This is a genomic window from Oricola sp. (assembly GCF_022763245.1).
GTDB lineage: Bacteria > Pseudomonadota > Alphaproteobacteria > Rhizobiales > Rhizobiaceae > Oricola.
The window spans coordinates 56,839-110,431 of the sequence record NZ_JALEGV010000028.1; the positions used below are offsets into that span (position 1 = coordinate 56,839).

Consider the following 53,593-nt stretch of genomic DNA (forward strand, 5'->3'; position numbering starts at 1 on the left):
TCTGGTTGACGCTCGCCGGGATCATCGGCGGAGCGACGGCCTGGTCGACGCATTTCGTCGCGATGCTGGGTTACCAGACGACCCTGCTGATCGGCTATAACGCCGTGCTCACCGTCGCGTCGCTGGCGCTTGTCGTCGTGACGACTTCGATCGGCTTCTACATCGCTGCCTATTGCCGGGTGTCGTGGCGCGCGGAGGCCGGCGGCGCGGTCATCGGCGCCGGCATCGCCCTCATGCACTATGTCGGGCTGCACGCGCTGGAGGTGCAGGGCGATTTCGTGTGGGAATGGGGTTATGTCATTGCCTCCTTTGCGTTCGCCATCCTGTTCTCCGCGCTCGCTTTGAACCAGGCGACCCGGCCGACCACCTACATGTTCCGCTACAGCGGCAAGCTTGCTTTCGTGCTCGGCATCGTCGCGCTGCACTTCACCGGCATGACCGCGCTGACGATCGTGCCGCACGCGCTCGTCATGCCGTCGACGACAGTTCTTTCGCCCAGCCTGCTCGCGGGCGGCGTGATCGCGGTTATGCTGATCCTCGGCCTGGTGGCGATGATCACCTACATGATCGACCTGCAGAACGCCCGCCACGCCGGCGAGCGCTATCGCCATCTGGCGCTGCACGATCCGTTGACGGGCGTCGAAAACCGGGCCGGCCTGGAAGAGCATATCGAGACGCTGATGACCGCCTATTCGGGCGACACGGCACGCATCGCGGTCGTCGCGATCGACCTCAACCGGTTCAAGGAAATCAACGACGTGCACGGCCACGCGGCCGGCGACCAGGTGTTGCGGGTCTTCGCGGCGCGCGCGAGCGAGGCGCTCCGGGACGGCGAGTTCCTGTCGCGCTTCGGCGGCGACGAGTTCGTCGCTGTGAAGCATCCGGTCTATTCGCGGCGCGATGCAGCAGCGTTTGCCGCGAGATTGCTGGCGGTCGCCCAGCGCGGCATCGAGTGGAAGGACACGACCCTGTCGGTCTCCGGAAGCGCGGGATACGCGCTCTATCCGGAAGACGCGCGATCGCCCGCCGGGCTGATCGAATACGCCGACATCGCCATGTATCACGCCAAGTCGCATGGCGAGGTCAATGCGGTCGCCTACGATCCGAGCCTGGCCGCGGCGAACCGCGAGCGCAGCGTGATCGCCATGGACCTGTCCGGCGCGGTGGAGCGTGGCGAGTTCGAGCTCTATTACCAGCCGCAGAACGACGTCGCGACGCGGGAGGTGCTGGGCTACGAGGCGCTCATCCGCTGGCATCATCCGACGCTCGGCATGGTGTCGCCCGCCGTGTTCATTCCGGTGGCCGAGGAGACGGGCCAGATCACCCATATCGGCGCCTGGGCGCTGCTCGACGCCTGTCGCGAGGCTGCGTCCTGGGAGAAGCCGCTGACGGTCGCGGTCAATGTCGCGGCGGCGCAGCTTGCCTCCGAAGAATTCGTCCGGCTGGTGCGCGAGATCCTTCTGGAAACCGGCCTTGAGCCGCATCGCCTCGAACTGGAGATGACCGAGAGCGGCATCATCGGCGACGTGCCCCATGCGCTGCACATGGTTCGCCAGTTGAAGAAGCTCGGCGTGCGCATCGCGATGGACGATTTCGGAACCGGCTATTCGTCGCTCGCGACATTGCAGAATTTCCCCTTCGACAAGATCAAGATCGACCGGGAGTTCATCGGCAATCTGGGCAGCAACCAGCACTCCGCGGCCATCATCAAGGCGGCGGTCATCCTCGGGGCGAGCCTGGACAAGACGGTGGTGGCGGAAGGCGTGGAAAGCGAGGAGCACATGACGTTCCTCGAAGAGGTCGGCTGCAACACCGTTCAGGGCTACCTGTTCGGCAAGCCGCAACCGGTCAGCGCCATCCTGCGCCCGCAGAAGCCGGCTGAAGCCGATCCGGGCCTCCAGCTCAAGAGCTTCGCCGAGGCCTTGCCGGCCGAGCAACTGTCCGCAGCCTCCTGACCTCGCCTCCGGCGGGGTTTCGTTCTGTCGCGCGATCGGGTGAAATGGCGTGACGACGGACGAGCGCGTCTGCAGGCGCGCAGAGAGGGACCCGGCAAGCCATGCGCGAGATCATCGCCAATCCGCATCGCGGCAGCACACTCACGACCATTCCGGACCTGCCGGACGAACCGGTGTCGACCGACATCGCCGGCGCGCGCGCATTGTTCGCGCGCTGTCCGGCGGCGGCCGAGACGCCGCTGCGCGACACGCCGTCTTTGGCCGCGGTTTGTGGCGTGGCGCGCGTGACCCTGAAAGACGAGCGCAACCGCATGGGGCTCGGCTCCTTCAAGGCGCTCGGCGCGGCCTATGCGATCGCCAAGATGGCGATGCGGAAGGCCGGGGGCGACGAGGACGCGGCGCGCACGGCGCTGAACGGCATCACTTTCGTCTGCGCGAGCGCAGGCAATCACGGCCTGTCGGTGGCGGCGGGCGCCCGTCTGTTCGGCGCCAATGCCGTGATCTATCTCGCTGAAACCGTGCCGCCGGCCTTCGCCGCGCGGCTGGAGGCCAAGGGCGCGACGGTGGTGCGCGAGGGCGCCGACTACGACGCGAGCATGACCGCGGCCTTGAAGGCGGCGCACGGTAATGGCTGGTATCTCCTATCCGACAGCTCCTGGGAGGGATATTCCGTGCCCGCCCGCGACGTGATGGAGGGCTATCTGATCATGGCCGGTGAGGTGGGCGACGCAATCGAGGCGGCGCCGACGCATGTGTTCCTGCAGGCCGGCGTCGGCGGCCTTGCGGCTGCATGCGCCGCGGCGGCGCGCGCGATCTGGGGAAGCGCGCCCATCATCACCGTGGTCGAACCGGACCGCGCGCCGGCGCTTCTGGAAAGCGTGCGCGCGGGCAAGCCCGTCCATGCGGCGGGCCTCGAGTCCAATATGGGCCGGCTCGATTGCAAGGACCCGTCCTTCCTCGCGCTTGCCGGCCTTGCCCGCGACGCCGATTTCTTCATGACGATCACCGACGAGGAGGCGGACGCGGCGGTCGCGAGGGTATCCGGTCACGGGATCGAAACGACCCCTTCGGGCGTCGCCGGCATCGCCGGCCTGTTGACCTTGACGCCGGAGGCGCGCGCAACCCTGCGCCTCGACGAACGGAGCCGTGTGCTTGCCTACGTCTCCGAAGGCCCGGTCGATGGCGGGGCCTGATTTTCCCGTCCAGGAATATGAGAACCGGCTGGAAGCGATCCAGTCATCCATGTCGACCGCAGGCCTCGATGCCCTGTTCTTCAATACGGAAGCGGAGATCCGGTACTTCACCGGGTTTCGCACCTTGTTCTGGCAAAGTCCGACACGGCCCTGGTTCTTGGTCGTGCCGCGATCCGGATTGCCGGTGGCGGTCATTCCCGGCATCGGCGCCGAACTGATGCGCGCCGCCTTTGTCGGCGAGGTGCGCACCTGGTCATCGCCCGATCCCGACGATGACGGTCTGACGCTCCTGGTCGACGCGCTGCGGCCCTTCTCGCGCATCGGGCTGATGATGGGCCGCGAGACGTCGCTGCGCATGCCGCTCGCCGATTTCGACGCGCTGCGCGCTGGCCTTCCCGGCTCCACCATGATTGACGCGACGGCGATGGTGCAGCGGCAGCGCATGGTGAAGTCGGAGGCGGAGATCGCCACCATTGCCGAGATCTGCGCGATCGCTTCGAAGAGCTTCGCCGCTGCTCCGATGCTTTTTCGCGAGGGACAGACACTGGCGGAGGCGTTTCGGGCCTTCAAGATCGAGTTGCTGCGCAACGGCGCGGAGGACGTGCCGTATCTCGTCGGCGGGGCCGGGCAGGGCGGCTATGGCGATGTCATCTCGCCGCCGAGCGAGGACAGGCTGAGAGCGGGCGACGTGCTGATGCTCGACACCGGCGCGACGCTGCGCGGCTATTTCTGCGATCTCGACCGCAATTTCGCAATCGGCCACGCATCCGAGGTCGCCAGGCACGTCCATGACACGCTGTGGCGTGCGTCGGAGGCGGCGCTCGAAATCGCCCGGCCGGGGCGCACATGCCGCGACCTGTTCGAGGCGATGGCCGGGGTGATCGGCGAGGACGGCGGCGATGTCGGCCGATACGGCCACGGGCTCGGCATGCAGCTGACCGAACCGCCCTCGCTGGTCGGCTTCGACGAGACAGAGCTGCAGCCCGGCATGGTGATCACGCTCGAACCCGGCATGCGGGTCGGTCCGGGCAAGATCATGGTGCATGAGGAAAACATCGTCATCCGCAACGGGCCGGCCGAACTCCTGACCGAGCGGGCGCCGCCCGATCTGCCCGTCATCGGAGGCTGACGCGATGAAACTTGCCTACGAACTCGACGAGCCCCTGTCGGCACGCACGTCATTCGGGGTGCTCATCCTGCAATCCGACGAAACGCTGGAGACGGAGTTTGCGCCGCTTTTTCAGGGCGATGACCTCGCGCTTCACCATTCGCGCATCCCCTTCGCGGATACGGTCGCGCCGGATACGCTCGCCGAGATGAGGGTGAACCTTCCACGCGCGACAGCCCTGTTTCCGTCGGCCTCGCCGCTCGACGTGATCGCCTATGGATGCACATCCGGCACGACCATGATCGGCATCGACGCGGTGCGCTCGGCCATTCATTCGGTGCAGCCGCAGGCAAAGGTGACGGACCCGGTGAGCGCGCTGCTTGCAGCCTGCCGGCGGCTTGGCGTGCGCCGCATCGGCTTCCTGACGCCCTATCTGCCTGCCGTTTCGACCGCGATGCAGGACCTTTTGGTCTCGCATGGGCTGGAGATCGGCACTTTCGGCTCCTTCGAACAGGAGAGCGACCGGGCGGTCGCGCGGATCTCGCGGGCATCCATTCTCGACGCGATGGGCGTTGTCGGCAGCGGGGATGTCGAGGCCGTGTTCGCCTCCTGCACGAATCTGCGCACCTTCGGCCTCATCGACGAGGCGGAGGCGGCGCTCGGCAAGCCGGTTCTCACATCCAACCAGGTGCTCGCCTGGCACATGCTCACGCTTGGCGGCAGGGTGGGCGGAGCGTCGGGCCCGGGTCGGCTGTTCAGGTCCTAACGTCGAGGCGGGCGATCAGTTCTCCTGATCCCTCTGCGGCTTGCCGCGATTGCCGGTGCCGAACGTGTAGCCCGTTTCCAGCGCGCGATTGCCGAACTTCTCCCGCACCCGGTCCATCGCGGCTTCCGCCTTCGCTCTCCGTCCGGCGTCCTGGTCGATCAGGTCCTGCGGATCGGCCATCGGGTCTGTGGCGAGGTCGGAAAGGCCGACGCCGATAAGGCGGTATTTGGTGCCGTCGAGTTCCTTTTCGAGCATCGGCGCAGCCGTGCGGAAGATCCGGTCGGCGAGTTGCGTGCGGCTCGACAATTGCTTGTTGCGCGTTCGGGTCTGGAAGCTGCGGTCCTTCAGCTTCAGCGTGACGGTGCGGCCGGAAAGCTCCGAGGCCTTCAGGCGCCGCGACACTGTTTCCGACAGGGCGCGCAGGATCGGCAGGAGGTCGGCCGCGGCCGCGTAGTCTTCGTTGAAGGTCGTCTCGGCCGAAATGCTCTTGGCCTCGTGTTCCACATGCACCGCGCGATCGTCCTCGCCACGCGACAGATGGAAGAGCCGGCGGCCCATGACGCCGTAGCGCTTCATCAGCGTGTTTTCCTCCATCGTCTGCAACTGGCCGATCGTGCGGATGCCGTCCTTTTCGAGCGAGGCGGCGAAGGCCTTGCCTACGCCCCAGATCATGGTGACCGGCTTGTCGCGCAGGAAATCCAGCGCCTCGGCCTCGCCGATGACGGAAAAGCCGCGCGGCTTCTCCAGGTCGGAGGCGACCTTGGCGAGGAACTTGCAGTAGGACAGCCCGACCGAGACGGTGATGCCGACCTCGGTCTCGATACGCCTGGCGAATTTCGCCAGCACGCGGGCGGGGACATCCCTGTGCAGCCTTTCCGTGCCCGAGAGGTCCAGAAAGGCCTCGTCGATCGACAGCGGCTCAACGAGCGGCGTCAGGTCGCGCATCATCTCGCGGACCTGGCGGCCGACGCGTGCGTATTTCTCCATGTCCGGCTTCACCACGACAGCCTCCGGACAGGCTTCCAGCGCCTTGAACATCGGCATGGCGGACCGCACGCCATGGATGCGCGCGATGTAGCAGCAGGTCGAGACGACGCCGCGCCGTCCGCCGCCGACGATCACCGGCTTGTCGCGCAGATCCGGATTGTCGCGCTTTTCCACCGCCGCGTAAAAGGCGTCGCAATCGATATGGGCGATCGACAGGCGGTCGAGTTCGGCATGGCGCAGGAGCCGCGGGCTGCCGCAGGCAAGGCAACGCTTCTCCGCCCCCTTGGTCGGGGCCAGACAATCGCGGCAAAAACTTGCTGCCAGGCTGTTGACAGTCACGGACATGGATGTGAACATACCATGAACATTGATCCTGCAAAATCGCCAATCACGTTACCATCGGGTGGAGATGCCGTCATGGCCAAGCTCGACGTGCTTCCTCTTACGGCCGAGCGCTGGGACGATTTCGCCGCGCTGTTCGGCAAACAGGGCGCCTGTTACGGCTGCTGGTGCAGCTATTTCCGGCTTGCGCCGAAATTGCGCAAGGCGAATTCGTCGCTCGACAACAAGGCGCACATGCATGCCCGCGTCCTTGCCGGTCCGCCGCCGGGGCTGCTCGGCTATGTCGACGGCGAAGCCGTGTCGTGGATGCAGATCGGGCCGCGAGCCGACGTGCCGCAGTTCAACAATTCCGGCCGGGTGAGCGCGCCGCTGGAGGATGCGTCCGTCGACGATGATTCGGTTTGGGCGATCTCGTGCTTCTTCACGAAATCGGCGATGCGCGGGCAGGGGCTGTCGCATGCGATGGTCGCCGCTGGCGTCGCGCATGCGCGCGAGAACGGCGCGCGCCTTCTGGAGGCCTGTCCGATGGATCAGGCCAAGCAGGCGAAATCGGTCGGGCTCTTCGTCGGCTCGACTCGCGTGTTCGAAAAGGCAGGGTTCGCGCAGGTGGCCTCGCGCAAGCCGGGCCGGCCGCTGATGCGGTTCGAGCTCTGAGCGATGTCAGCGGCCGCGTTTCGCCAGGAATTCGGCAATGGCCCGGGTCGCGGCAGGCCAGTCCTCGACGCTCGTCACGCCCTGCGGCATCGGCGGCAGATGCGGTCGCAACGGCTGGTAGGCCATCAGGTGCAGGCTGAGCGCGTCCGGCACGGCCTGGAGAACGCTGATGTGGTTCGGCGGCAGATCGTCGATGAAGGTCACGGCGCGTGCCGGGCGTTCGCGGATCAGGCCGGCCACGGCGTCGCCCTTGGCGTCCTCGGTGGCGATCATCGGATGCGAGAAGCCGTGACTGTCGAGCAGGGCGCGCCGGCGGGCATGGTGCCGGGGCGGCATGGCGGTCAGGAAGACGATGTCGGCGTCATGCGCGGCCTCGATGGCGCCAAGCGCGTCAAGCGCGCCCGGGGTCGGCTTCTGCCACGCGTCATGTTCTGCGAAGAAATTTTCGAGGAAGTCGGATACGGCTTTCTTTTCAGCTGCTTGGCCGGTCTTCTTGTCAAAGACGTTTCCCGCCAGGCGAAACGAGGTGGTGCGCAGTTCGTGGCCCTGGCTGTCGAGATAGGCCATGAAGGGCGCGACGAATTCCAGCACGACTTCGTCGATGTCGCAGACGATGAGCGGCCGGTCGGATGCCGTCAGCGCGGCGATGCGGCGGCGTTCCTCGGGCGTCACGTTGAGAGCCATTCATTGCCCGGATTGCCGAGCAGCACTTCGCGCGCCTGTTGCACCGTGTCGGGATCGGTTTCCGTCTCGTTGCAGAACGCCATCAGGCTGGGCTCGTGGGCGAGCAGGAAATCGAGCACGCCGGCGAGAAAGCCGGGCTCGGCCGCCGCCTGGCGGATCTGGCCCGCCTCGATGCCGGTGAGCGCGAGGAAGCGGTCGAGCATGCGCTCGTCGCCGGCGATCCAGCTCAGCGCCGCGGCGGCCACCGCTTCGGGCGTGGCTTCGGTCGCGTCATCATCCATCTTCCGCTCCGTTCGCTTTTTCTCAAGGGAATCGCGTTATAACTTTGCGGAACGGCAAAAACGATACCGAGATCGCCGCCATGGACGGGTGGACCGGTCGACGGTACGGGAGACTGCTATGACGAAAACGGTCATGATCGTCGAGGACAACGAGCTCAACATGAAGCTCTTCCGCGATCTCATCGAGGCCAGCGGATACCAGACCGTGCGCACGCGCAACGGTCTCGAAGCGCTCGATCTCGCCCGCGCCCATCGTCCGGACCTGATCCTGATGGATATTCAACTGCCGGAAGTGTCCGGCCTCGACGTGACGCGCTGGCTCAAGGAGGACGACCACCTCCACACGATCCCGGTGATCGCCGTCACCGCCTTCGCGATGAAGGGCGACGAGGAGCGGATCCGCCAGGGCGGCTGCGAGGGTTACATCTCAAAACCGATCTCGGTTCCTAAATTTATTGAAACCATTAAGTCGTATCTTGGCGACGCTTGAACCTGGACAGGACGTGTCGCATGACCGCGCGCATACTCGTCGTCGATGATCTTGAAGCGAACCGGAACCTTCTCGAAACACGGCTGACCGCGGAGTATTTCAACGTCATCACGGCCAAGGACGGCGAGGATGCGCTGGCGACCTGCGCCGAAACGCAGATCGACCTCGTGCTGCTCGACATCATGATGCCCGGCATCGACGGTTTCGAGGTGTGCGAGCGCTTGAAGGCCAACGCGGCCACCGCTCACATCCCGGTCATCATCGTCACGGCGCTGGACGGCATGGCCGACCGCGTGCGGGGCCTGGAGGCCGGCGCTGACGATTTCCTGACCAAGCCCGTCGACGAGATCCAGCTGATGGCGCGCGTGCGCAGCCTTTTGCGGCTCAAGATGCTGACCGACGAATTGCGGCTGCGCGCCGTGACGGCTCGGGACATCGGGTTGGAGAGCTTGTTGAACGATGTCGATGGTGGCGAACGTGCCAAGCCGAAGGTGCTGGTGATCGACGAGCGGGAGACGTCGTTCGCGCGGCTGGTCAAGCCGCTGCGCGGAAGCTTCGACATCACGCATGCCGCGGAGCCGCAATCGGCGGTGATGGTGGCGGCGGAGGGCGATTTCGACTGCGTGTTCGTCGCCGCGCGGTTCTCCGATTTCGATCCGCTGCGGGTGTGTTCGCAGTTGCGGTCGCTGGATCGCACGCGGTTCGTGCCGATCATCCTGGTCGCCGACGAGGATGGCGACGAATTGATCAAGCGGGCGCTGGAACTGGGCGTCAACGACTTCATCGTTCGGCCGGTGGACGCCAACGAGCTGATCGCTCGGCTGCGCACGCAGGTCAAACGCAAGCGCTATCACGACGGGCTGCGCGACAATATCGCCGCCTCGATCGAGCTGGCCGTCACGGACGGGCTGACCGGGCTCTACAACCGCCGCTATCTCGACACGCATCTGGAGACGCTGGTGGCGCGCGCGCTCAATCGCGGCCGCGAATTGTCGCTGCTCATCACCGACATCGATCGGTTCAAGGCGGTCAACGACACGCATGGCCATGCGGCGGGCGACGACGTGCTGCGCGAATTCGCCCGGCGGCTGCGCATCAATGTGCGCGGCATGGACCTGGCCTGTCGCTATGGCGGCGAAGAATTCGTGATCGTGATGCCCGACACCACGCCGGACGTCGCCGCCGAAGTCGCCGAACGGCTGCGCGCGCAGATCGAATCGGACGGATTCTCCATCGAGAACGGCGCGCGTGCGCTGGACGTCACCGTCAGCATCGGCGTGACGAGCCTGATCCAGTCGGAAGCCGAGACCGCCGGCGGGCTTCTCAAACGCGCCGACGAGGCGCTTTACGAGGCGAAGAAGACGGGCCGCAACCGGGTCGTCTCCCGGGCCGCCTGACCGCCGTTCAGGCCAGCTTTTTCTCGTATCGCCATGCCTGCAGGACGAAGGGCCCGGCCGTCGTCTCGGTGGCGAAGTCGATCGTGGCGGCGCGCCGCCAGCCGGATTTCTCGTAGAAGCGCGCCGCGCGTTCATTGCCGACCGCGCAGGCGAGCCATGCGGTCGTGACGCCCGCAGCACGCAGGCCGTCCTCGGCGTCGGCGATCAGGGCCGCGGCAGCGCCCGTGCCGCGGGCTTCGGCGGCGACGTAGAACTGGTCCAGCTCGTCGCCTCTCAGGTAGAAGAAACCGGCCACGCGGCCGGAGTGTTCGACGACACGCATCTCGTCCAGATGCGTTGCCGTCCTCGCTCGGAAACTTTCAAGCGTGCGCAGCGTCACCAAGGGTTGCGGGACGAGGGCGGCATGCGCGTCGTGCCAGCCGTCATGCCACAGCGTGGCGAGGGTCTCCGTCTCTTCGGGGCGCGCATCGCGTATCGGCACCGCGTCTCTCCCAACTGACGGCAACAAAAAACCGCCGGTCTTGCGAGCGGCGGTTTCCGATCATGCGCGTCGGCGAAACCTTACTTGATTTTGGTTTCCTTGAACTCGACGTGCTTCTTGGCGATCGGGTCGTACTTCGTCTTCACCATCTTCTCGGTGAAGGTGCGGCTGTTCTTCTTGGTGACGTAGAAGAAGCCGGTGTCCGCGGTGGACAGCAATTTGATCTTGATCGTGGTGGCCTTTGCCATGGTCTTAACCTGTCATTTCAAGAGAGCGAGCCAAAGCGGGTCACGGGCAGACCGCCGGCGAATGTGCGCGGAACCTACGGATTGCGCGCGGAAAGTCAAGCTGTCATTGCGGGAGTCATTCGAATGTCAGGACAAAACGGCGGTTTTCGGCCCGGAAGAACGGCACGGCGACGTCTTGCGCGAGATCCGGATCCTCTTGCAGGCGCCTGATCAGCAGGTCGAGAATCGCTTCGGTGATGCCCGGGATCTGGATGTCGTCGAGCTGGTCGGTGCCGATCCAGCGGACCTCTTCCAGTTCCTCGTCCGGGTTGGCGATCAGGCCGTCCGGATTGGCGACATGATCCGCGTCGGCGATGAAGAACCGCGTGTCGAAACGGCGAACGCGTCCGGGCGGCGTGATGGCGCGGGCGAGGAAGCGCAGCGCCGACAGGTCGGGCAGGATGCCTTCGCGCGCGAAGGACTGCCATTCCGGCGAGCGCGCTTCGGTCGGCGCCTCACCATTGCGGCCGATGAACAGGCCGGTTTCCTCGTGGGTCTCGCGAATCGCCGACATGGCCAGCGCTTCCGCGCGGCGCAGGCTTCCGCGCCTGCCCATGCCGTCGATCAGGCGTCGCGCGTCGCCCGGATGCAGGCCGCCGGTGCGTGTGGCGGTCAGGTCGTCGCGTTCCGTGCGGCCGCCGGGGAAGACGAACATGCCCGGCATGAAGGCGAGCTTTCGGCTGCGCCGGCCCATCAGCACCTGCGGCGCGCCGGCGGTCCTGCGCAACAGAATCAGCGTCGCGGCGTCGCGCGGCCGGGTGAGCGGCGCGGGACCATAGGGCTTGTTGGTGGCGACGAACTTCTCGTAGGAGGGATCAGGCATCTTGTTCGGGATGCACCTCGGGCATGTCGTCTTCGCCGCCGAAGCCGTGCATGTAGTTGGCCCACTGGAACCCGATCACTGCGCCCTTGATCGGCTGGATCAGCACCAACGCCATGATGACGGTCATCGGCGCCCAGATCGCCAGATGCAGCCAGCTCGACCAGTCCGTGAGCACTTCGGCCAAGGTGAAGGCGCCGACCACCACGTGGCCGACGATGAAGATGTTCAGATAGGCGGGAAAGTCGTCGGCGCGCTGGTGGTGCAGTTCCTCGCCGCAATGGGCGCAGGTGTCCACCGGCTTGGCGAAGCCGCAGAACAGCTTGCCTTCGCCGCAATTCGGGCAGCGGCCGGCAAAGCCGCGCTTGATCGCGGCAAAGACGGGACGGCTCGGCTGCGCCGGATTGTCGTCGCCGTTGTAGATGGTGATCTCGCTCATCGTCTGCGTCCTGTTGCTTTGCGGCCCGGCGGGCGTTTGCCGCGCTTGTTGCGCGCCGCCGACCGTGCGCCCTTGCGCGCCTTATGGAACGATTTCGACGACACGCCAAGCTTGCGCGGTTCGCTGACCATCTCGAAGCGCATGGCGCCGGCCAGCGGCAGCACTTCGGAGATCTTCACCGTCACCGGATCGCCGAGCCGATAGCCGAGGCCGGTGCGTTCGCCGACCATGGCGTGGATGGCTTCGTCATGGTGGTAATAGTCGTCACCCAGCGTCGAGGCCGGGACGAAGCCGTCGGCGCCATAGGCCGGCAGGGCGACGAACAGGCCGGAGGACGACATGCCGGCGACGCGGCCCTCGAAGACCTCGCCGATATTGTCGGCCAGATAGAGGGCGATCAGCCGGTCGACGGTCTCGCGTTCGGCATGGACCGCGCGTCGTTCCGCCGACGAGATCGTTCCGGCGATCTCTCGCAACTGATCGAGCGTGACGTCCGGCAGCCCGTCCTTGCCGTCGCCGAGGTCGAGCGCGCGGACCAACGCGCGATGCACGATCAGGTCGGCATAGCGGCGGATGGGCGAGGTGAAATGCGCGTAGCGCAACAGGTTGAGGCCGAAATGACCGTAATTCTCCGGCGCGTATTCGGCCTGCGCCTGACTGCGAAGGATAACCTCGTTGACGAGGGCGGCGTGATCGGTGTGCTTGACGGCGTCTAGGATGACGTTGAAAGCCTGCGGCCGAAGCTGCGCCCCGCGCGCCAGCGAAATATCGAGCGTCTTCAGGAATTCGCGCAGCGATTCTTCCTTGGCCATGGAGGGCTGGTCGTGGACGCGATAGACGAGCAGCTGGCGCTTTGATTCCAGCGTCTCGGCGGCCGCGACATTCGCCTGGATCATGCATTCCTCGATGAGCTTGTGCGCATCGAGGCGGGCAGGCACGATCACCCGGTCGACGAGACCCTCGTCGTTGAGGACGATCTTGCGTTCCGGCAGGTCGAGTTCGAGCGGTCCGCGGGCGTGGCGGCCCTTGTGCAGGCAGCGATAGGCTTCCCACAGCGGCTTGAGGATCGGCTCCATGAGCGGGCCGGTCTTGTCGTCCGGCGCGCCGTCGATGGCCGCCTGGGCCTGGTCGTAGGAAAGCTTCGCGGCGGAGCGCATGAGGATGCGATGGAACGTGTGGCCGCGCTTCCTGCCGTCGGCGCCGAAGATCATGCGCACGGCCAGCGCCGGGCGATCCTCGCCCTCGCGCAGCGAGCAGAGGTCGTTGGAGATCCGCTCCGGCAGCATCGGCACGACGCGGTCGGGGAAATAGACCGAGTTGCCGCGCTTCAACGCTTCCCGGTCGAGCGGCGAACCCGGCCGCACATAGTAGGCGACATCGGCGATGGCGACCGTGAGGATGTGTCCGCCGGGATTGCCGACATCCGGATCCGGCTCGGCATGGACGGCGTCGTCATGGTCCTTGGCGTCCGGCGGATCGATCGTCACCAGCGGCAGGGACCGCCAGTCCTCGCGCTTGCCGCCGGGCGTGACCGGTTTCGCCGCCGCGGCTTCGGCCATCACGGTCTCGGGAAAGACATGCGGAATGCCATTGGCGTGGATGGCGATCATCGAGACCGCCTTTTCGGAGGCGAAGGACCCGATGCGCTGCGTCACCGCGGCGCGCGGCAGGTCGTAGCGGCCGATCTTCGTGACCTCCACCTCGACCAGGTCGCCCGGGCTCGCATCGGCGAGCTGGTCGTTGTCGAGGATCAGCTCCTGCTGCCTGCGATCGACCGGCTCCAGCCGGTAGCCGCCGTCATCCATGCGGCGGATCACACCGAGCACGCCTGCCCGTCGCTTTTCCAGCTTCTTGATCACGCGGGCGGTGTGCGGGCTGTCGGCATCGTGCGGAGCCGTGATGCGGGCGAGGACACGGTCGCCGACACCGGCGACGAGCTGGCGCTGCTTGGCGTGGCGCGGCGCGCGGATGGCGATGAGCGGGGGCGAGCCCTGTTCGTCCTCGTCCCATTCGAGCGGCCGGGCGAGCAGGCCGCCGTCGCCGTCACGGCCGGTGACGGTCAGCACCATGACCTGCGGCAGGGCGCCGGCGGTCACCAGGCGCTTGCCGCGCCGCTGGAAAACGCCTTCCTCTTCCAGTTCCTTGAACAGGTGCTTCAGCGCGACCCGATCGTCGCCCTTCAGGTTGAAGGCCTTCGCGACGTCGCGTTTCGTCGCCTTGTCCGGGTTCTCGCGGATGAAGGCGACGACGTCGTCGCGGGTCGGCAGGTGCGCGTTGCGCACCTTGGGCTGTGGCTTCGGGTCGCCCTTGCGCCTAGCCATTGTCTTCGGTTTCGGCGGCTTTCTTCTTCGCCGGAGCCTTCTTCTTCGCGGCCGGTTTCTTGGCCGCTGGCTTCTTGGCCGCCGTCTTCTTCTTGGCGGTCGCCTTCTTGGCCGCGCCGCCGACCTTCTTGCCGGTCTTCTCGGCGCGTTCGGCGATGAGCTTCACGGCGTCTTCCAGCGTCACCGACATCGGGTCGGTGCCCTTGGGAATGGTCGCATTGATCTTGCCGTGATTGACGTACGGCCCGTAGCGGCCGTCGCGCACGGTGATCGGGCCGCCGACTTCGGGGTATTCGCCCAGTTCCTTCAGGGCGGCGGGCGTGGATCGTCCGCGGCCCGGGCCCTTGGCAAGCTTCTCGGCGATGACCGTCACGGCGCGGTTCAGGCCGATGGAGAACACGTCCTCGACGCTTTCCAGATTGGCGTAGGTGCCGTCATGCCGCACGAAGGGGCCGTAGCGGCCGATGCCGGCGGAGATCATCTTGCCGCTTTCGGGATGCTGTCCGACATCGCGCGGCAGCGACAGGAGCGCCAGCGCCTTTTCGTGGTCGATGTCCTCGACCTTCCAGCCCTTCGGCAGGCTCGCGCGCTTGGCTTCCTTGCCTTCGCCGCGCTGGACATAGGGTCCGAAGCGGCCGGAGCGCAGGGTGATCTCCTCGCTCGTGTAGGGATCGGTGCCGAGCTGTTTCGGTCCGTCGGCCAGTTCGGCTTCCTCGCCCTTCGGGCCGTCCTCGCCCAGCTGGCGGGTGTAGTTGCATTCCGGATAGTTGGAGCAGCCGACGAAAGAGCCGTAGCGGCCGAGTTTCAGGCTCAGATTGCCGCTGCCGCATTTCGGGCAGATGCGCGGATCGGACCCGTCGGCGCGCGCGGGGAAGACAAGCGGCTCGAGCTGTTCGTTGAGCGCGTCGAGCACGTCGGTGATGCGCAGTTCCTTGGTCTCCTCCACATGGGCGGAGAATTCGCGCCAGAAATCGCGCAGCACGTCCTTCCAGGCGAGCTTGCCCGCCGAGATCTCGTCGAGCTTCTCCTCAAGCGAGGCGGTGAAGTCGTACTCCACATAGCGCTCGAAGAAATCCTCCAGGAAGGCCGTCACGAGGCGGCCCTTGGCCTCCGGGATCAGCTTCTTGCCGTCGAGCTTGACGTATTCGCGGTCACGCAGCGTCGTCAGCGTGGCCGAATAGGTCGACGGGCGGCCGATGCCGAGCTCTTCCATCTTCTTGATCAGGGAGGCTTCCGAATAGCGCGGCGGCGGTTCGGTGAAATGCTGCGTCGCCTCGATCTTCTCGCGCGACGGGGTCTCGCCCGTGCGCATGGCCGGCAGACGGTTGGAATCGTCTTCCTCGTCCGCGTCGGTCTTCATGTCGTCGCGGTGTTCGGTATAGGCTGCGATGAAGCCGTCGAACTTCACGACGGAGCCGGTGGCGCGCAGCGTCGCGGTCTTGCCGTCGCCCTTGGCGATGATCTCGACGGTGGTGCGCTCCATTTCGGCCGACGCCATCTGGCTGGCGATGCCGCGCTTCCAGATCAGGTCGTAGAGCTTCATCTGGTCGCCATCGAGCGCGCCGCGCACGGAGGCCGGGGTGCGCATGAAGTCGGTCGGGCGGATCGCCTCGTGGGCTTCCTGGGCGTTCTTGGCCTTGGTGGAATACATCCGGGCCTGGTCCGGCAGGTAGTTGGCGCCGAATTCCTTGCCGATGGCGTCGCGCGCGGCGGTGATCGCCTCGGGCGCCATCTGCACGCCGTCGGTACGCATGTAGGTGATCAGGCCGACCGTCTCGCCGCCCACGTCGATGCCCTCGTAGAGACGCTGCGCGACCTGCATGGTGCGCGCCGGGGCGAAGCCGAGCTTGGCGGAGGCCGCCTGCTGCAGCGTGGAGGTCGTGAAGGGCGGCGCCGGGTTGCGCTTCTGCGGCTTGGCTTCCAGCGACTCCACCGTGAAGGCGGCCGATTCCAGCATCGCCTTGATGGTGGCGGCGTGGTCGCCGTCGCCGATGTCCATCTTGGTGACGCGCTTGCCGTCGAAGCCGGTGAGCCTTGCGACGAAGTCCTGGCCGGCCTCCGTCTTCATATGGGCGGCGATCTGCCAGTATTCCTCGGGCTTGAAGCGCTCGATCTCCGACTCGCGGTCGCAGACGAGGCGCAGCGCGACCGACTGCACCCGTCCGGCCGAGCGTGCACCCGGCAGCTTGCGCCAGAGCACCGGCGACAGGGTGAAGCCGACGAGATAGTCGAGCGCGCGGCGCGCCAGATAGGCGTCGACCAGCGGCGTGTCGATGTCGCGCGGCTGCGCCATCGCCTCGGTGACGGCCTTCTTGGTGATCGCGTTGAACACGACGCGGCGGACCGGCTTGTCCTTGATCACCTTTTTCTTGTTGAGAACCTCCAGCACATGCCAGGAGATCGCTTCGCCTTCGCGGTCGGGGTCAGTCGCCAGAATGAGCGAGTCGGCCGATTTCATGGCCGTGGCGATTTCGTTCAGTCGCTTGCTGGACGCCGTGTCGACGGCCCAGGACATGGCGAAATCCTCGTCCGGACGCACCGAACCGTCCTTGGCCGGAAGGTCGCGCACATGCCCGAAAGAGGCGAGAACCTTGTATCCGGATCCCAGATATTTGTTGATGGTCTTGGCCTTTGCAGGCGATTCTACGACAACGACATCCATGGCAATCGGCTGGTGAAGGAGCAAAAAACAGGCCGTCCGGGCACCGGCGGCGTCCTCGCAAATGGCTGTCTGGCGCGGATTGGTCAAGAGGGCGGGGCGCTGAATCAAACCCCGTCGCGACAAATACGCCCAAAGGTTGTGTCTTGATTTGATGCAATCAATGATAGTATTCCTACGCTAGGTCAATTGCGTCGGAACGGATTGTTTCGATGCAGATCGACGGTCCGCAGGCGGTTTCGGCCGCCGTCGCGCCCGTCCTTGCGCCAGGGGAAATCGGGGTGGCTGAAACCCGTCTGACAGATCAGGACCGGCTCGAATATGTCGGCAAGATGCTTGCGGAGCTGCGGCGCCTGGCGAATGCCGAGCGTCACCCGACGCTGACCTATTTCATCGACATGGCCTATCTGGAGGCGATGGACCTCGCCAACGAGAACGAACGGTCAGGACGCGGCGGGGACGAGCGAGACGCGGTTGCCTGAGTGGCGCTCGATGCGTTTCGCCAGGTCGAGCTCCAGAATGGCGAGGAACACCTGCGCCGGCGCGATGCCGCTATGGGCGATGATGTCGTCCACATCGACGGGCGTCGGTCCGAGTAATGACAGGATGCGCGCGCGCTGATCGTCGTCGGGCGGCAGCGACAATGTCTCTTCGGGCTCGAACAGGGCATATTGACGCGGTGGCGGCGTGACGGCGTCGCCGCCGAGCGGTTTCAGGGCCGAGATGACGTCCTCCGCCGATGTCGTGACGATCGCGCCGTCCTTCAGAAGCATGTTGGCGCCTTCGGCGCGCGGATCGAGCGGCGATCCGGGAACGGCGAAGACCAGCCGGCCCAATTCGCCGGCCAGCCGCGCCGAGATCAGCGAGCCGGAGCGCAACGCCGCCTCCACGACGACCAGGCCGAGCGCCAGCGCGGCGATGATGCGGTTGCGGCGCGGAAAATCGCGCGCCCGCGGTTCCCAGCCGAAGGGCATTTCGGTGATCGACGCGCCGGGGCCGTCCTCGATGGCCGCCAGCAGCTCCACATTCTCGGGCGGGTAGGGGCGGTCGACGCCGCCTGCCAGCACCGCGATCGTGCCGGTTTGAAGCGCTGCCTCATGGGCGGCGCGGTCGATGCCGCGCGCGAGCCCGGAGACGACGGCGAAGCCGGCCTGGCCGAGATCGCGCCCGATGCGGCCTGTCATCTTGATGCCGGTCAGCGAGGCGTTGCGCGCGCCGACGATCGCGGCGCAATTGCGCTGGAAGATCTGAGCGTCGCCCTTGATCGTCACCAGCGGCGGGGCGAGGTCGGTCATGCGCAGCATCGGCGGATAGTCCGGCTCTCCGAAACCGACGAGGCGCGCGCGGTGCCGCTCGATCGCCTCCAGTTCGCGTTCGGCCACATCGGAGCCGGCGATGCGCACCGATTTCAGCGTGCCGCCGCGCCTGGTCAGTTCGGGCAGCATTTCCAGCGCCATCTCCGCCGAGCCGCAATGGGCGATCAGGTCGCGGAAGGTGGCCGGGCCGATATTGTCGGAGCGGTAGAGGCGCAACCATGCGAGGCGTTGCCGGTCGGAGAGGACGAAGCGGACGGGCTTGCCGGCGTTCTCGTCCGCTCTCGCCATGAGTTCAGCCCTTGCCGCCGATCTTGCTTTCCTGGCCGGCAAGCAGCCGCGATATGTTCGCGCGGTGCTTCCAGAAGACGAGAGCGGTCAGCACGCAATAGAGAAGGCCGAGCTTGGTGAGGCCGATGAAGAACAGCGCCAGCGTCGTCACCAAGCTGGCGGTCAGCGCGGCCAGCGAGGAATAGCGAAACAGCGCCGCCATCGCGATCCAGGTGACGGCGAAGGGGGCCAGAACGTGCCAGGAATAGCCGAGCGAGATGCCGGCGAAGGTGGCGACGCCCTTGCCGCCCCTGAATTTCAGCCAGACGGGGTAGAGATGACCCAGAAAGGCGCCGAGCCCGGCCAGGATCGCCGCGTCGAGGCCGAGGAAGTGCCGGGCCAGAAGAACCGGCACCATGCCCTTCAGCGCGTCCAGCACCAGCGTCAGGACGGCGAGGCCCTTGTTGCCGGTGCGCAGCACGTTGGTGGCGCCGATATTGCCCGATCCGATGGAGCGGATGTCGCCGAGGCCGGCCATCTGCGTCAGCAGCAGGCCATAGGGAACGGAGCCTGAGAGATAGCCGATGATCAGCGCGAGCCCGAGCGCGACCGGTGACGTGTCGCCAATATCCATGATGCGCCCCTCCCGAAACCCTGATGGAAGGCTTTATGCGTCGTAAACGCTGGTGCCCGCAACCACCGTTTGCATCACGCGACCGGTGAAGCGCGCGCCGTCGAACGCCGTGTTCTTCGAGCGGGAATGGAGGTGTTCCGCGTCGAGCACCCAGGGCGCGTCGAGGTCGAGCACCACGAAATCGGCGGGTGCGCCCGGCTTCAGCGTGCCGGCGTCGATCCCGATCAGCTTCGCGGGCGCGGTCGACATGGCCTCGATCAGGCGCGAGAGCGACACGTCGCCACTGTGGACGAGGCGCAGGCCGGCCGAGAGCAGTGTTTCGAGCCCGACCGCGCCGTCGGCGGCCTCGGAGAAGGGCAGGCGCTTGGTATCGACGTCCTGCGGGTCGTGCGAGGAGACGATCAGGTCGATCGTGCCGTCCTTCAGCGCTTCCACCATGGCCAGCCGGTCGTCCTCGTGGCGCAGCGGCGGCGACAGCTTGAAGAAGGTGCGGTATTCGCCGATGTCGTTTTCGTTGAGCGACAGATGGTTGATCGACACGCCCGCCGAGACCTTCAGGCCCTTGTCCTTGGCGGCGCGGATCGCGTCGGCCGACATCTCGGTGGAGATCTTGGCGGCGTGATAATCGACGCCGGTCAGCGCGGCGAGGCGCAGGTCGCGCTCCAGCGGCAGCACTTCCGCTTCGCGCGGGATGCCGGAGAAGCCGAGCCAGCTTGCGAACAGGCCCGAGTTCATGATGCCGCCGGCCGACAGGTCCGCGTCGCGGGTCTCGTGGGCGATCACCGCGCCGAAATCGCGGGCGTAGCGCATGGCGTTGCGCATCACCGCGGCGTTGGCAATGGTCTGGCGGCCGTCGGTGAACATGACGGCGCCGGCGTCGAGCAGCAGGCCGATCTCGCTCATCTCGCCGCCGCGCAGGCCCTTGGTGATGGCCGCGGCGGGATAGATGCGGGTTCTGGCGGTCTCGCGCGCGGTGCGCAGCACGAATTCCACCAGGGCGACGTCGTCGATCACCGGGTCGGTGTCCGGCATCATGACGAGCGACGTCACGCCGCCGGCGGCGGCCGCGGCGCTGGCCGAGGCGATCGTCTCGCGGTGTTCCGCGCCCGGTTCGCCGATGAAGACGCGGGTATCGACCAGTCCCGGCACGATCGTCCGTCCGGCGCAATCGTGACGTGTCGCACCGTCCGGCGCGCCCTGGTTGGCGGCTGCCGCGCCGGCATCGGCGATCTTGCCGTCGATGACGACGAGCGCCCCCATCTCGTCGATCCCGCGCGAGGGGTCGACGATGCGGGCGTTGGCGTAGACGGCTGCGCCTTCCTGCGGCGTCTTCATGAGACGGCCTCGTTTTCGTTCTTGCGCGGGTCAAGCAGGGCTTCCATCACCGCCATGCGGACCGCGACGCCCATCTCGACCTGTTCCTCGATCACGCTTTGCGGGCCGTCGGCGATGTCGGAGGCGATTTCCACGCCGCGGTTCATCGGGCCGGGATGCATCACCAGCGCGTCGGGCCTGGCCAGCGCCAGCTTGGCGGCGTCGAGACCGTAGTGGCGGAAATATTCGCGCACCGACGGCACCATCGCCTGCGCCATGCGCTCGCGCTGCAGGCGCAGCATCATGACGACGTCGGCGCCGGCGAGGCCGTCGCGCATCGAGGAGAAGACCTCGACGCCCATCTGTTCGATGGCGGTCGGCATCAGGGTGGACGGGCCGACCACGCGCACCCGCGCGCCCATCGTGTTCAGGAGAATGATGTTGGAGCGGGCGACGCGCGAATGCAGGACGTCGCCGCAGATCGCCACCGTCAGCCCGTCGATCCGGCCCTTGGCGCGCCGGATGGTCAGCGCGTCAAGCAGCGCCTGGGTCGGGTGTTCATGCGCGCCGTCGCCGGCATTGACCACCGAACAGCCGACCTTGCGGGCGAGGAGCGCCGCGGCGCCCGCGGCCGAATGGCGGATGATCAGGATGTCGGGGCGCATGGCGTTCAGCGTCATCGCCGTGTCGATCAGCGTCTCGCCCTTCTTCACCGAGGACGAGGCGACCGCCATGTTCATGACGTCCGCGCCAAGCCGCTTGCCGGCGAGTTCGAAGGAGGACTGGGTGCGCGTCGACGCCTCGAAGAACAGGTTGATCTGCGTGCGCCCGCGCAGGGCGGACTTCTTCTTCTCGGCCTGGCGCGACACCTCCACATCGGTGTCGGCACGGTCGAGCAGCGTCTGGATGTCTGGATAGGAAAGGCCCGCCATGCCGAGGAGATGGCGGTGGGGGAAAATCGGAAAGGCGGAATCTGCGCTCATCAAGGCCTTGCTCTAGGAGCTAATCGCGCCGCCCGCAAGTCGGCATGGCTTCGGCCTTCGCGCCGTCCACAATCTCGGAGGATTTTCGCCTTCACGGTTAAAACTGTCTTAGCGCGCTCTTAACTCGGGCTCGTGCAATCTCGCAGGTCACGCATGCCTGAACGGAATCACGAATGTTCGATCGCGACAATCACACCATGTGGTGGCCCTACATCGCCATCCTCGCGCTTACCGCGATCCTTGGAGTCATCCTCGTCGATCTCGACACGTTCGAATCCATGTACGACTACACGCGCGCGCATGAGGACTGGGAACTCGACGAGTACATCTCGATCGCGCTGGCGTCGGTGTTCGGGCTCATCGCGGCGCTGGTCGTTCGTTCCGTGCAATTGCGGGAGCAGATAAGCCGGCGCAAGACGCTGGAGGCCGAGGCCTATGCGATGGCGCGGCACGACGCGCTGACGGGCCTGCCGAACCGCCGCTTTTTCGGCGAACGCGCCGACGCGATGCTGAAGGAGGCGGCTGCGGCGAAACACTGCGTCGCGGTCCTGGCGCTCGATCTGGACCGCTTCAAGCCCGTCAACGACATCTATGGTCATGCCATCGGCGACCGCGTTCTCCAGATCGTGTCCGACAGGATGCAGGCGGAACTGCCCGAAGGCGCGATCGCCAGCCGGATGGGCGGCGACGAGTTCACCGTGCTCATTCCCGTCAGCGACACGTCGGTGGTGACGGACACCCCGCCCATGCTGGAACGCGTCGCGCGGCGGATCTGCCTCCGCATCGCCGAGCCGATCCAGGCCGGCGCGCACGAACTCAACGTGACGACGAGCATCGGCATCGCGCTGTTTCCCACCGACGGTGAGAACTTCCACACGCTGCATTCCAATGCGGACATGGCGATGTACGCGGCAAAGGCGGCCGGGCGGAACACCTTCACCTATTTCGAGCCGAGGCTCGGCGAAGAGCATCGCAAGCGCCACGAACTGGAGACCGAACTCGGCGACGCGATCGCTGAGGGGCAGATCGTGCCCTACCTGCAGCCGGTCTTCGATCTCGCCTCCGGCGAGCTCACCGGCTTCGAAATCCTCGCGCGCTGGCACCATCCGAAGCGGGGCGTGCTGCTGCCGGACGAGTTCATCGCGATGGCCGAGGACAGCGGCCGGATTTCCGCACTGTCCGATTCCGTCCTGCGCCAGGCCTGCAAGGCGGTGGCGGGCTGGCGGCCGCCGATGCGCTTTTCCTTCAACCTGTCGCCGGTGCAGTTCCGCGAACCGCGGCTGGTGGAGAGGATCGTCGCGGCTCTGGAGGAAACCGGCATGCCGCGCGGGTCCCTCGAGATCGAGATCACCGAGGCGGTCTTCATCGATGATGACGTGCGGGCGCGCGAGGTCATCGAAGCCCTTCGCGCCCACGACATCGCGGTCGTGCTGGACGATTTCGGCAAGGGCTATTCCAGCCTGTCCTATTTGAGCCGTTTCGAGATCGACAAGCTGAAGATCGACCACGCCTTCATTGCGGGCCGCCACGCCGACGCGCGCAACGAGAAGATCGTGAATTCCATCATCCAGCTCGGCCGGAGCCTCGGCATACAAACGACCGCCGAAGGCGTCGAACAGCCGGACGACGCGTCGTGGCTTGCCGAACGCGGCTGCCTCTTCGGACAGGGCTACTACTATTCGGGCCCGATGCCGCTTCTGTCGGCGATGCAATTCTTCGAAGGCCATAAGCAGGGTGCCTCGGAGGGCGGAGGGCCGAAGGGTCCGACGGCCGTCGTTCGAAACGGCTGATCGGCGGGCGCCGATCAGAGCCGGCTTGACACATGTTCCCTGTGAATTGTTGTTAGGTTGAGCGAATCAACGCGAACCCGGGACGACTTTCGTGACCCCCACCCACTCCGTGACCAACCAGGCGCCGCCGCTGGCCGGCAACGCCTTTCGCGACGATCCGCTGTTGCTGCAACTGGCCGCCGGCAGCACGGAAGCGCAATTGCGCGAGTGGCAGCAGATCGGCGCCTATGTGCGCTCCGGCGAGGCGCTGGATCTCGCCCGGCTCGCCAACACGGTGACGCCGCGGCTCCTGTCGCATGACCGCTATGGCCGCCGCTCCGACCGCATCGAATTCCACCCCGCCTATCACGCGCTGATGCGCCGTTCTTCCGGCTGGGGGCTGAACGGGTCCATCTGGGAGCCGAAGGACAAGGGCGCGCCGCCCGGCCATCTGAAACGCGCCATCAGCTTTTACATGGTCTCTGGCCTGGAGAGCGGGCATCTCTGCCCGATGACCATGACCAATGCCTCGGTCGCCGCGATCATGGCGTCGCCGGACCTGGCGCGCGAATGGGCGCCGCGCATCGTCTCGCGCAAATATGATTCGTCGAACAAGGTGCCCGGGCGCAAGGCCGGCCTGACGATCGGCATGGGCATGACCGAGAAGCAGGGCGGCACGGATGTGCGCGCCAACACGACGGAAGCGGTGCCCGAGGCGCGGGGGCGTTACCGGCTGACCGGGCACAAATGGTTCATGTCCGCGCCGGCGAGCGACGGATTTCTGGTGCTGGCGCAGGCGCAACGCGGCCTGTCGTGCTTCCTGGTTCCGCGGATGCTCTCCGACGACCAGGCGAACGGCATCGCGTTCATGCGGCTGAAGGACAAGCTGGGCAATCGTTCCAATGCGTCCGCGGAGGCCGAGTTCCATGCCGCGACGGGCTTCCTGCTCGGCGAGGAGGGCGAGGGTGTTCGCACCATCCTGGAGATGGTGACGCTGACTCGGCTCGATTGCGCCGTGGCGTCCGCCGGCCTCATGCGCGCCTCGCTTGCCGAGGCGGTGCATCATGCCCGGCACCGGTCCGTCGGCGGCTCGCGGCTGACCGACAAGCCTTTGATGGTGCGCGTTCTCGCGGACATGGCGGTCGACACCGCGGCTGCGACCGCGCTCGTCATGCGGCTCGCCTATGCCTACGACCACCTGCAGTCCGACGAGTTCGAGGCGGCCTATGCGCGCGCCATGACGCCGGTCGTCAAATACTGGGTGTGCAAGGTCGCGCCGCCGATGATCGCCGAGGCGATGGAGTGTCTCGGCGGCAATGGCTACACCGAGGATTTCCCGCTGGCGCGCCACTACCGCGAGGCGCCCGTCAATTCGATCTGGGAAGGCTCGGGCAATGTCATGGCGCTCGACCTGCTGCGCGTCCTGAAGCACTCGCCGCAATCCTATGACTGGATCCTGGAAAACACGGCGCGGCTGCTCGGCCGTCGCGGTCCGGGTACGCTGGACGTGCTGCATGCGGCCTTCGACCTGGCGCGCAGCGACGAGGGCGCGGCGCGAATCGTCGTCGAACAGCTGGCGCTCGCCGCTGCTGCCGCCGAACTCTACCGCCTCGGCGCGGGACGGCTCGCAGACGCCTTCGCCGAAACCCGCCTCGGCGGGGCATGGCGGTCGAGCTACGGCATGCTGGACGGCCGCTTCGACGCGGGGAACCTGCTCGAAGCGCTCTATCCGCCCGAGAGCTGATTGGCGATCGCGAGAACGGCAGGGATCGTGAGGAAGGCCGCCGCGGTCTGCACCGTGACGATCGCCGCGTAGAGTTCGGCGTCGCCGCCCATCTGGCGCGCCAGGACATAGCCGTTCATGGCCGTCGGCACGGCCGCGCACAGCGCCAGATAGGAAATCTGATCGCCCTGCAAGCCAAGCGCCAGCGCCAGCGCCAGGACGAGTGCCGGATAGAGGATCAGCTTCGCGGCCGTGGCCAGCACGAGAGCCGCGTTCGGCCTCAAGACGTTTCGCGGTTTCAATCCGGCGCCGATCGACAAGAGGCCCATTCCGAGCGCGGCGCGGGCCACGAGGTCGAGCATCTGCATCAAGGGTTCGGGCAGGGTGAACGGCAGGGCGCGCACCACCAGCGCCGAGCCGGTGGCCAGGACCATCGGATTGATGGCGATCTTGCGCAGGACCGCGCCGAAATTGGGATCCTTGCCGGCAAACCACGAGACGACGGCAACCGCCTCGATATTCACCGGAATGATCAGGAACGCCATGACGAGCGCGACCATCGCCGCGCCTTCCGGCGGGAACAGCCGTTCGGCGACCGCGAAGGCCATGAAGCCGTTCCAGCGCACGGTCGCCTGGAACACGGAGGAGAAGCCCGGTCGGCTGATCTTCGACGTCGCGCGCAGCAGGGGCCAGGCTAGCAGCACGCCGACGACCGACACGAGATTCGCGCCGCCAAGCGCGATGGCGACCGAATCAAGCGTCAGGGCGGAGAAATCCGCGCGCATGATCGTCACGAAGAGCAGCGCCGGGTAGAGAACGTAGTAGCCCAGCGTGTCCATGCCGCGCCAGAAATCGGCGGTGAACAGCGGGACGTGCCGCAAGCCCTGACCGGACAGGATCAGCAGGAAAATCGGCAGAATGGCATTGAAAACTGGGATCATCGGGGAGGCTTCGAGGGGGCGGGAGGCCCACTCATGCAGCATGCGCAGGCGTCGGGCAAGCGCCTGTGAATAGCCGTTAACCTTAACAAAGGGTATACGTTGCGACCTCATTGCGCGCGATCGATACTTCAGTGGACGAAACGGGGGCGACATGCGGCGTATTCTTCTCGGCAGCATTCTTTTCAGTTGGATCGCCTTCCTGGTGGCCGTGGTGACGCGCGGCTGGGGTGCGGCCGGTCACGGCCTTCTCTATGAAATGCAGGCGGTGCTGATCGACGTGCCCGGACTGGCGGGCGACTTCGCGGTCGGGCGCGCCATCCTGACGGCGATCATCGTCGTGACGCTGACCGCGGTTCTCTGGGCCCTGATGATCGCCGTGGCGACCGACGAGGAGGAGCGTCGCGAGCGCGTCCTGTCGCTGGGCGCCGCTTTCGCCTGGGTTCTGCTGGCCGCCGGGTTCGGCATGCTCGCCGCGACCTTCATCGGCGTGCCGCAGGCGGTGCCGCTGTTTCTCGCGATCAAGCTTTCGACGCTGGTGACGCTGCTGGCGGCCGGGGGTGTCGAACTGGCCTGGACGACGACGAGGGACGAATCGCTGCCGGTGATCGAACCGCGTGATTCCGCCGGTCACCTGGCGCGGCAGATGGCGAGTTTCAGCGCCCGCCTCGCTGCGATGGGCACGCCCGCCAACGACTACCGGGAGCCACGCTGATGCGGTATCTCTTCTGGCTGTGGTTCATGCCGCTGGCGCTTTTCTGGGGCTGGTTCGGCCTGTCCTATTACGACGTGAATTTCGGGCTGACGGTTTTCAGCCGCGACCTGCATGACCTGGTTTTCCACATCTACGGTTCGCTGCTCGGCATCGACCCGGCGCGGATCCCGGTCCTGTTCCTGCGGGCCTGCATCTTCGACACCGGGCTGATCTTCGCCATCGTGGCGTTCCGCAAGCGCCGCGAAATCCGGCGTTGGTGGGCTGCCCGCAAGGCGGCGCCGGACGGCGCCATGCGCGTCGAGAGCGGTGAAACGGTTCCGGCTCAGCTTCCGGCCGAATAGAGCCGGTCGAGCGCTCCCTGCAAAATGAAGGCGGCTGCCGCCGAATCGATCCGCTCGGCGCGCCGTGCGCGCGAGACGTCCTGTTCGAGCAGAGACCGCTCGGCGGCGACCGTGGACAGACGCTCGTCCCAGAAGGCGATTGGCAGGTCGGTCTTCGTCGACAGGTTGCGGGCAAACGCCCGTGTCGCCTGGGCGCGGGGGCCTTCGCTGCCGTCCATGTTGAGCGGCAGGCCGAGCACGATCGCGCCGGCATTCTCCTTGTCCAGCAGCGCCAGCAAGGCGGTTGCGTCGGCGGTGAATTTCGTGCGCCGGATCACCGGCCGCGGGGTGGCAAGCGTCAGGCCGCGATCGCTGATCGCCACGCCGATGGTTTTCGTACCCAGATCGAGGCCGGCGACGACTTGACCCGGTTTCACCGTTTCGGCGATGTCTTCAATGGTGATTTCCGCCATGATCGTGTCAATCGTCCGCGTCATTGTTGGGGTGGTCGTTTACAGCGGTTCTGACATCATTTCGAGGAGACATTTGCGATGAAGCTCACCTGGTACGGACATTCCGCATTTCGCGTCGAGACGGGCGACGCCCAGATCCTGATCGACCCGTTCCTGTCGGACAACCCGAAATGGGACGGCGGCTGGGAGGAGGTCGCCGAGGGTGTGACCCATGTGCTCCTGACCCACGGCCATGACGACCATATCGGCGACGCGGCCGCCATCCTGAAGCAGGCGGGCGCGATGCTCGTCGCGAATTTCGAGATCTGCATGTATCTCGTCGGCCAGGGCGTGGACGGCAGCAAGATCAATCCCGGCAATCATGGCGGGACGGTCGATTGCGGCGGCTTCACCACCAGCTTCGTGCGCGCCGACCACTCGTCGTCGACCCAGATCGGCGAGGGCAGGAACCTCTATATGGGCAATCCCGCCGGGCTGATCCTGCATTTCCCCGACGCGCCGTCGCTCTACCATATGGGCGACACCGACATTTTCGGCGACATGGCGCTGATCCAGGAGCTGCACCAGCCGCAGATCGGCATCGTTCCGATCGGCGACCGGTTCACCATGGGCGGCGCGGTGGCGGCGATCGCATGCCGGCGCTATTTCAACTTCAAGACGATCATTCCGTGCCACTACGCGACCTTCCCGCTGGTCGATCCGACCGCCGAGACTTTCATCGCGGCGATGGAAGAGGACGGCAAGTCGGTCACCGTGCCGGAGGTCGGCAAGGCGATCGAGCTGTCCTGACGCAAGAGTTCCTGCCCGGCCGGGAAGGCTTCACGCGCTGACATCTGCCTGTTACGCAACGTTATCACAGTTGCGGACAGTTCTTGATCGGGAGGCAGGCATGTCGGGCAGGACAATTTCGGTTTGTGCATTGGCGATACTCGCCCTGGCAGTGTCCGGGCACGCGCAGGAGAGTGTCGCCGTCGACAACGACATGCCGGAATGCCCCGCCTTCGATGATCTGCAGCGCCATTACGACGAAGTTTTCGGCCGGACGGCGCAGGAGGCGGCGGCGAGAGAGCAGGGCGGCGTCGCCGTCCATTTCATCTACGACGCGTCCGGCTCGATGGCAGCGCGGATCGGCGGAGCCGCGAAGATCGACATCGCCCGCTCGGCTCTTGCCGATGCGCTCGCCAAGCTGGACGGCACCGACGCGCTGGTCGGATTGCGCGCCTACGGCTTCGACACGACCGTGGAGAAGACGCCCGAGGCGTCCTGCCCCAACACGGCGCTGATCGGCGGGTTTGCCGTGCGCAAGGGTAGGGAGCTGGCGGCGTTGGCCGGCGGGCTGCCCCCTTACGGCTACACGCCGATTGCGAAAAGCCTTGCCGAGGCGGGCAACGACCTCGCGGGCGCGGCCGTGACCACCTATGTGGTCGGCTTCGACCTCGACGCAGACCAGCGCGCGCAGATGGAAGCGATCGCGGGCGCGGGCGGCGGCGCCTATTTCGACGCGGCCGACGCCTCCGGACTGGCCTCCGCTCTGGATGCGGCGCTTGCGGTCACCTATCGCAAGATCGAGCGCCGCGTCGAGAAGTGCGACAACCCGGCGGCCGGCGGCGAGACGCTCGAGACGGCGGTGCCGATCGAACCGGGCCTCTACACGCTCGGCGAGTTGCTCGCCGTGAAGGAACGGCGCTTCTACCGGGTGGCGGCGCAATCGGGGGACCTCGTCCGCGTGCGCGGCATGCTGCAATCCTGGCGCGCGGCGCCCGGTCCGAACGGCGAGGCGGTGGAACTGACCAGCGCGCTCGGCGCCTTCACGCTGTCGGCTTTCGACGAGGCTGGCCAGAGGGTCGGCAGCAGGCCGGCGCGCCAGCGCAACGTGCCCGGCAGCTCCGCGGTGCTGGAATATGCCGAGACGAGTGGCGACGGCTTCGTGCTCGCCGTGGGCGACGATTACGAGGTGGTGGCGCCGGACACGGTTTTCGCCATCGATCGGCTGGATGTTTCGGACGGCGCGCTTGGTCGCGATTCCTCGGCCGATCATCCGGCGGCGCTGGCCATCGACAGCCAGGCCACCGGCCATGTCGGTCATGACGATCTTGCGGATGTCTGGGAGGTCGCCCTGCCGCAACAGTCGGGCAGTTCCGAGGGATGGCTCGGCAGTGTCGCGGTGGCGCTTCAGCCCGCCGATGGCGAGCACCGCATGCGGGCACGTGTCGCGGGTGTCGGCAGTGACGGCAAGGTGGTCAATCTGCGCCCGGGCGACAACGGCGTTTTCCGCACCGAGGCAAACGGGAAACCGCTTGATCGTCTGCTCGTGACGGTGGAGACGCGGGAGCCGCGGCTTGCGTCGCGCCATTCGGCCTACACGCTCGCCGTCTACCGCGAGGACTGACCTGCGCCTGCAAGGTGCCGCGCGTGTTGCACAGCGCCAAGGGCGGGGCTATAGCGGGCGAATTCGAACCTTGTTCCGGAGCCCCGCATGTCCGTCGACCTCGCCACCGTCAAGCGCGTCGCCAAACTCGCCCGTATCGCCGTCACCGAAGAGGAAGCGGCGCGCATGGAAGGCGAGTTGAACACGATCCTTGGCTTCGTCGAGCAGTTGAACGAAGTCGACGTCGACGGCGTGGAGCCGATGACCTCGGTCACGCCGATGGACATGAAGAAGCGCGTCGACGCCGTCACAGACGGCGACAAGTCCGGTGACATCGTCGCCAACGCGCCCGCCACGGAAGACAACTTCTTCCTCGTGCCGAAGGTCGTGGAATAAGCAATGAAGATCGCACGCGAAACGCCGTTGCAGGATGACGTGCGCGCCATGGTCGCGGCGCTGAACGACTATCTGATCCCGCTTTCGCCGCGCGAATTCCAGTTCCAGTTGACCGTCGAGCAGATGGCCGGACCCGACACAGTGCTCTTCGTGGCGCGCGACGATGCGGGCAAGGCCGTCGGCATGGGCGCGCTGAAGGTGCATGACGAGACCTATGGCGAGGTCAAGCGCATGTTCACCGATCCGTCCGTGCGCGGCAGCGGCGTCGGCCGGCTGATCCTGAATGCCATCGAGGCGGAGGCGCGCGAGCGCGGGCTTGTCATGCTGCGTCTCGAAACCGGCTCGACTGAGGGGTTCGAACCGGCCTGGCGCATCTATGAGCGCGGCGGCTTTTCGCGCTGCGGCGCGTTCGCCGACTATCCTGATTCCGAATACAACGTGTTCTACGAAAAGGGACTGACGCCATGAAGACCGCCGCAAGAACTGTTGCCGCGTTCGCGGCCGTCAGCCTGATCGCCGGCTCGGCCCTCGCGCAGGACATGCCGAGCGTTCCGGATTTCCTGCAGGACGGCGCACGCTTCGCGCGTGACCTTTCGGCCTGCGCCGATGGCGGCGACGAAGGTCCGGACGGCGTGGAGAGAACGCTGCAGGTGACCGAGCAGGGGCTGTTCGGCTACGAGATCGGCTGCTCTTTCCTGCGCTTCCTTCCCGATGTCGATCGCGAGACCGGCGAGGCCTTCCTGTGGATCGCCACGGCGGCCTGCGGTGACGATTCCGGCATCAACCGGCCGGACAGCTTCGCGCTGATCTTCAACGACTTTTCCAACACGCTGACGGTTCAATCGCAGAACGAATATGTGGTTGCCGAGACGCTGTTTCACCTGCCGCAGACCGATGCAGCGGAGACCGACCCTTACGAAGCCGCCAGCTATCTGAGCGGCGAATACACCTTGTGCCCGAGATCCTGAGACCTGCCGAGACCCCATGACCGACCTGACCAGCTTCACCATTGCCGAGGCGCGCGAGAAACTGCGTGCCAAGGAGATCACCGCCACCGAGCTGACCGACGCCTATCTGGCCGCGATCGACGCCGCCAATGCCGAGTTGAACGCCTATGTCGCGGTGACCGCGGACAAGGCGCGCGCCATGGCCAAGGTGTCCGACGAGCGTCTGGGCAAGGGCGAGGGCGGCGCGCTGGAAGGCATCCCGCTCGGCGTGAAGGACCTCTACGCCACCGAGGGCGTGCACACGCAGGCCTGCAGCCACGTGCTTGACGGATTCGAGCCGCGCTACGAATCCACTGTCACGGCCAATCTCTGGGCTGACGGCGCGGTGATGCTCGGCAAGCTGAACATGGACGAGTTCGCGATGGGCTCCTCCAACGAGACCTCCTATTACGGCCCGGTCAAGAACCCGTGGCGGGCGAACGGCAGCAACAAGGACCTGGTGCCCGGCGGTTCCTCCGGCGGTTCGGCGACGGCCGTCTCCGCGCATCTCTGCGCCGCCGCGACGGCGTCCGACACCGGCGGCTCGATCCGCCAGCCGGCCGCCTTTACCGGCACGGTCGGCATCAAGCCGACCTATGGCCGCTGCTCGCGCTTCGGCATGGTCGCCTTCGCCTCGTCGCTCGACCAGGCAGGCCCGATCGCGCGAGACGTGCGCGACGCGGCGATCCTGCTGAAATCGATGGCCTCCGTCGATGACAAGGACACGACCTGTGTGGACGCGCCGGTGCCGGATTACGAGGCGGCGGTCGGACAGTCGGTCAAGGGCATGAAGATCGGCATTCCCGCCGAGTATCGCATGGACGGCATGCCCGAGGAGATCGAGGCGCTCTGGCAGCAGGGCATCGCCTGGCTGAAGGACGCCGGCGCCGAGATCGTCGACATCCACCTGCCGCACACCAAATACGCGCTGCCGGCCTATTACATCGTCGCGCCGGCGGAAGCCTCGTCCAACCTGGCGCGCTATGACGGCGTGCGCTACGGGCTGCGCGTGCCGGGCAAGGACATCGCCGACATGTATGAGAAGACCCGCGCCGAAGGCTTCGGCGACGAGATCAAGCGCCGCGTCATGATCGGCACCTATGTGCTGTCGGCCGGATATTACGACGCCTACTACCTGCGCGCCCAGAAGGTGCGGACGCTGATCAAGCGCGATTTCGAGATCGCCTTTGACGCCGGCGTCGACGCAATCCTGACGCCCGCGACCCCGTCGGCCGCCTTCGGCATCGCCGACCAGGACCTGCATGCCGATCCGGTCAAGATGTATCTGAACGACATTTTCACGGTGACGGTGAACATGGCCGGCCTGCCGGGCATCGCCGTTCCGGCCGGCCTCGATCATCAGGGCCTGCCGCTCGGCCTACAGCTCATCGGCAAGCCCTTCGACGAGGATACGCTGTTCCGCGCGGGCTACGCCATCGAACAGGCCGCCGGTCGGTTCACGCCGGAGAAATGGTGGTAGGAACCGGGCTACGCCTCAGATCGGGTGGCGCAGCAGGGCCGGCTTTTCCGGCCACGGGACGATGTCGCACTTGTTGAGAATGCGTTTGGCGACGGCCGTGATGTGATAGTTCACGTCGCGCGCCGCCGCTGGCGTGGCGTCCGGCCCCGGTCCGAGGGCCTTGATCGCCGTCTTCCGGTCCACGCCGCCAATGCCGGCCATCTGCTTGTCGAAGCATTCGCAGGAAAAGGTGACTTCGGAATTGGACAGGTAGCCGACGGCGCGGCTGCCGAAAGCCTGCGCGCAGGTCGCGTAATCGGCGCCGCGCTCGTAATAGTTTCCGTCGAAGTCGCGCATCGTGTCGCGCAGCTTGCCCTTCGCGCCGTCGATGACGACATCGACGCTGCCGAGCTTTCCCGTGGCGTGCAAATGCGACGCAGCGCCGCCCAGGCTGCCTGCGGCAAGAGCCGTTCCGACCAGGATGAGAGTGAAGCGCACCAACGAGTTCCTTTTCGCGCGATCATGGGCCGATCCCGTGAAGAAAACGTTGAATGCGAGCTGCAAAGGCTGAATTTTCATCTTTTTCGCGGGATGGCCCGCGCTTGGCGATGGTTGCCGGCCCCGATAGGCTCGGACGCGTGTCTCGAAACGAACGGGAGGGCCGCATGGCGGGTGATGTAAGATTGCTGGTGGAAGCGCTCGACCATTTGAAATCCGGCGGTTTGCGGATGGGCGCCGATTGGGAGCGCGCCCACGAGATCGCGCAGGCGCATGAAGGTGAGGCCGCGTTCGACTGGCTGCACGCGCTGTGCCATCGCATCGAGGGCGACGACTGGAACGCGGACTACTGGTATCGCCGTGCGGGCCGGGCGCGCCAGGATGGCACACTCGAGGCGGAATGGGCGCTCATGCGCGAGACCTTGACGGCGCCCGGCGAATGACGGGCCGTTGTCGCGCGGCGGGCCGACCCGTCACATGTCGACGATGTCGCAATGGGCAAACAGCATGCGGATGCGGAAATTCATGAGCATCGCGCGCATGGGATGGTTGTCGAGGAGGTCCTTGCCGCCGGCGGCGATGATCCTGTCGGCATTGCGCTGCAACTGGCCGGCAATGTCGCGGCTCTGTGACAGTCGCACGTTGCGCTCATGCGGGGACAGCCTGTTGTTCGACGAATAGGTCGTCCGGCTTTGAAGCTGCACGCCCCTGCGGGCGTGGACCTCGACGAGCTTCAGATAGATCATCGGCTTGCCCAGATCCCGGGAGAGCGTCGTCCACGTGCCGTAGGCATCGGCGAAACACCGGCAGGAATCGTTGCGGCGCGTCGGCGTCTTGCCGGTCATGACGGCGGAGAAATCGCGACGGCACAGGCGGTAGCCCTCGGTCCATGCCGGGCTGGGGCCGCTCTGCGTCCTCGAGCCGGGCTTCTCGCGAAACGCCATCAGCTGCGAGCCGGCCGATGACAGCGCGCCGGGATTGCGCTGGAGGTATCCGACACCGGCACCCGTGACGCCGGCGACGACGAGGATGGCGGCGATCGTCTTGACGGACATTGTGCGGCTCCAGCTGCTGGCGATCGGTGGCGGCGGGTTCGCGGGACAATCTATGCGCGAAACGTTAAGTTAGCGCAAAAGCTCGCTCGCCTTGGATGCCACCCTCAACCGTCGGGGCTCCGGTGCCGGAAGGTCAGGCGGGCTGCAGAACCGCTTCCGCCTCGACCTCGTGCTTCAGGCGCTCCAGCATGTCGTGGTTCTTGCAGAAATAGGGCGCTTCGGCGGGCGAATCATTGTCCGAGAGCCAGACCTGGCAGCTATCCTCGCGGCCGCAACCGGCGCAACGGCTCTGTGCGCGCTTCACGACGGCCTCGACCTGGGGCCTTGCGTCGAGCGCCTGGCGCAGGCCGAGCTTCTCGACCATGACGTGAAACAGCATGCCACGGCGCGGCGTCGCGAAGAAATGGCGGATGGACAGCATCGTTTTCCCCCTCGATTGATGTCTGGCCGCCATTTCTTCACGGATCGGGCGGGGCTGCCCTTGATCTGTGTCAACAAGGCGTCGCGCCGAACGCGGCCCGCTTTCGTCCGGCTCCCTTGTTCGCCGGAACGCGATGTCGGATAAGCTTGCACTTCGAAACGGATCGTCAAACGGAGACACACGGAATGAACCGCAACGCCCTCTACGCCGTCATAGCGCTTCTCGTCGCCGGGCTACTGGTGCTGGGCTATTTCCTCTATCAGGAACGCCAGCAGCCGGAAGGCATCAAGATCGAGATGGGCGAGAAGGGCATTTCGATCCAGACGAACTGATCGGAAAGCGGGCCGCACGCCCTCTGGCGGCCCGCAAAACCATGCCGCAAATGCCTTGAAAGACCGCGAAAAGCCAAAGCGTCTTGCAGGCACTTCTGCGTTGCACTAACGAACAGCCAAACGGATCAGCAAAGAAACACGTGCCACAATGACCATCGTCGATACCCGCACCCCCGACCCGAAACGCTTCGTCCCCGGCGCCACCGGCGACTGGGAGATCGTCATCGGCATGGAGGTCCACGCGCAGGTGGTTTCGCAGTCCAAGCTGTTCTCCGGCGCCTCGACCGAATTCGGCGCCGAGCCGAATGCCAACGTCTCGCTGGTCGATGCCGCCATGCCGGGCATGCTGCCGGTGATCAACCAGGAATGCGTGAAGCAGGCCGTGCGCACCGGCCTCGGCCTGAAGGCGCAGGTCAACAACAAGTCCGTCTTCGACCGCAAGAACTACTTCTATCCGGACCTGCCGCAGGGCTACCAGATTTCCCAGTTCAAGCAGCCGATCATCGGCGAGGGGCAGATCATCATTTCCGTCGGTCCCGACCGCAAGGGCGAGTTCGAGGATGTGGAGATCGGCATCGAGCGGCTGCACCTGGAGCAGGACGCCGGCAAGCTGATGCACGACCAGCATCCGACCATGACGCTGGTGGATCTGAACCGTTCCGGCGTGGCGCTGATGGAAATCGTGTCGAAACCCGACCTGCGGTCCTCCGACGAGGCCAAGGCCTATCTGACCAAGCTGCGCCAGATCCTGCGCTATCTCGGCACCTGCGACGGCAACATGGACGAGGGCTCCATGCGCGCGGATGTCAACGTTTCCGTGCGCAAGCCGGGCGGCGAATTCGGCACGCGCTGCGAGATCAAGAACGTCAACTCCATCCGCTTCGTCGGCCAGGCCATCGAATATGAGGCCCGCCGCCAGATCGCGATCCTGGAGGACGGCGGCGCGATCGACCAGGAGACGCGCCTGTTCGATCCGGGCAAGGGCGAGACGCGTTCCATGCGCTCCAAGGAAGAGGCGCACGACTATCGCTACTTCCCCGATCCGGACCTTTTGCCGCTGGAATTCGACGACGCCTTCGTCGCCGCGCTGGCAGCCGACCTGCCGGAACTGCCGGACGACAAGAAGGCGCGCTTCGTGTCGCTCGGCCTTTCGGCCTATGACGCGTCCATCCTCGTCTCCGAAAAGGCGATCGCCGACTATTTCGAGCAGGTTGCGGAAGGGCGCGACGCCAAGGCCGCGGCCAACTGGGTGATCAACGATCTGCTCGGCGCGCTCAACAAGGCCGGTCTGGGCATCGACGAAACGCCGGTCACCCCGGCGCAGCTCGGCGGCGTCATCGACCTGATCAAGGAAGGCACGATCTCCGGCAAGATCGCCAAGGACCTGTTCGAGATCGTCTGGAACGAGGGCGGCGACCCGGCAGCGATCGTCGAGGCCAAGGGCATGAAGCAGGTGACCGACACCGGCGCCATCGAGGCCGAGGTCGACAAGATCATCGCCGCCAATCCCGACAAGGTCGAGCAGGTCAAGGCGAAGCCGTCGCTGGCCGGCTGGTTCGTCGGGCAGGTGATGAAGGCCACCGGCGGCAAGGCCAACCCGCAGGCCGTGCAGGCGCTGGTGAAGTCGAAGCTCGGGGTCGAGGACTGACGCCGGGCCGGCCCGGCCAGCACCCGATAAGGCCCCGATTGCGCTTCGGCGCGGCAGACTGTTGCCATTCGCCCCTTGTCAACGCTTGGACGAATGTGGAATGGTCGCGTATCGCCGGAACCGGGGCCTTAATAAAAAGCGATGTGGATACGCACCGCGTCTTATGACGACCTTGAAACGATCAGCTCGATGCTGACCGAAACTTGGCACGATACCTACGATTCGATTTACGGTAAGGAGAAGGTCGCTGAACTGACAGCGGCCTGGCACTCTGTCGATGCGCTCAAGCAGCGCATGACCAAGCCGCGCTCCGAGTTCGTCGTCTGCGACGACGGCGCCGAAATATCGGGCATGGCCTTCGTCAGCCAGATCGACGCAGATACGTCGATGCTTCACCAGCTCTATGTGCGGCCAGCCGCGCAAGGGGCGGGCGTCGGCAAGAAATTGCTGATCGAGGTCGAGGCCTGTTTTCCCGACGTGCGGAAGATTCGCCTGGAAGTCGAGGAAGCCAATGATCGCGCGGTCGATTTCTACGGCCGCAACGGTTTCAAGAAGGCCGGCACCACGCCCGATTGTGGGGTGAAAGGCTCGGGCATTCCCGCCGTGATCATGGAAAAGGTGATCTGGTAGGTCGGACGCCTTTTTGCCGGCGCGGTTGCCGAAACGTTCGGCGATACCTAGATTCGGCCTAAATCGAGAATCGGATTTGCAGCCATGCCATTAGCCATCATGACCATGACGGACGCCGCCGCGGAGCGGGTCAAGGAGATCGTTTCCACGCGTGACGGCGTGCAGGGCGTGCGTGTCGGCATCAAGAAGGGCGGCTGCGCCGGGATGGAATACACGGTCGATCTCGTCGCCGAGGCTGACGCGAAGGACGACCATATCGAGCATAACGGCGCCAATCTCTGGATCGATCCGGCCGCAATGCTCTATCTGCTCGGCACGCAGATGGATTTCGAGGTGACGAAGCTGCGCACCGGCTTCGTCTTCAACAACCCGAACCAGTCTTCCGCCTGCGGCTGCGGCGAATCGGTCGAGCTGCAGCCGGCCGACCTGAAGGAACTGGCGGAGGCGCGCGGCGCTCTCTAGGCCGCGTCCGCAACGACAGAAACGAAAAACGCCCGGGCGATGCTCCGGGCGTTTTCGTATTTTGCGATGCGTGAGGGCCTTACAGGCCGTTCATCATGAAGGCGGGGATTTCCTCGCCGAAGCCGACAGGCGCGGGGCCGTCGTCGTCGCGGTTCCGGCGGCCCTTGCGGTCGCGGTCGCCACGCGATTCGGATTTGCGCGGTTCCGACTTGCGCGGCGGCTTGGCGGCGCGCTTCTCGGTCTGCTCCTCAGGCTCGGCGGTCGCCGTCGCTTCCGGCTCCGAACGGGGCGCTTCGTCCCGTGCTTCCTTGCCACGCTTGCCGCGTTTCTCGCCGCGATCCTTGCGCCCGCGGCGACGGTCCGTGTCGTCGTCGTCGCTGCTGCTCTCGGGGATCGGTTCCAGCCAATCGATCTCGCGGGTGATCAGCTTCTCGATGGCCTCGAGATATTTCATGTCCGGCTTGGCGACCAGCGTGAAGGCGGCGCCGCTGCGGCCCGCGCGACCCGTCCGGCCGATGCGGTGGACGTAGTCTTCCGCGTGAATCGGCACGTCGAAATTGAAGACGTGGCTGACATCCGGAATGTCGAGACCGCGCGCCGCGACGTCGGATGCGACGAGCAGCTGGATCTTGTTTTCCTTGAAGCCGGCGAGCATCGCCATGCGCGAGCGCTGGTCCATGTCGCCATGCAGCGCGCCGACGGAGAAACCGTGGCGGTCAAGCGACCGAAACAGGTCGGAGACGTCGCGCTTGCGGTTGCAGAAGATGATGCCGTTCTTCAGGTTCACCTGGTCGCGGATCAGGTCGCGCAGGGCGGCGCGCTTCTCGTAGTCCTTCTTGGACACGCCGAGCAGCTTCTGTTCGACGGTGGTTGCCGTGGACGACGCGCGGGCGACCTCGACACGCACGGGCGTGTGCAGGAACTGGTCGGCGAGGCGGGTGATCTCCGGCGGCATGGTGGCCGAGAAGAACAGCGTCTGGCGGGTGAAGGGGATCAGCTTGCAGATGCGCTCGATGTCGGGAATGAAGCCCATGTCGAGCATGCGGTCGGCCTCGTCGATGACGAGAATGTCCACGCCGGTCAGCAAGAGCTTGCCGCGCTCGAAATGGTCGAGCAGTCGGCCGGGGGTGGCGATCAGCACGTCGACGCCGCGCTGCAGCTTGCGGTCCTGCTCCTCGAAGGAGACGCCGCCGATCAGCAGGGCGACGCTGAGCTTGGAGTTCACGCCGTACTTGTTGAAGTTCTCTTCGACCTGTGCCGCCAGTTCGCGGGTCGGCTCGAGGATCAGCGTGCGCGGCATGCGGGCGCGGGCGCGGCCGCGTTCGAGCCGGGTGATCATCGGCAGCACGAAGGAGGCCGTCTTGCCGGTGCCCGTCTGGGCGATGCCGAGGACGTCCTTGCCCTCGAGCGCATGCGGAATGGCCTGAGCCTGGATCGGCGTCGGTTCGGTGTAGCCGGCGGCCTCAACGGCCTGCAGGACTTTTGCGGAAAGTCCGAGTTCGGAAAATAATGTCAATGGATATCCACGCTTCGTAAATCGAAAACGGATCAATGCGCGGGGGAAGCCCGCGCTCTTGCGCCGGGCCTAGGCGTTTGAGGGCTCAAAGTCAACCGGAAGCCCGGAATTCCCGCGTTTTGAGGGGAAATTCGGGTGATTTTCGCAATCGAAATGTCATATCCGCGTGATTTGCGGACCTTCCGACACGTTCAATAGCGAAATTGTTCGGCGAGAATACGTTCGTCCCATGAATGGCTGGCGTCGAAGAGGAGCGTCGCCGTCGCGTCGCGGGCTTCCTCGATCCGCACCGAGCGGACGGACTTGACCTCGGTGTGGTCGGCGACGGCGTTGACCGGCCGCTTGCCGGCTTCAAGGATCGAGAAGGTCACCGAGACCTGGTTGGGCAGGAGCGCGCCGCGCCAGCGCCGCGGCCGGAAGGGGCTGACCGGCGTCAGCGCGAGAAGCGGCGCGTCGATGGGAATGATCGGCCCCTGGGCCGACAGGTTGTAGGCCGTCGAGCCGGCCGGCGTCGCCAGCATCACGCCGTCGCAGACGAGTTCGGCCAGCCGCTCCTTGCCGTCCACGTGAATGGCGATCTTGGCCGCCTGGTAGGATTGCCGGAACAGCGAGACCTCGTTGATGGCAAACGCCTCCACCACTTCGCCGTTCATGTCCTCTGCGCGCATGCGCAGCGGCCGGATCGTCTCGGGTTCCGCGGCCGCGATGCGCTCGCGCAGCCCGTCCTCGCGGTAATCGTTCATCAGGAAGCCGACGGAACCCCGGTTCATCCCGTAGATGCGTTTGCCCGAATTCATGAACTGGTGCAGCGTCTGCAGCACGAAGCCGTCGCCGCCCAGCGCGACGATGGTCTGCGCCTCCTCGATCGGATCCTGACCGTAGAGCGCGGCCAGGCGCGCAGCGGATTCGCTGGCTTCCGGCGTGTCGGAGGACAGGAACGCGATGGAATCGGTGATCATCGATGGGCGGCTTTCATTCACACAATCGCGATGCGCTTAGCACAGGGCTGTCAAATAGTCTCTTTACAGCCTATGTGATTGTGCTATCGCCATGGCATGCCCTTGTAGCTCAGTTGGTAGAGCATCTGATTTGTAATCAGAGGGTCGGGAGTTCGAGTCTCTCCGGGGGCACCAGCGATTTCATTCGATAGCGGAAACGGCTGGGAACGTGCGGGACCGCATTTGGCCGGCCGCCGCACGGCCGATTTCAGACATGGCGTTGAACTCGGCTTGGTGACTGGGGCGCCGTCACAGCGCCAGCCAGATTTGGATCTACATGCCGCAGACAGGCATTGGGTGCGCATTCACGCCATAAGGCTGACAACGGCTGCTCGGGGGGCCTAGACGATCGGATTCGAAAGATCGCCGAGGCCGGTGATCGTTATCGCTACAGTGTCTCCAGCCCGCAGATATCGGGGCGGCTTGAACCCAATGCCGACACCTGCCGGTGTTCCTGTCGCGATGATGTCGCCTGGCAGGAGCGTTGCCGTCCTTGTCAGGGTCTCGATGAGGGTCGGAATATCGAAAACGAGATCCCTCACAACCGCCCTCTGGCGCTCCTCGCCATTGACGGTCGTGACGAGTTCCATCGCGTCAACATCCGCGATTTCGTCGGCGGTCGCTACATAGGGTCCCATCGGGCAGAACGTGTCGAGCCCCTTGCCGATGATCCACTGGTTGTGGCGCTGTTGAAGCTCGCGTGAGGTCACGTCGTTGATGATCGTGTAGCCGTAGACGTAGTCGTAAGCCTCCGCGCCGGAGACGCGGCGGGCTGTCTTGCCGATGACGACGCCGAGCTCGCCTTCGTAATCCACGGTTTCGGTGGGATCCGTGAAGCTCTGCACTTCAGCGTCGGGGCCAATGACCGATGTCATCGCCTTCGTGAAGATCACCGGGTGGGACGGAACCGCCTCCTTGCCGGTGGAATCGAAGCCGGAACCGTGGAATTCAGCGGCGTGCTCGACATAGTTCTTTCCCACGCAGATGATGTCGCGCAATGGCTGCGGGATCGGGGCGAGGAGCCTGATTCCTGAAACGTGGATCCTGGCTTTCTCCTGCCATGCAGATTCTCCGCCAGAGCGCACAAGGCGAAGGACGGCGGTCACGGCATCGGGTCCATCGTCACAAACGACTGCCGTATCGCCGTCGAGGTATCCTGCCTTCACGGCGCCGTCATGTTCGAAAGTGATGAGCTTCATCGGATTGCAGTGCTCCCTGCTGGTTATGTGCTGAACTCTGGTAAGGCCTCTGCCGGTCGTCCGGATACCTGTTTTCGAGGCCCGGTCAGGCGAAGCCGGCGGCGCGGCGCGTCTCCTGCTCGGCCGGATCGACGAGGATCTCGATCAGGGTGCGGGCCGCGTCGGGTTGAACCGCCCGCGTGCTGACGGCGGCGGTGTAGACGGTCTTCAATCCGTACTGGTCGGGCAGGTCGCCCACATAGGTGACGCCGTCGGTGTTCAGGATCTCGGTGATCTGCGTGCAGCCGATCGCGCCTTCTTCGCCGTCCTCGGCCATCGCGGCCATGGCCGTCTGGCCATTGGCGAACTGCCGCAGGCGCGGACCGTAGAGCGCGGACAGGCCGAGCGCGTCGATGACGGATGCGACATGGCGCCCGGCGGTCGATTCGATCGTGTGGGGAACGTAGAGCGTCGGCGCCTGCGCCAGCGCCTGGGCGAGGGCGGCACCCGACGAGATGTCCGGCTCCGCTTCGCCGCTGCGGACAGCGACGCCGGTGACGACCGCGCCCAGGTCACGGGCGGTGCCGGCGACCACGTGGCCGGATTGCGACAATGCGTCGATCAGGGCGCGTGTGAGGATGATCAGGTCCACGGCTTCGCCGGCCACGATCCGGTCGCGCATCATGCCGACCGCGCCGAAATCGCCTTCGACGCCCGGGCCACCCTCGCGGATGAAGCGGGGTTCAAGACGCGTCACCAGTCCGTTGGCGGCGCCGCCGCTCAATATGCGGAGTGCGGTCTGCTTGCGGGCCGGCTCGTCGGCATCGGCGTCGTTCGCCGCAGCTGCGGTCATGTGTTTCCTCCCTGTTTTCTGGAATTGGAAACCGAAATGGCGCCAAATTGTCAACCAATTTATCCGATGCTTGACAAATTGGTTTGAGATGGTCAACCAATTAACAGAGGATTGCGAGCACTCAAATGCAGGCAAACGATCAAACCGTGAGAACCTACATCGTCAACGCCATCGAGGCCGGGACCTATCCGGCTGGCAGCCGGCTGCCGACCGAACGGGCATTGTGCGAGATGCTGTCCGTCGGGCGGGGCGTGGTTCGCAGTGCGCTCAGCGTGCTGGAGGGCGAAGGGCGCATCGTGCGCGTGGCGGGCAGTGGCAGCTACGTCGCGGAGCGCGAAGTCCAGGGAAAGAGCCTCGGCACCGTTTCCAGCCCCATCCAGATCATGGATGCGCGCCTGGCCTTCGAGCCGACCCTTGTCCGCCTGGTGGCGACCAACGGCACGACCACGGATTTCGACTACATGGCGAAATGCATCGCCGCGGGCGCCGAAGCCAGGACGATCGAGCAATTCGAGCATTGGGACGCGGCGTTCCACGAGGCGATCGCGGCGGCGACGCGCAACCCGGTGATGATCGCCGCCTACAAGCTCGTGACGGAAGCACGCAACACCGGTGAGTGGGGCGCGCTCAAGCGGCGGACCCTCACCGACGAGGCGCGCGCGACCTACCAGAAGCACCACGAGCGCATTCTGGAGGCGCTTCGCCAGCGCGACATCGAGGCGGGCGAGGAGGCCCTGCGCGAGCATCTCAGGGAAATCCGGTCGACCATGCTCGGCCATTGATCGCGCCTGCCGGGCGCAATGACAGCGACACGCGCCGGAAAGGCGCGACGAACGGGGTGAATGGGAGGAATTGATGGCATTTGCCAAGCCGCGTGATGCCGCGGAAACCGCGGGCGCCGCGATGGGTGAGACGCTGATCGAGGCGCGCGACGTCGCCAAGACCTTCGGCGACGGCCGGGTGATCGCGCTGCAGGGCGCCAATTTCGAGGTCAAGCGCGGCGAGTTCATCTCGCTGGTCGGACCTTCGGGCTGCGGGAAATCGACCCTTCTCAGGATCGTCGCGGGGTTGCTCGCGCGCAGTTCAGGCGAGCTCAGGGTTCACGGCGAAGAGGTGACCGGGCCCCGCACCGATGTCGCGATGATGTTCCAGAAGCCCACGCTTCTCGCCTGGCGCACCGCCGTCGAAAACGTCCTGCTGCCGTCGGAGATCAAGGGCCGTGTGGGACAGGCGGAGCGGCGCAAGGCGATCGAACTGCTGGAGCTTGCCGGCCTCAAGGACTTCGCCTTTTCCTTTCCGAGCCAGCTGTCGGGCGGCATGCAGCAGCGCGTCGCCCTGGCGCGGCTTCTGCAGACCGGCGCCGATGTGCTGCTCCTCGACGAACCATTCGGCGCCCTCGACGAGTTCACCCGCGAGCGGCTCAACGTCGAACTTGCACGGATCACGCGCGAAGTCGGTGCGACCACGCTGTTCGTGACCCACAATATCGGTGAGGCGATCTTCCTGGCCGACCGGGTCTTCGTGATGACGCCGCGTCCGGGCGAGATTGCCCGCATCATCGATGTCGGGTTGGAACGCCCCCGCGATCCGTCCATCCAGGTGACGCCCGAATTCAACGCGCTGGTGGCGGAAGTCCGCAGCACGCTCGGTGGCGCCGAATGAGCGCCACGGACGAAACATCGGCCCTGGCGTCGAGCGGTCAGTGGTCCTGGCGCATCGTCGCCAACCATGTCGCCATCCTGGCCGGCCTGCTCGGGGCGTGGGAGATCGGCGCGCGAACCGGATTTCTCGATCCGCTGTTCTTTCCCCGGCCCACCGACATCCTGGCGGGCTTCTGGCGCCTCTACGTCACCCAGGGCAACATCTGGGATCATCTCGGCCTGACGGTCGCCGAAGTCCTGACCGGTTTCGTGGCGGGCTCGGTGCTCGGCATCGGCCTGGCGCTGCTCGTCGGCATGTCTGACCGGCTGCGGCGCTACCTCAAGCCCTATGTCATCATTTCCGAGGCGACGCCGCGCATCGCCATCGGTCCGGTGATCATCGCCGCCTTCGGCTTCGGTTGGACGTCGAAGGTCGCGATCGTGATGCTCGTCTGCTTCTTCGCCCCGTTCGTGAACACGCTCAACGGCATGGTCAATGTCGACGAGAACGAGATGGACATGATGCGCTCGATGCGCGCGTCGAAGTGGCAGATCTTCCGCAAGCTGATGCTGCCTGACGCGCTGCCCGAGATCCTCGGCGGGTTGCGGCTTGCTATGGCGTCGGCGCTTGGCGGTGCGCTGGTGGCGGAATTCATCGCCTCGAATGCCGGGCTGGGCGTCCTCATCAACCAGTATACGGGCGTCCTCAACATGGCTTCGGCCTTTGTCTGTGTGCTCACGCTGACGGTGCTTGGCTTTTTCATCTTCCGCGGCATGGAGGCGCTCGACCATTGGATCGTCTTCTGGTCGGACCGCAGGCGTACCGAACAGGTGTCGCGCAGGCGTGCCCGTGCCTGGAGCGAGCGCATGGAGAAGCGGACATGAGTGCGGCCGTCTATACCATGCTCGGACGCGGCGTGTCGGCGGCCAAGCACCTGCTCGTCTTCGTGGCGTTCATCCTGACCTGGGAGGTCGCCGCGCGTCTCGGCCTGATCGACACCGTGCTGCTCCCGCGCCCGGCGGAGATCGCGGCGGGTATAGTCGAGCTCTATGTCGAGAAGGGATCGATCTACCGGCACTTCGCGATCACCTTCTACGAGGCCTTCGCCGGCTTCGTGATCGGCGGCGGGATCGGCTTGGCGCTGGCGGCCGGTTCGGCGCTGAGCGCCAGCTTCCGGCGCTATGTGGCGCCCTATGCCATCGTGCTCAACGTCACGCCCGGCCTGGCCCTGACGCCGATCGTCATCGCTTGGTTCGGCTTCGGATATTCCTCGAAGATCGCGCTCGGCGCCATCGTCTGCTTCTTCCCCGTCTTCGTGAACGCGCTGATCGCGCTGACCCGCGGCGACGAGGACACGATCGAGATGTTCCGCTCGCTCGGCGCGAGCCGCTGGCAGACCTTCATGAAGCTGCAGGTTCCGCAGGCGCTTCCGCTCGTCTTCGCCGGGTTCAAGATCGCGATCACCACGGCGCTGGTCGGGGCGGTCGTGGCCGAGTTCAGCCAGGGCACGGCCGGCATCGGCATCCTGATGCAGCGCTACGCCTTTGCGCTGCAGATGGGCAACGCCATCGCCTCGCTGTTGAGCATGTCGCTGCTCGGACTGCTGCTTTTCTACCTCATCGAGATCCTCGACGACCGGATCGTGTTCTGGCGTCGGGATGCGCGCATGGCCGCCGTAAGTCGAAGACGGCGAGCCAAATGGGATGTGCGCTCCAACAAGACTTCGACGTAGCCATCTCCAAGGGAGGAGAAAGACATGAAGAGACTGACCCGTGCCGCACTGCTCGGTGTCGCCGCGATCGTCGCGATGCCCGCGGCAGCGCAGGACCTGACCACCGTCAACGCGATCATGCCCAAGCAGCGCTCGGCGAACTACTTCCCGCTGATCGTCGGCGAGGCGCTCGGCTATTTCGAGGAAGAGGGCGTCAAGGTGAACCTGCTGCCCTCCGATACGCCGATCCCGTTCGTGAACTTCCTGCGCAACGGCCAGGCCGACATCGCCATGATGGATTCGGCGGAAGTGCTGCAGGCCGTCGCGGCCGGCGTGCCGGTCAATGTCGTCTACGAAGTCATGCAGACCGCGCCCGACGGCATCGCGATCTCGGCGGAAAGCGACTTCAAGGACGTGTCCGAGCTGAAGGGCGAAACGGTGGGCCTCGTGTCTGACCGCGACCGCGTGACGATGCAGATCGCGCTCGACGCCCGTGACCTGACCGAAGACGACGTCACCATGGTGGTGGTCGGCGAGGCGGGGCCGACCCTGGCCGCCGCCTTCCGCGACCAGACCGTCGCCGCGATCGCGGGCTCCGGCCCGGACTGGCTGGCCATCCAGGCCAACGGCATCGCGATCGACCTGATCACCCCGTCGGAAGTCTCAGCCAAGCCGGGCAACGTGTTTGTCGCGCTGGACGACGCGGTCGAGGGCAAGTCCGAACGTCTCGAGGGCTATCTGCGCGCCTGGGCGAAGGGCATGTATGTGGCCACCATCGCCCCCGACGTCGTCGCCGAGATCGCCCGGACCACGGTGCCGGAAGAATGGGAAGACCCGACCTTCGGCCAGCAATATCTGGAGAACGCGATCCGTCTCAACGTGTCGGTCACCGAGAACGCGGGCGACCTTCAGACCGAGACCTGGAGCTCCATCCAGCCGGCCATGATGAAATTCGGCCTGATCGAGGAAACGGCCGATCCGTCCGGCTTCCTCGAGCCGAAATTCATCGGCCCGGCCAATGACTGGTCCAAGGACGAAGTTGCCGCCGAGGTCGAGGCTTGGCGCGCGGCAAACATGTGATATCGGCATCTCAGCAGGTGCCCGGCCAGTACCGGCCGGGCATCTTCCTGGAGTGGCCTGCGATGTGCTGCAGCGTGAATCGAACTGACGCGGATTCTCTCGGGGGGGCCAAGGCTTCACGCGCTTCGTACACACCGTGCGAGGCCGCTGATCTCCAGCGTCTTCGCGTGCGGCGCCTGCCGAAGCGCGTACAAAACGAAACCGCCCGGCCGTTTGAAGGCGGGCGGTTCGCAGACGGACCAGGTGTCGGTTTCGTCAGACCCAGACGATCTGAACGTTGGTGTATTCCTTCAGGCCTTCCTCGCCGAATTCGACGCCGATGCCCGAGCATTTCACGCCGCCGAACGGGACGTTCGGCTGGATGGCGCCGTGCTTGTTGACCCAGACGGTGCCGGCCTCGAGGCGCTGCGCCAGTTCCTTGGCCTTCGCGATGTCGCTTCCCCAGATCGAGCCGCCGAGACCGTGCGGGTTCTCGTTGGCCTTGGCGATGATGTCGTCGACGTCGCTGTAGCGGATGATCGGCAGGACCGGCCCGAACTGCTCCTCGTCGACGAGGCGGACGCCGTCCTTGACCTCGGTGACGAAGGTGATCGGGTAGAAATAGCCGTCGCCTTCGATCGGCGCGCCGCCGGAGATCACCTTGCCGCCCTGGGCCTTGGCGTCTTCCACGAGGCCGGCGACCTTGTCGAACTGCATCTTGTTCGACAGCGGTCCGAGCGCGGATTCCTCCTTCGAGCCGTCGCCCATCGGCATCTTCTGCGCGAGGTCGACGAGCGCGTCGCAGACGGCGTCGTGGATGCTCTCGTGCACGTAGAGCCGCTTCATCGCGCCGCAGGTCTGGCCGGTGTTGATGAAGGCGCCCCAGAAGAGGCCTTCGGCGATGGCGGCGGGATCCGCGTCGGGCAGGACGATGCCCGCGTCGTTGCCGCCGAGTTCCAGCGTCAGGCGCTTCAGCGTCCCGGCGGCGGAGCCCATGACCTTCTTGCCGGTCGCGATCGAACCGGTGAAGACGATCTTGTCGATGCCTTCGTGCTCGGACATCGCCGCGCCGAGATCGTCTGCGCCGCTGACCGCGTTCATGACGCCGGCCGGGAGGACCTCGTTCATGATCTCGACCAGGCGCAGCGTGGACAGTGGCGTGTAGGGCGAGGGCTTGATGACGACGGTGTTGCCGGCACGGATCGCCGGCAGGACGTGCCAGACCGCGATCAGCACGGGCCAGTTCCAGGGCGTGATCGACCCGACGACGCCGACCGGCTTGCGGTGCAGCTCGATCTTGCCTTCCTCGTTGTCCTGGATGGTCTCGACCGGCAGGTCGAGATCGGCGGTCGAATGGGCCCAGCCGACGCAGCCGCCCATCTCGAAGCGCGATCCGAGGCCGTTCAGCGGCTTGCCCTGTTCGGCCGTGATGATGGCGGCGATCTCCTCCGAATGCTCGCCGATCTTCGCCGCGACCGCATGGCAGAGTTCCTTGCGCTTCTCGTCCGGCGTCGCCGCCCAGCCGGGAAACGCCGCGCGGGCCGCCGCGACGGCCGCGTCGAGATCGGCACGGGAGCCCATCGGCATGCGGCCGACGACCGCGCCGGTGGCGGGATTCATGATGTCCTTGTGCTCGGACGTGTCGACGGACTTGCCGCCGATCGTCATCGCGTAGGCCTTGATCTGGTCGTTCATAGTCTCCTCCTTGGTCGTTTCATTTGCCCATCTGTTCGGGCAGGAAAAGGATCAGTGCGGGCACCGCCACGATCAGCCCCAGCCGGATGATGTCGGCCACGATGAAGGGCACGACACCGCGATAGATTGTCGTCACCGGCAGGTCGGTCATCACCGTGCGGATGATGAAGATGTTCATCCCGATCGGCGGGGTGATCAGGCTGATTTCCACCGCGACGACGATCAGGATGCCGAACCAGATCGGATCGAAACCGAGCCCGGTGACGAGCGGAAAGAAGATCGGCACGGTCAGCAGGATCATCGCTAGGGAATCGAAGACGCAGCCGAGGATCAGGTAGAAGACGATCAGCAGCAGGATCACGCCGATCGGCGGCAGCCCGAACCAGTTGATCAGCGCGACGACCTGGCTGGGCACGCCGGCGACGTTGACGAAGTTCGAAAAGATCAGCGCGCCGACCAGCACGCACATCAGCATGGCCGACGTGCGCACCGTCTCCAGCAACACGCGGGCGAAGGCGGCGGGCGTCAGCGTGCGCTTCACCAGCGCGATGATGAAGGCGCCGGACGCGCCCATGCCGGCTGCCTCGGTCGGCGTGAAGACGCCGAGATAGATGCCGCCGATGATCAGGATGAAGAGGCCGAGCACCGCCCAGACCTCGCGGATGGCGCGAAGCCGATCGCGCAGCGGCAATTTGGGCCCGGCCGGACCAGCCTCTGGGTCGCGCCAGACGGTGAAGCGCACGGCGGCGGCATAGAACAGGATGCCGATCAGGCCGGGGACGATGCCGGCGATGAAGAGCGCGCCGATCGAGGTCTCGGTCATCGAACCGTAGATGACCATGATCACGGAGGGCGGAATGAGGATGCCGAGCGTTCCGCCCGCGGCGACCGAGCCGGAGGACAGCGCCGGCGAGTAGCCGTATTTGCGCATCGAAGGCATGGCGATCGACGACATGGTCGCCGCCGTGGCGAGGCTGGATCCTGAAACAGAGGCGAAGCCGCCGCAGGCGACGATCGTCGCCATGGCCAGACCGCCCTTGAAATGACCGACCATGGCGTTCGACGCGGCATAGAGCTGCTTCGACAGGCCGGCATGGTTCACGAGATTGCCCATCAGGACGAACAGCGGCAGCACGGACAGCGAATAGGACGCGAGCGTGTCCCACGCGATCTGCGCGGACATGGCGCCGGCGGGCAGGGGGCCGACCATCAGCGCGAAGCCGACGAAGCCGACAATGCCCAGCGCGAAGGCGAGCGGCATGCCGAAGAGCAGCAACGCGAAGAGGGCGATGAAACCGATTGCGGCATTCATTGGCTGCGGCCCTTTGCAAGCGCGCGCACCGCCACGAAGAAGGCGGCCAGCGCGGACACCGCGAAGCAGGCGACCCCGAGCCAGGCGACGATGCCGATCGGGAAATGCACGACCGAAGTGCGGTCGCCGAAGCTGACGAAGCGCGTTGCCAGCAGCGACAGCCGCCAGGCCATGAACGCGCAGCACAAACAGATCGCGAGCGCGACGACGAGGTCACGCATGCTTTTCCATCCGCCCTTGAACGCGTCCTCGAACAGGCCGGCAGTGACATGCTGGCCGCGCAGCGTAACGGAAGGGATGGCGCACAGAACCATGGCGCCCATTGCGATCTGGGTCATCTCGAAAGCGAAACCGAGCGGATGATTGAACAGGTAGCGGCCAAGCACGTCGACGAAGGTCATGGCCATCATGGCGAAGAGCAGCAGCGCGGCGGCCGCGGCGAAGGCGGCCTCGATCCAGCGGACCGGCGCGGGGAAAGGAGGGCGGCTCGCGCCGCCCTCCAGGTTCGGTGTGTCGGTCATCGCCGCGAGGCTCAGTTCTCGACGCCGGAGACGACCTCGCGCATGCGCGCAAGGGCGGCCTCGCCGTCGACGCCGAGGCTGGCGGCCTGCTCGATCCAGTCGGCCTCGAGGCCGGCAAGACGCTCGCGCACGGCGGCCTGGAAGGCTTCGTCGGCCTCGTTGAAGACGACGCCGTCAGCCGCCATCTGCTCCTTGGCCTTGATCTCCTCTTCGTCCTGGGACTTGCCCGCGAGCTCGGCCAGGGCCGCGCCGGACACGCTCATGATCGCTTCCTGGTCCTCGGGCGACAGGCTGTCGAACTTCGCCTTGTTCATCACGACGAACCACGAGGACGAGTAGAAGCCGCCCGGAATGGTGAGCGCGTTGGAGATGACGCCCTTCAGGTTGAAGCTCGGATAGGCCTCGAAGGGAAGGAGCGTGCCGTCCGCGACGCCCTGGCTGAGGATCTCGTAGACCTCGTTTGCCGGGACCGCCACGTTGACGCCGCCCAGCGCCGGATTGACCTGCTGGACAATGCCGCCGCCGACGCGGAACTTCTTGCCTTCATAGTCGTCGACGCTGTCGATGGCGCCGGCCGCCTCGGTTGTCATGACGTGGCCGCTGGCGTTGGCATAGATGCCGAGCAGCTGGACGCCCTTGTACTCGTCTGCGTCCTGGAAGAACTCCTCATGCACCGTCCACAGGCCCTTGGAGAGGCCGGAGGCGGATTCGCCGACGAAAGGAAGTTCGGCGATGCCGGCGAGCTTGAAGCGTCCGGGCGTGTAGCCGAGAACGCCGACCGTCACGTCCGCGATGCCGTCAACCGCCAGGTCGTACTGGCGCGGCGGAGCGCCGAGCGAAGCGTCGGTCTTGACGATCTTGACGCGTCCTTCGGTCGCCTTCTCGACGGCGGCCATCCAGGGCTCGATGATGCCGGTCATCTGGGTGTGCCCCGGCGGGAGCCAGTTGTTGAGCCGCAGCACTTCCTCCGCCTGCGCCAGCCCCGGCAGGGCCGACGTCATCATGGCCGCGACCGCGACCATGCGAGTAAACTTGAATGTCATGCTCTCCTCCTGCTTTTGTTGCGCCACCCGGACCGGGCGGCTCCTGCGCCGAGGGGCTATTGCCCTTCGGCGACCTTGGCCCAGACCTCGTAGGCCTGGGTGTGGTCCTTCTCCCCGCCGAGCTCGTCGAGGGCACGCTCCCACCACGCGATCGTCTGGGCGACGAGCGGCAGGTTCGCGTCGAGTTCCTTCGAGAGTTCCGCGGCGATTTTCACGTCCTTCGTCAGCAGTGCGAGGCCGAAGCCGGACTTGAACGCACCGGTGATGACGTTCTGGCCGATCGTGGATTCGGTGCTGAAATTGCGCCCGGTGGAAACGTTCATGATCTCCAGCGCGGTCTCGGGATCGAGCCCGAACTTCTTGCCGATGATCAGCGCCTCGGAGGCCGCCGCGAAGCCGGCGGCGGCGGTATAGTTGTTGAGCGCCTTCATCGCGTGGCCGGTGCCGATGCCGCCGGTGCGGAAGATCCTGTCGCCCATGCACAGAAGGACGGGTTCCGCGCGCGCGAAATCGGTGTCGTTTTCGGCGCCGACCATGATGGCGAGCGTGCCGGTGGTCGCCCTCGGAACCGCGCCGGAGACGGGCGCGTCGACGAAGCGGATGTCCTTTTCGGCCAGCCAGGCATGCAGGTCGCGAGAGCCGGTCGGGACCGACGAGCTCATGTCGACGACCATCGAGCCGGCAGCGAGCGCGTCGGCGAGGCCGGCTTCCATGACCTGGCGCACGATGGCGCCGGTCGGCAGCATGCAGACGACGATGTCGCTCGATTCACCGAGCTCGGCGAGGCTGGATGCGGCCTTGGCGCCGATCTTGTCGGCATGCGCCTTGGCGCGCTCCAGATCGACGTCGTAGATCGTCAGGGGCAGGCCCTTGGCGGCGATGTTGGCCGTCATGGGGGTGCCCATGTGGCCGATTCCGATGAAGCCGATCCGCTCAGTCATTGTCAGCCGCCTTCACGCCCATTTCGTCGAGGGTTTCCTCGCAGGCGCGCATGCCGTCGACCATCAGCGGGATGCCGCAATAGGCGACCGAGTGGATGAAGAGTTCGCGCAGTTCCTCGCGGGTCGCGCCGTTGCCGACTGCGCCGCGGGTGTGGATCTTGATCTCGTGGGTGCGGCCGGTGGCGACCAGCATGGCGAGCGTCAGCATGCTGCGGGTCTTCTTGTCCAGCACCGGGCGCTGCCAGATCTCGCCGAAGCAGAAACGGGTCACGATGTCCTGGATCGGAGCCATCATGTCGCTGGCATTGTCGATGTGCTCGTCGGCGCCCTGGCGGCCAAACATGACGCGCCGCAACTCGAGGCCTTTCTGGAAATTGTCTGTCATTGTCTTCTCCTTGATCTCCTGGCGGGAAGGACAAGACGACAGGTCCGCAGACCGGCATGACCGGGCGGGGAACTGTCGCGGCAACTCCTCCCTTTGCCGCGGTTCCCCAAAGGGATACCGCTCACCAAGACCGTCGAACAACGGGGCGCGGTCGCTTTCTGTGATCGACTTTTTCGAACAGTCGAGTAAAATTGGCTCAAAGAATCTGACCGGACGGAAGGGCAGGCATGAGCGGACACATCGACCCGTTGCGCACGGATTTCCATGCGCTTCAGACGCTGGTGACGGTGCATCGCCACAGCTCGATTCGGGCTGCGGCGGACGCGCTCGGGCTGAGCCAGTCGAGCGTCAGCTACACGATCGACCGGCTGCGCGACAGTTTCGGCGATCCGCTCTTCGTGCGCCTCGGCCGCAACATCGAACCGACCGATCGCTGCAACGCGGTCGTGAAGGGCGCGGAGGCGCTTTTGCGCGATTTCGAGGCGTTGACGATCAGCGACAGCTTCGATCCCTCGACCGCGACCGACCGGCTGGTGTTCTCGTGCAATTTCTACGAGCGGGCGACGTTCCTGCCGACGATCATGCGCCACATCAACGCCGAGGCGCCGAATGTGCGGCTGACCGTCGTGCAGGCCAATTCCGACGGGCACCGGCAGCTGGAAGACGGCATGTGCGACGTCGTCGTCGCGCCGATGCAGTCGCATCCGTCGGGCTTCCATTTCCGGCGTCTGATCACGGAGCGCTACGCCTGCTTCGTATCGCGCAATTCGCCCTTCGCGCGGCATGGAATCACGCTGGAGGACTATGCGCATGCCCGGCATGTCGTCGTCCGGCCGTCGATCGGCTGGCGGCCCTATTTCACGGAGGTGCTGGACCGGCTCGGCGTGCCGCTCGAGGCGTGGCTCGAAGTGCCGTCATTCGCCGACATCGACAGGATCATCGCCGACACGAATCTCGTCCTGACGGCAACGGACGGCGTGGCCCGCATCTTCCCGGATCTCGCCGTTATCCCGGCGCCGTTCCACCGCGAGTTCCCGGTCGAGATGTCCTGGGCGGGGCGCACGCACAATGCGCCCGCGCACCGGTGGTTCCGCGATCTCATCGCGCGGATCGCGGCGGACCTGAAGCCCGGGCTGCAGCAATAGGCCCGGTCAGCCGGCCTTGTCGTC

At 65.8% G+C, this 53,593-nt stretch carries 58 protein-coding genes and 1 tRNA gene (1 of these 59 cut by a window edge); 30 read left to right on the forward strand and 29 right to left on the reverse strand.

Annotated elements, in window-relative coordinates; all coding sequences use genetic code 11:
• The first annotated feature begins 5 nt into the window (after positions 1–5).
• The 4 genes from MRY80_RS12305 to MRY80_RS12320 all read left to right on the forward strand — a co-directional run bounded on the left by MRY80_RS12305 (position 6) and on the right by MRY80_RS12320 (position 5,022).
• Entirely contained in the window at positions 6–1,955 is a 1,950-nt protein-coding gene (locus tag MRY80_RS12305; RefSeq protein WP_293291315.1) for an EAL domain-containing protein, read from the forward strand.
• 101 nt (positions 1,956–2,056) lie between these two features.
• Positions 2,057–3,148 (forward strand): diaminopropionate ammonia-lyase, encoded by a 1,092-nt coding sequence (locus MRY80_RS12310; protein WP_293291316.1) that lies wholly within the window; start codon positions 2,057–2,059, stop codon positions 3,146–3,148.
• Positions 3,135–4,277, forward strand: a complete 1,143-nt coding sequence (locus MRY80_RS12315; protein WP_293291317.1) for a Xaa-Pro peptidase family protein — start codon at positions 3,135–3,137, stop codon at positions 4,275–4,277. The genes MRY80_RS12310 and MRY80_RS12315 overlap by 14 nt, the downstream gene beginning before the upstream one ends.
• Positions 4,278–4,281: 4 nt before the next feature.
• Positions 4,282–5,022 carry an Asp/Glu racemase gene (locus tag MRY80_RS12320; protein WP_293291318.1) on the forward strand — a complete coding sequence of 247 codons (741 nt, stop codon included), beginning with the start codon at positions 4,282–4,284 and terminating at the stop codon, positions 5,020–5,022.
• 15 nt (positions 5,023–5,037) lie between these two features.
• Here the strand turns inward: MRY80_RS12320 and MRY80_RS12325 are convergent, their stop codons facing one another.
• Entirely contained in the window at positions 5,038–6,354 is a 1,317-nt protein-coding gene (locus MRY80_RS12325; RefSeq protein ID WP_293291319.1) for a DNA polymerase IV, read from the reverse strand.
• A gap of 72 nt (positions 6,355–6,426) precedes the next feature.
• On the opposite strand from MRY80_RS12325, the gene MRY80_RS12330 reads away from it, so the two are divergent.
• Complete coding sequence (locus tag MRY80_RS12330; RefSeq protein WP_293291320.1) at positions 6,427–7,005, forward strand: GNAT family N-acetyltransferase; 579 nt, start codon at positions 6,427–6,429, stop codon at positions 7,003–7,005.
• A gap of 6 nt (positions 7,006–7,011) precedes the next feature.
• Here the strand turns inward: MRY80_RS12330 and MRY80_RS12335 are convergent, their stop codons facing one another.
• Positions 7,012–7,689 (reverse strand): hypothetical protein, encoded by a 678-nt coding sequence (locus MRY80_RS12335; RefSeq protein ID WP_293291321.1) that lies wholly within the window; start codon positions 7,687–7,689, stop codon positions 7,012–7,014.
• Entirely contained in the window at positions 7,674–7,970 is a 297-nt protein-coding gene (locus tag MRY80_RS12340) for a DUF3572 domain-containing protein (protein ID WP_293291322.1), read from the reverse strand. The genes MRY80_RS12335 and MRY80_RS12340 overlap by 16 nt, the downstream gene beginning before the upstream one ends.
• A gap of 133 nt (positions 7,971–8,103) precedes the next feature.
• Between MRY80_RS12340 and MRY80_RS12345 the strand changes: the two genes are divergently transcribed.
• Positions 8,104–8,460 carry a response regulator gene (locus tag MRY80_RS12345; RefSeq protein WP_293291323.1) on the forward strand — a complete coding sequence of 119 codons (357 nt, stop codon included), beginning with the start codon at positions 8,104–8,106 and terminating at the stop codon, positions 8,458–8,460.
• A 20-nt stretch (positions 8,461–8,480) separates the two neighbouring features.
• A complete protein-coding gene (locus MRY80_RS12350; protein ID WP_293291324.1) occupies positions 8,481–9,857 on the forward strand; it encodes a PleD family two-component system response regulator in 1,377 nt (458 codons plus the stop codon).
• Between the two features lie 7 nt (positions 9,858–9,864).
• Here MRY80_RS12350 and MRY80_RS12355 read toward each other — a convergent pair whose 3' ends face one another.
• From MRY80_RS12355 to topA, 6 genes are all read right to left on the reverse strand, one after another.
• Positions 9,865–10,338, reverse strand: coding sequence for a GNAT family N-acetyltransferase (locus tag MRY80_RS12355; RefSeq protein ID WP_293291325.1), 474 nt, complete (start codon positions 10,336–10,338; stop codon positions 9,865–9,867).
• A gap of 80 nt (positions 10,339–10,418) precedes the next feature.
• A complete protein-coding gene (gene rpmG, locus MRY80_RS12360) occupies positions 10,419–10,586 on the reverse strand; it encodes a 50S ribosomal protein L33 (RefSeq protein WP_293291326.1) in 168 nt (55 codons plus the stop codon).
• A gap of 115 nt (positions 10,587–10,701) precedes the next feature.
• A complete protein-coding gene (locus MRY80_RS12365; RefSeq protein ID WP_293291327.1) occupies positions 10,702–11,448 on the reverse strand; it encodes an NUDIX hydrolase in 747 nt (248 codons plus the stop codon).
• Entirely contained in the window at positions 11,441–11,884 is a 444-nt protein-coding gene (locus MRY80_RS12370; RefSeq protein ID WP_293291328.1) for a DUF983 domain-containing protein, read from the reverse strand. Before MRY80_RS12370 ends, MRY80_RS12365 begins: the two co-directional genes overlap by 8 nt.
• Positions 11,881–14,205, reverse strand: a complete 2,325-nt coding sequence (gene rnr, locus MRY80_RS12375) for a ribonuclease R (RefSeq protein WP_293291329.1) — start codon at positions 14,203–14,205, stop codon at positions 11,881–11,883. The genes MRY80_RS12370 and rnr overlap by 4 nt, the downstream gene beginning before the upstream one ends.
• Positions 14,198–16,867 (reverse strand): type I DNA topoisomerase, encoded by a 2,670-nt coding sequence (gene topA, locus MRY80_RS12380; protein ID WP_293291330.1) that lies wholly within the window; start codon positions 16,865–16,867, stop codon positions 14,198–14,200. Before topA ends, rnr begins: the two co-directional genes overlap by 8 nt.
• A gap of 209 nt (positions 16,868–17,076) precedes the next feature.
• Here topA and MRY80_RS12385 point away from each other — a divergent pair, with 209 nt between their 5' ends.
• On the forward strand, positions 17,077–17,346 hold the full coding sequence (locus tag MRY80_RS12385; RefSeq protein WP_293291331.1) for a hypothetical protein: 270 nt from the start codon (positions 17,077–17,079) through the stop codon (positions 17,344–17,346).
• Here the strand turns inward: MRY80_RS12385 and dprA are convergent.
• Genes dprA through MRY80_RS12405 form a run of 4 tightly spaced genes read right to left on the reverse strand, consistent with a single transcriptional unit; the run spans position 17,308 to position 21,378 of the window.
• Entirely contained in the window at positions 17,308–18,468 is a 1,161-nt protein-coding gene (gene dprA, locus MRY80_RS12390; protein ID WP_293291332.1) for a DNA-processing protein DprA, read from the reverse strand. The genes MRY80_RS12385 and dprA overlap by 39 nt on opposite strands.
• Before the next feature lie 4 nt (positions 18,469–18,472).
• Positions 18,473–19,081 (reverse strand): glycerol-3-phosphate 1-O-acyltransferase PlsY, encoded by a 609-nt coding sequence (gene plsY / locus MRY80_RS12395; RefSeq protein WP_293291333.1) that lies wholly within the window; start codon positions 19,079–19,081, stop codon positions 18,473–18,475.
• Between the two features lie 33 nt (positions 19,082–19,114).
• A complete protein-coding gene (locus tag MRY80_RS12400; protein ID WP_293291334.1) occupies positions 19,115–20,416 on the reverse strand; it encodes a dihydroorotase in 1,302 nt (433 codons plus the stop codon).
• Positions 20,413–21,378: an aspartate carbamoyltransferase catalytic subunit gene (locus MRY80_RS12405; RefSeq protein ID WP_293291335.1), complete on the reverse strand. Its 966-nt coding sequence runs from the start codon at positions 21,376–21,378 to the stop codon at positions 20,413–20,415. The genes MRY80_RS12400 and MRY80_RS12405 overlap by 4 nt, the downstream gene beginning before the upstream one ends.
• Before the next feature lie 173 nt (positions 21,379–21,551).
• Between MRY80_RS12405 and MRY80_RS12410 the strand changes: the two genes are divergently transcribed.
• Positions 21,552–23,168, forward strand: a complete 1,617-nt coding sequence (locus MRY80_RS12410) for an EAL domain-containing protein (protein ID WP_293291336.1) — start codon at positions 21,552–21,554, stop codon at positions 23,166–23,168.
• Between the two features lie 91 nt (positions 23,169–23,259).
• Entirely contained in the window at positions 23,260–24,891 is a 1,632-nt protein-coding gene (locus tag MRY80_RS12415) for an acyl-CoA dehydrogenase family protein (RefSeq protein WP_293291337.1), read from the forward strand.
• Here the strand turns inward: MRY80_RS12415 and MRY80_RS12420 are convergent.
• On the reverse strand, positions 24,873–25,811 hold the full coding sequence (locus tag MRY80_RS12420) for an AEC family transporter (protein ID WP_293291338.1): 939 nt from the start codon (positions 25,809–25,811) through the stop codon (positions 24,873–24,875). The genes MRY80_RS12415 and MRY80_RS12420 overlap by 19 nt on opposite strands.
• Positions 25,812–25,962: 151 nt before the next feature.
• On the opposite strand from MRY80_RS12420, the gene MRY80_RS12425 reads away from it, so the two are divergent.
• Both MRY80_RS12425 and MRY80_RS12430 read left to right on the forward strand, forming a co-directional pair.
• Positions 25,963–26,523 carry a hypothetical protein gene (locus MRY80_RS12425; protein WP_293291339.1) on the forward strand — a complete coding sequence of 187 codons (561 nt, stop codon included), beginning with the start codon at positions 25,963–25,965 and terminating at the stop codon, positions 26,521–26,523.
• Positions 26,523–26,864 carry a DUF6105 family protein gene (locus tag MRY80_RS12430; protein WP_293291340.1) on the forward strand — a complete coding sequence of 114 codons (342 nt, stop codon included), beginning with the start codon at positions 26,523–26,525 and terminating at the stop codon, positions 26,862–26,864. Before MRY80_RS12425 ends, MRY80_RS12430 begins: the two co-directional genes overlap by 1 nt.
• Here the strand turns inward: MRY80_RS12430 and ruvX are convergent.
• On the reverse strand, positions 26,846–27,316 hold the full coding sequence (gene ruvX / locus MRY80_RS12435) for a Holliday junction resolvase RuvX (protein ID WP_293291414.1): 471 nt from the start codon (positions 27,314–27,316) through the stop codon (positions 26,846–26,848). The two genes, MRY80_RS12430 and ruvX, sit on opposite strands and share 19 nt — an antisense overlap.
• Before the next feature lie 78 nt (positions 27,317–27,394).
• Between ruvX and MRY80_RS12440 the strand changes: the two genes are divergently transcribed.
• The 6 genes from MRY80_RS12440 to gatA all read left to right on the forward strand — a co-directional run bounded on the left by MRY80_RS12440 (position 27,395) and on the right by gatA (position 32,546).
• Positions 27,395–28,105 (forward strand): metal-dependent hydrolase, encoded by a 711-nt coding sequence (locus MRY80_RS12440; RefSeq protein WP_293291341.1) that lies wholly within the window; start codon positions 27,395–27,397, stop codon positions 28,103–28,105.
• A gap of 100 nt (positions 28,106–28,205) precedes the next feature.
• On the forward strand, positions 28,206–29,705 hold the full coding sequence (locus tag MRY80_RS12445) for a hypothetical protein (RefSeq protein ID WP_293291342.1): 1,500 nt from the start codon (positions 28,206–28,208) through the stop codon (positions 29,703–29,705).
• Positions 29,706–29,792: 87 nt separating this feature from the next.
• The gene (gatC, locus tag MRY80_RS12450; protein WP_293291343.1) at positions 29,793–30,080 is read left to right on the forward strand and encodes an Asp-tRNA(Asn)/Glu-tRNA(Gln) amidotransferase subunit GatC; all 288 of its coding nucleotides are present in this window, start codon (positions 29,793–29,795) and stop codon (positions 30,078–30,080) included.
• A 3-nt stretch (positions 30,081–30,083) separates the two neighbouring features.
• Entirely contained in the window at positions 30,084–30,548 is a 465-nt protein-coding gene (locus MRY80_RS12455; protein WP_293291344.1) for a GNAT family N-acetyltransferase, read from the forward strand.
• Positions 30,545–31,048 (forward strand): hypothetical protein, encoded by a 504-nt coding sequence (locus MRY80_RS12460; protein WP_293291345.1) that lies wholly within the window; start codon positions 30,545–30,547, stop codon positions 31,046–31,048. Before MRY80_RS12455 ends, MRY80_RS12460 begins: the two co-directional genes overlap by 4 nt.
• Before the next feature lie 16 nt (positions 31,049–31,064).
• A complete protein-coding gene (gene gatA / locus MRY80_RS12465) occupies positions 31,065–32,546 on the forward strand; it encodes an Asp-tRNA(Asn)/Glu-tRNA(Gln) amidotransferase subunit GatA (protein WP_293291346.1) in 1,482 nt (493 codons plus the stop codon).
• 15 nt (positions 32,547–32,561) lie between these two features.
• Here gatA and MRY80_RS12470 read toward each other — a convergent pair whose 3' ends face one another.
• The gene (locus MRY80_RS12470; protein WP_293291347.1) at positions 32,562–33,023 is read right to left on the reverse strand and encodes a hypothetical protein; all 462 of its coding nucleotides are present in this window, start codon (positions 33,021–33,023) and stop codon (positions 32,562–32,564) included.
• A gap of 167 nt (positions 33,024–33,190) precedes the next feature.
• Here MRY80_RS12470 and MRY80_RS12475 point away from each other — a divergent pair, with 167 nt between their 5' ends.
• Positions 33,191–33,466, forward strand: coding sequence for a hypothetical protein (locus MRY80_RS12475; RefSeq protein ID WP_293291348.1), 276 nt, complete (start codon positions 33,191–33,193; stop codon positions 33,464–33,466).
• Between the two features lie 30 nt (positions 33,467–33,496).
• Here MRY80_RS12475 and MRY80_RS12480 read toward each other — a convergent pair whose 3' ends face one another.
• Entirely contained in the window at positions 33,497–34,078 is a 582-nt protein-coding gene (locus MRY80_RS12480) for a hypothetical protein (protein ID WP_293291349.1), read from the reverse strand.
• A 133-nt stretch (positions 34,079–34,211) separates the two neighbouring features.
• On the reverse strand, positions 34,212–34,499 hold the full coding sequence (locus MRY80_RS12485; RefSeq protein WP_293291350.1) for a DUF6455 family protein: 288 nt from the start codon (positions 34,497–34,499) through the stop codon (positions 34,212–34,214).
• A gap of 185 nt (positions 34,500–34,684) precedes the next feature.
• On the opposite strand from MRY80_RS12485, the gene MRY80_RS12490 reads away from it, so the two are divergent.
• The 4 genes from MRY80_RS12490 (at position 34,685) to sufA (ending at position 37,571) form a co-directional block, all read left to right on the forward strand.
• Positions 34,685–34,831, forward strand: coding sequence for a hypothetical protein (locus tag MRY80_RS12490; protein WP_293291351.1), 147 nt, complete (start codon positions 34,685–34,687; stop codon positions 34,829–34,831).
• Positions 34,832–34,979: 148 nt separating this feature from the next.
• Positions 34,980–36,479 (forward strand): Asp-tRNA(Asn)/Glu-tRNA(Gln) amidotransferase subunit GatB, encoded by a 1,500-nt coding sequence (gene gatB / locus MRY80_RS12495; protein WP_293291352.1) that lies wholly within the window; start codon positions 34,980–34,982, stop codon positions 36,477–36,479.
• 189 nt (positions 36,480–36,668) lie between these two features.
• Positions 36,669–37,109, forward strand: coding sequence for a GNAT family N-acetyltransferase (locus tag MRY80_RS12500; protein WP_293291353.1), 441 nt, complete (start codon positions 36,669–36,671; stop codon positions 37,107–37,109).
• 84 nt (positions 37,110–37,193) lie between these two features.
• The gene (sufA, locus tag MRY80_RS12505) at positions 37,194–37,571 is read left to right on the forward strand and encodes a Fe-S cluster assembly scaffold SufA (protein WP_293291354.1); all 378 of its coding nucleotides are present in this window, start codon (positions 37,194–37,196) and stop codon (positions 37,569–37,571) included.
• A gap of 79 nt (positions 37,572–37,650) precedes the next feature.
• On the opposite strand, the gene MRY80_RS12510 is transcribed toward sufA, so the two are convergent.
• Both MRY80_RS12510 and MRY80_RS12515 read right to left on the reverse strand, forming a co-directional pair.
• Complete coding sequence (locus tag MRY80_RS12510) at positions 37,651–39,087, reverse strand: DEAD/DEAH box helicase (protein WP_293291355.1); 1,437 nt, start codon at positions 39,085–39,087, stop codon at positions 37,651–37,653.
• Between the two features lie 191 nt (positions 39,088–39,278).
• Complete coding sequence (locus tag MRY80_RS12515; protein WP_293291356.1) at positions 39,279–40,046, reverse strand: NAD kinase; 768 nt, start codon at positions 40,044–40,046, stop codon at positions 39,279–39,281.
• Positions 40,047–40,144: 98 nt separating this feature from the next.
• Here MRY80_RS12515 and MRY80_RS12520 point away from each other — a divergent pair.
• A tRNA-Thr gene (locus MRY80_RS12520) sits at positions 40,145–40,220 on the forward strand.
• A 206-nt stretch (positions 40,221–40,426) separates the two neighbouring features.
• On the opposite strand, the gene MRY80_RS12525 is transcribed toward MRY80_RS12520, so the two are convergent.
• Both MRY80_RS12525 and MRY80_RS12530 read right to left on the reverse strand, forming a co-directional pair.
• A complete protein-coding gene (locus MRY80_RS12525) occupies positions 40,427–41,284 on the reverse strand; it encodes a fumarylacetoacetate hydrolase family protein (RefSeq protein WP_293291357.1) in 858 nt (285 codons plus the stop codon).
• Positions 41,285–41,369: 85 nt separating this feature from the next.
• The gene (locus MRY80_RS12530) at positions 41,370–42,116 is read right to left on the reverse strand and encodes a substrate-binding domain-containing protein (RefSeq protein WP_293291358.1); all 747 of its coding nucleotides are present in this window, start codon (positions 42,114–42,116) and stop codon (positions 41,370–41,372) included.
• Between the two features lie 146 nt (positions 42,117–42,262).
• Between MRY80_RS12530 and MRY80_RS12535 the strand changes: the two genes are divergently transcribed.
• The 5 genes from MRY80_RS12535 (at position 42,263) to MRY80_RS12555 (ending at position 46,548) form a co-directional block, all read left to right on the forward strand.
• A complete protein-coding gene (locus MRY80_RS12535; RefSeq protein WP_293291359.1) occupies positions 42,263–42,898 on the forward strand; it encodes an FCD domain-containing protein in 636 nt (211 codons plus the stop codon).
• Between the two features lie 73 nt (positions 42,899–42,971).
• Positions 42,972–43,778: an ABC transporter ATP-binding protein gene (locus tag MRY80_RS12540; RefSeq protein WP_293291360.1), complete on the forward strand. Its 807-nt coding sequence runs from the start codon at positions 42,972–42,974 to the stop codon at positions 43,776–43,778.
• Entirely contained in the window at positions 43,775–44,641 is an 867-nt protein-coding gene (locus MRY80_RS12545) for an ABC transporter permease (RefSeq protein ID WP_293291361.1), read from the forward strand. The genes MRY80_RS12540 and MRY80_RS12545 overlap by 4 nt, the downstream gene beginning before the upstream one ends.
• The gene (locus tag MRY80_RS12550; protein ID WP_293291362.1) at positions 44,638–45,489 is read left to right on the forward strand and encodes an ABC transporter permease; all 852 of its coding nucleotides are present in this window, start codon (positions 44,638–44,640) and stop codon (positions 45,487–45,489) included. Before MRY80_RS12545 ends, MRY80_RS12550 begins: the two co-directional genes overlap by 4 nt.
• Positions 45,490–45,513: 24 nt before the next feature.
• Complete coding sequence (locus tag MRY80_RS12555) at positions 45,514–46,548, forward strand: ABC transporter substrate-binding protein (RefSeq protein WP_293291363.1); 1,035 nt, start codon at positions 45,514–45,516, stop codon at positions 46,546–46,548.
• Positions 46,549–46,803: 255 nt separating this feature from the next.
• Here the strand turns inward: MRY80_RS12555 and MRY80_RS12560 are convergent, their stop codons facing one another.
• The 6 genes from MRY80_RS12560 to MRY80_RS12585 are packed head-to-tail and all read right to left on the reverse strand — an operon-like array spanning position 46,804 to position 52,424.
• Positions 46,804–48,210 carry an aldehyde dehydrogenase family protein gene (locus MRY80_RS12560; RefSeq protein WP_293291415.1) on the reverse strand — a complete coding sequence of 469 codons (1,407 nt, stop codon included), beginning with the start codon at positions 48,208–48,210 and terminating at the stop codon, positions 46,804–46,806.
• Positions 48,211–48,241: 31 nt separating this feature from the next.
• Complete coding sequence (locus MRY80_RS12565; RefSeq protein ID WP_293291364.1) at positions 48,242–49,534, reverse strand: TRAP transporter large permease; 1,293 nt, start codon at positions 49,532–49,534, stop codon at positions 48,242–48,244.
• A complete protein-coding gene (locus MRY80_RS12570) occupies positions 49,531–50,055 on the reverse strand; it encodes a TRAP transporter small permease (protein ID WP_293291365.1) in 525 nt (174 codons plus the stop codon). Before MRY80_RS12570 ends, MRY80_RS12565 begins: the two co-directional genes overlap by 4 nt.
• Positions 50,056–50,066: 11 nt before the next feature.
• Positions 50,067–51,098, reverse strand: coding sequence for a TRAP transporter substrate-binding protein (locus MRY80_RS12575; RefSeq protein ID WP_293291366.1), 1,032 nt, complete (start codon positions 51,096–51,098; stop codon positions 50,067–50,069).
• 56 nt (positions 51,099–51,154) lie between these two features.
• Positions 51,155–52,039, reverse strand: coding sequence for an NAD(P)-dependent oxidoreductase (locus MRY80_RS12580; protein WP_293291367.1), 885 nt, complete (start codon positions 52,037–52,039; stop codon positions 51,155–51,157).
• Positions 52,032–52,424 carry a carboxymuconolactone decarboxylase family protein gene (locus tag MRY80_RS12585; protein ID WP_293291368.1) on the reverse strand — a complete coding sequence of 131 codons (393 nt, stop codon included), beginning with the start codon at positions 52,422–52,424 and terminating at the stop codon, positions 52,032–52,034. The genes MRY80_RS12580 and MRY80_RS12585 overlap by 8 nt, the downstream gene beginning before the upstream one ends.
• A 227-nt stretch (positions 52,425–52,651) precedes the next feature.
• Between MRY80_RS12585 and MRY80_RS12590 the strand changes: the two genes are divergently transcribed.
• Complete coding sequence (locus MRY80_RS12590) at positions 52,652–53,569, forward strand: LysR family transcriptional regulator (RefSeq protein ID WP_293291369.1); 918 nt, start codon at positions 52,652–52,654, stop codon at positions 53,567–53,569.
• A 6-nt stretch (positions 53,570–53,575) separates the two neighbouring features.
• Here MRY80_RS12590 and MRY80_RS12595 read toward each other — a convergent pair whose 3' ends face one another.
• Positions 53,576–53,593: the 3' end of a protocatechuate 3,4-dioxygenase gene (locus MRY80_RS12595; RefSeq protein ID WP_293291370.1), read on the reverse strand. It continues 825 nt past the right edge of the window; the window shows 18 of its 843 coding nt (coding positions 826–843); the start codon falls outside the window, past its right edge — the gene reads right to left on this strand; its stop codon occupies positions 53,576–53,578.

What these genes read in the sequence shown, in the direction of transcription:
- gatC (WP_293291343.1), top strand. Translation starts at nt 29,793, where the DNA reads ATGTCCGTCGACCTCGCCACCGTCAAGCGCGTCGCCAAACTCGCCCGT.
- MRY80_RS12345 (WP_293291323.1), top strand. Translation starts at nt 8,104, where the DNA reads ATGATCGTCGAGGACAACGAGCTCAACATGAAGCTCTTCCGCGATCTC.
- MRY80_RS12490 (WP_293291351.1), top strand. Translation starts at nt 34,685, where the DNA reads ATGAACCGCAACGCCCTCTACGCCGTCATAGCGCTTCTCGTCGCCGGG.
- MRY80_RS12410 (WP_293291336.1), top strand. Translation starts at nt 21,552, where the DNA reads ATGTTCGATCGCGACAATCACACCATGTGGTGGCCCTACATCGCCATC.
- MRY80_RS12555 (WP_293291363.1), top strand. Translation starts at nt 45,514, where the DNA reads ATGAAGAGACTGACCCGTGCCGCACTGCTCGGTGTCGCCGCGATCGTC.
- MRY80_RS12565 (WP_293291364.1), bottom strand. Translation starts at nt 49,534, where the DNA reads ATGAATGCCGCAATCGGTTTCATCGCCCTCTTCGCGTTGCTGCTCTTC.
- MRY80_RS12350 (WP_293291324.1), top strand. Translation starts at nt 8,481, where the DNA reads ATGACCGCGCGCATACTCGTCGTCGATGATCTTGAAGCGAACCGGAAC.
- MRY80_RS12525 (WP_293291357.1), bottom strand. Translation starts at nt 41,284, where the DNA reads ATGAAGCTCATCACTTTCGAACATGACGGCGCCGTGAAGGCAGGATAC.
- MRY80_RS12325 (WP_293291319.1), bottom strand. Translation starts at nt 6,354, where the DNA reads ATGTCCGTGACTGTCAACAGCCTGGCAGCAAGTTTTTGCCGCGATTGT.
- MRY80_RS12545 (WP_293291361.1), top strand. Translation starts at nt 43,775, where the DNA reads ATGAGCGCCACGGACGAAACATCGGCCCTGGCGTCGAGCGGTCAGTGG.
- MRY80_RS12310 (WP_293291316.1), top strand. Translation starts at nt 2,057, where the DNA reads ATGCGCGAGATCATCGCCAATCCGCATCGCGGCAGCACACTCACGACC.
- MRY80_RS12340 (WP_293291322.1), bottom strand. Translation starts at nt 7,970, where the DNA reads ATGGATGATGACGCGACCGAAGCCACGCCCGAAGCGGTGGCCGCCGCG.
- MRY80_RS12455 (WP_293291344.1), top strand. Translation starts at nt 30,084, where the DNA reads ATGAAGATCGCACGCGAAACGCCGTTGCAGGATGACGTGCGCGCCATG.
- sufA (WP_293291354.1), top strand. Translation starts at nt 37,194, where the DNA reads ATGCCATTAGCCATCATGACCATGACGGACGCCGCCGCGGAGCGGGTC.
- MRY80_RS12575 (WP_293291366.1), bottom strand. Translation starts at nt 51,098, where the DNA reads ATGACATTCAAGTTTACTCGCATGGTCGCGGTCGCGGCCATGATGACG.
- dprA (WP_293291332.1), bottom strand. Translation starts at nt 18,468, where the DNA reads ATGGCGAGAGCGGACGAGAACGCCGGCAAGCCCGTCCGCTTCGTCCTC.
- MRY80_RS12330 (WP_293291320.1), top strand. Translation starts at nt 6,427, where the DNA reads ATGGCCAAGCTCGACGTGCTTCCTCTTACGGCCGAGCGCTGGGACGAT.
- MRY80_RS12440 (WP_293291341.1), top strand. Translation starts at nt 27,395, where the DNA reads ATGAAGCTCACCTGGTACGGACATTCCGCATTTCGCGTCGAGACGGGC.
- rpmG (WP_293291326.1), bottom strand. Translation starts at nt 10,586, where the DNA reads ATGGCAAAGGCCACCACGATCAAGATCAAATTGCTGTCCACCGCGGAC.
- gatB (WP_293291352.1), top strand. Translation starts at nt 34,980, where the DNA reads ATGACCATCGTCGATACCCGCACCCCCGACCCGAAACGCTTCGTCCCC.
- MRY80_RS12370 (WP_293291328.1), bottom strand. Translation starts at nt 11,884, where the DNA reads ATGAGCGAGATCACCATCTACAACGGCGACGACAATCCGGCGCAGCCG.
- MRY80_RS12550 (WP_293291362.1), top strand. Translation starts at nt 44,638, where the DNA reads ATGAGTGCGGCCGTCTATACCATGCTCGGACGCGGCGTGTCGGCGGCC.
- MRY80_RS12335 (WP_293291321.1), bottom strand. Translation starts at nt 7,689, where the DNA reads ATGGCTCTCAACGTGACGCCCGAGGAACGCCGCCGCATCGCCGCGCTG.
- MRY80_RS12420 (WP_293291338.1), bottom strand. Translation starts at nt 25,811, where the DNA reads ATGATCCCAGTTTTCAATGCCATTCTGCCGATTTTCCTGCTGATCCTG.
- MRY80_RS12400 (WP_293291334.1), bottom strand. Translation starts at nt 20,416, where the DNA reads ATGAAGACGCCGCAGGAAGGCGCAGCCGTCTACGCCAACGCCCGCATC.
- MRY80_RS12320 (WP_293291318.1), top strand. Translation starts at nt 4,282, where the DNA reads ATGAAACTTGCCTACGAACTCGACGAGCCCCTGTCGGCACGCACGTCA.
- MRY80_RS12570 (WP_293291365.1), bottom strand. Translation starts at nt 50,055, where the DNA reads ATGACCGACACACCGAACCTGGAGGGCGGCGCGAGCCGCCCTCCTTTC.
- MRY80_RS12315 (WP_293291317.1), top strand. Translation starts at nt 3,135, where the DNA reads ATGGCGGGGCCTGATTTTCCCGTCCAGGAATATGAGAACCGGCTGGAA.
- MRY80_RS12590 (WP_293291369.1), top strand. Translation starts at nt 52,652, where the DNA reads ATGAGCGGACACATCGACCCGTTGCGCACGGATTTCCATGCGCTTCAG.
- MRY80_RS12515 (WP_293291356.1), bottom strand. Translation starts at nt 40,046, where the DNA reads ATGATCACCGATTCCATCGCGTTCCTGTCCTCCGACACGCCGGAAGCC.
- MRY80_RS12425 (WP_293291339.1), top strand. Translation starts at nt 25,963, where the DNA reads ATGCGGCGTATTCTTCTCGGCAGCATTCTTTTCAGTTGGATCGCCTTC.
- plsY (WP_293291333.1), bottom strand. Translation starts at nt 19,081, where the DNA reads ATGGATATTGGCGACACGTCACCGGTCGCGCTCGGGCTCGCGCTGATC.
- rnr (WP_293291329.1), bottom strand. Translation starts at nt 14,205, where the DNA reads ATGGCTAGGCGCAAGGGCGACCCGAAGCCACAGCCCAAGGTGCGCAAC.
- MRY80_RS12365 (WP_293291327.1), bottom strand. Translation starts at nt 11,448, where the DNA reads ATGCCTGATCCCTCCTACGAGAAGTTCGTCGCCACCAACAAGCCCTAT.
- MRY80_RS12460 (WP_293291345.1), top strand. Translation starts at nt 30,545, where the DNA reads ATGAAGACCGCCGCAAGAACTGTTGCCGCGTTCGCGGCCGTCAGCCTG.
- MRY80_RS12405 (WP_293291335.1), bottom strand. Translation starts at nt 21,378, where the DNA reads ATGAGCGCAGATTCCGCCTTTCCGATTTTCCCCCACCGCCATCTCCTC.
- MRY80_RS12485 (WP_293291350.1), bottom strand. Translation starts at nt 34,499, where the DNA reads ATGCTGTCCATCCGCCATTTCTTCGCGACGCCGCGCCGTGGCATGCTG.
- MRY80_RS12445 (WP_293291342.1), top strand. Translation starts at nt 28,206, where the DNA reads ATGTCGGGCAGGACAATTTCGGTTTGTGCATTGGCGATACTCGCCCTG.
- MRY80_RS12385 (WP_293291331.1), top strand. Translation starts at nt 17,077, where the DNA reads ATGCAGATCGACGGTCCGCAGGCGGTTTCGGCCGCCGTCGCGCCCGTC.
- MRY80_RS12530 (WP_293291358.1), bottom strand. Translation starts at nt 42,116, where the DNA reads ATGACCGCAGCTGCGGCGAACGACGCCGATGCCGACGAGCCGGCCCGC.
- MRY80_RS12540 (WP_293291360.1), top strand. Translation starts at nt 42,972, where the DNA reads ATGGCATTTGCCAAGCCGCGTGATGCCGCGGAAACCGCGGGCGCCGCG.
- MRY80_RS12480 (WP_293291349.1), bottom strand. Translation starts at nt 34,078, where the DNA reads ATGTCCGTCAAGACGATCGCCGCCATCCTCGTCGTCGCCGGCGTCACG.
- MRY80_RS12500 (WP_293291353.1), top strand. Translation starts at nt 36,669, where the DNA reads ATGCTGACCGAAACTTGGCACGATACCTACGATTCGATTTACGGTAAG.
- MRY80_RS12580 (WP_293291367.1), bottom strand. Translation starts at nt 52,039, where the DNA reads ATGACTGAGCGGATCGGCTTCATCGGAATCGGCCACATGGGCACCCCC.
- ruvX (WP_293291414.1), bottom strand. Translation starts at nt 27,316, where the DNA reads ATGGCGGAAATCACCATTGAAGACATCGCCGAAACGGTGAAACCGGGT.
- MRY80_RS12430 (WP_293291340.1), top strand. Translation starts at nt 26,523, where the DNA reads ATGCGGTATCTCTTCTGGCTGTGGTTCATGCCGCTGGCGCTTTTCTGG.
- MRY80_RS12475 (WP_293291348.1), top strand. Translation starts at nt 33,191, where the DNA reads ATGGCGGGTGATGTAAGATTGCTGGTGGAAGCGCTCGACCATTTGAAA.
- topA (WP_293291330.1), bottom strand. Translation starts at nt 16,867, where the DNA reads ATGGATGTCGTTGTCGTAGAATCGCCTGCAAAGGCCAAGACCATCAAC.
- gatA (WP_293291346.1), top strand. Translation starts at nt 31,065, where the DNA reads ATGACCGACCTGACCAGCTTCACCATTGCCGAGGCGCGCGAGAAACTG.
- MRY80_RS12585 (WP_293291368.1), bottom strand. Translation starts at nt 52,424, where the DNA reads ATGACAGACAATTTCCAGAAAGGCCTCGAGTTGCGGCGCGTCATGTTT.